At 63.7% G+C, this 57,671-nt stretch carries 15 protein-coding genes and 1 tRNA gene (2 of these 16 only partly in view); 9 read left to right on the forward strand and 7 right to left on the reverse strand.

The window, feature by feature from the left end; all coding sequences use genetic code 11:
• Positions 1–1,758: the 5' portion of an acyl-CoA dehydrogenase family protein gene (locus CIT40_RS09660; RefSeq protein ID WP_094892223.1), read on the reverse strand. 21 nt of this gene lie to the left of the window's left edge; only the first 1,758 of its 1,779 coding nucleotides appear in the window; it begins with the start codon at positions 1,756–1,758; its stop codon lies off the left edge, out of view.
• A 242-nt stretch (positions 1,759–2,000) separates the two neighbouring features.
• Here CIT40_RS09660 and CIT40_RS09665 point away from each other — a divergent pair.
• The 4 genes from CIT40_RS09665 to CIT40_RS09675 all read left to right on the forward strand — a co-directional run bounded on the left by CIT40_RS09665 (position 2,001) and on the right by CIT40_RS09675 (position 45,955).
• Positions 2,001–2,075: transfer RNA gene (locus CIT40_RS09665), tRNA-Gln, on the forward strand.
• Between the two features lie 100 nt (positions 2,076–2,175).
• A complete protein-coding gene (locus tag CIT40_RS32920) occupies positions 2,176–2,403 on the forward strand; it encodes a DUF6538 domain-containing protein (protein ID WP_414645418.1) in 228 nt (75 codons plus the stop codon).
• A 1,254-nt stretch (positions 2,404–3,657) separates the two neighbouring features.
• Positions 3,658–45,600 (forward strand): tandem-95 repeat protein, encoded by a 41,943-nt coding sequence (locus tag CIT40_RS09670; protein ID WP_162307425.1) that lies wholly within the window; start codon positions 3,658–3,660, stop codon positions 45,598–45,600.
• 37 nt (positions 45,601–45,637) lie between these two features.
• Positions 45,638–45,955: a DUF3467 domain-containing protein gene (locus CIT40_RS09675; protein ID WP_094892225.1), complete on the forward strand. Its 318-nt coding sequence runs from the start codon at positions 45,638–45,640 to the stop codon at positions 45,953–45,955.
• A gap of 27 nt (positions 45,956–45,982) precedes the next feature.
• Here the strand turns inward: CIT40_RS09675 and CIT40_RS09680 are convergent, their stop codons facing one another.
• The 3 genes from CIT40_RS09680 to CIT40_RS09690 are packed head-to-tail and all read right to left on the reverse strand — an operon-like array spanning position 45,983 to position 52,327.
• Positions 45,983–47,971, reverse strand: a complete 1,989-nt coding sequence (locus CIT40_RS09680) for a preprotein translocase subunit SecA (RefSeq protein ID WP_162307426.1) — start codon at positions 47,969–47,971, stop codon at positions 45,983–45,985.
• Positions 47,971–50,115 carry a hypothetical protein gene (locus tag CIT40_RS09685; RefSeq protein WP_094892227.1) on the reverse strand — a complete coding sequence of 715 codons (2,145 nt, stop codon included), beginning with the start codon at positions 50,113–50,115 and terminating at the stop codon, positions 47,971–47,973. The genes CIT40_RS09680 and CIT40_RS09685 overlap by 1 nt, the downstream gene beginning before the upstream one ends.
• A 4-nt stretch (positions 50,116–50,119) precedes the next feature.
• Positions 50,120–52,327, reverse strand: a complete 2,208-nt coding sequence (locus tag CIT40_RS09690; protein ID WP_244611948.1) for an HlyD family efflux transporter periplasmic adaptor subunit — start codon at positions 52,325–52,327, stop codon at positions 50,120–50,122.
• Here CIT40_RS09690 and CIT40_RS09695 point away from each other — a divergent pair.
• On the forward strand, positions 52,217–52,945 hold the full coding sequence (locus CIT40_RS09695) for an efflux RND transporter periplasmic adaptor subunit (RefSeq protein WP_244611998.1): 729 nt from the start codon (positions 52,217–52,219) through the stop codon (positions 52,943–52,945). The two genes, CIT40_RS09690 and CIT40_RS09695, sit on opposite strands and share 111 nt — an antisense overlap.
• A gap of 324 nt (positions 52,946–53,269) precedes the next feature.
• On the opposite strand, the gene CIT40_RS09700 is transcribed toward CIT40_RS09695, so the two are convergent.
• Together CIT40_RS09700 and CIT40_RS09705 are read right to left on the reverse strand one after the other, a co-directional pair.
• A complete protein-coding gene (locus CIT40_RS09700) occupies positions 53,270–53,587 on the reverse strand; it encodes a hypothetical protein (protein WP_094892230.1) in 318 nt (105 codons plus the stop codon).
• A gap of 99 nt (positions 53,588–53,686) precedes the next feature.
• On the reverse strand, positions 53,687–54,142 hold the full coding sequence (locus CIT40_RS09705) for an Hsp20 family protein (RefSeq protein ID WP_094892231.1): 456 nt from the start codon (positions 54,140–54,142) through the stop codon (positions 53,687–53,689).
• Between the two features lie 326 nt (positions 54,143–54,468).
• Between CIT40_RS09705 and CIT40_RS09710 the strand changes: the two genes are divergently transcribed.
• Both CIT40_RS09710 and CIT40_RS09715 read left to right on the forward strand, forming a co-directional pair.
• Positions 54,469–54,693: a hypothetical protein gene (locus tag CIT40_RS09710; protein ID WP_094892395.1), complete on the forward strand. Its 225-nt coding sequence runs from the start codon at positions 54,469–54,471 to the stop codon at positions 54,691–54,693.
• Positions 54,690–54,869 carry a hypothetical protein gene (locus CIT40_RS09715; protein WP_094892232.1) on the forward strand — a complete coding sequence of 60 codons (180 nt, stop codon included), beginning with the start codon at positions 54,690–54,692 and terminating at the stop codon, positions 54,867–54,869. Before CIT40_RS09710 ends, CIT40_RS09715 begins: the two co-directional genes overlap by 4 nt.
• A gap of 9 nt (positions 54,870–54,878) precedes the next feature.
• On the opposite strand, the gene CIT40_RS09720 is transcribed toward CIT40_RS09715, so the two are convergent.
• The gene (locus CIT40_RS09720; RefSeq protein ID WP_334265245.1) at positions 54,879–55,511 is read right to left on the reverse strand and encodes a MarR family winged helix-turn-helix transcriptional regulator; all 633 of its coding nucleotides are present in this window, start codon (positions 55,509–55,511) and stop codon (positions 54,879–54,881) included.
• Here CIT40_RS09720 and CIT40_RS09725 point away from each other — a divergent pair.
• Both CIT40_RS09725 and CIT40_RS09730 read left to right on the forward strand, forming a co-directional pair.
• The gene (locus CIT40_RS09725; protein WP_028143158.1) at positions 55,491–56,033 is read left to right on the forward strand and encodes a VOC family protein; all 543 of its coding nucleotides are present in this window, start codon (positions 55,491–55,493) and stop codon (positions 56,031–56,033) included. The genes CIT40_RS09720 and CIT40_RS09725 overlap by 21 nt on opposite strands.
• Positions 56,034–56,061: 28 nt before the next feature.
• On the forward strand, positions 56,062–57,671 hold the 5' portion of the coding sequence (locus tag CIT40_RS09730) for an FAD-dependent oxidoreductase (protein WP_094892234.1). The gene runs 28 nt beyond the window's last position; the window shows 1,610 of its 1,638 coding nt (coding positions 1–1,610); it begins with the start codon at positions 56,062–56,064; its stop codon lies off the right edge, out of view.

The following is a 57,671-nucleotide window of genomic DNA, read 5'->3' on the forward strand; positions in this document are numbered from 1 at the left end:
CGCCGTCGCGACGGACTCCGCGCTCTCGGTGACGGTGCGCTCGAGCGCGCCGGCCTGCACACTGATGTTCTCGGCGAAGAAGCGTGCCAGCGAGACGTAGCGCGCGGCGTCCGTATTGCCGTCGGCCTTGGCGGCGAGCGCCTCGGAGGCGAGCAGGCAGCCGCCGAGCGTGGAGCCGAACTGCTGCAGGTATGGCGTCGCGCCGGCAAGCGCCTCGTTCGGCGCGGACGTCACGCGCTCCAGCAGCCACTTGCTGGTCCGCGTCAAGGCCTCCAGCGCTTCGCGCAGCTTGACGCCCGTGGTGCCGAAAGCCGGATCGTTCGACGCTTCGACGTTCTTGACCGTCGCGGCGAGCTCGTCGAGCAGCGCCCACACCGACGCGCCGCCATTGGCCGCGAGCTTGCGCGTGACGAGGTCGATCGCCTGGATGCCGTTGGTACCTTCGTAGATCGCGGTGATGCGGGCATCGCGATAATGCTGGGCCGCACCGGTCTCCTCGATGAAGCCCATGCCGCCATGCACCTGCACCCCGAGATAGGCGACCTCGTTGCCGATGTCGGTGGAATAACCCTTGGCCATCGGCGTCAGCAGCGCCGCGCGTGCGGCGGCATCCGCGCGCACCTTGGGATCCCTGGCGCGGGTGGAGACATCGAGCGCGACCGCGGTCGCATAGCAGATGGTGCGCGCGGCTGCGGTCTGCGCCCGCATCCGCATCAACATGCGCTTGACGTCGGGGTGTACGAAGATCGCATCCGAGCCGTCGCCCTTCTTGCCGACGGCGCGGCCCTGCTTGCGCTCCTGCGCAAAGGACAACGCCTGCTGAAAGGCACGATCGGCAACACCGACGCCTTCCAGGCCGACGCCGAGCCTTGCCTGGTTCATCATCGTGAACATGCAGCGCATGCCCTGGTTCTCTTCGCCGATCAGGAAGCCGATGGCGCCGCCATGATCGCCCATGGTCATGGTGCAGGTGGGGGAGGCATGCATGCCGAGCTTGTGCTCGACGCCGGAGGCGAAGATGTCGTTGCGCTGTCCGAGCGAGCCGTCTGCATTGATCATGAACTTCGGCACGAGGAACAGCGAGATCCCCTTGGTGCCGGCGGGCGCGTCGGGCAGGCGCGCCAGCACGAAATGCACGATGTTGTCGGTCATGTCGTGCTCGCCATAGGTGATGAAGATCTTCGTCCCCTTGATGCGATAGGTGCCGTCGGCTTGCTTCTCGGCACGGGTACGCAGCGCGCCGACGTCGGAGCCGGCCTGCGGCTCGGTGAGCTGCATTGTGCCGGTCCATTCGCCGGAGACGAGCTTTTCGAGATAGATCTTTTTCAGCTCGTCGCTGCCATGCGCGTCCAGAGCCTCGATCGCCGAGGCCGTCAGCAACGGGCAGAGGCCGAAGGCGACGTTGGCGGCGCTCCAGATCTCGGTGCAGGCGGCGTTGATCGCGATCGGCAGGCCTTGGCCGCCGAAATCCTCGGGACCGGACACCGCGTTCCAGCCGCCCTCGGTCCAGCGCTTGTAGGCGTCGGGCCATCCCGGCGCGGTCGTCACCTTGCCGCCCTCGAGCTTGATGCCGTGCTCGTCGCCGACTTTGTTGAGCGGGGCCAGCACGTCGGTTGCGAACTTGCCGGCTTCCTCCAGCACGGCCGCGGCGATGTCGGCGTCGAAATCGCCGTAGTGACCGGCCTCCACGGCAGCCTTGAGGCCGGCGCCGTGATTGAGCGACAGCAGCATGTCAGAGATCGGCGCGCGGTAGGTCATGGCTCACTCCCGTGGACAGTCTTGGCGTCGTATTCCCATGAAACGAAGGAGGTCTCAATGGGCGGGAGGGGGCGGGAACGGACCACGGCCGGGTCTATAATGGAACGTGGTGAGCGCCGGCCCCGGGGCACGTGGTATTTTGGCTCTCCAGGCGGTTGAAATGCCGCGCCGCTCCCTATAGACCGACTGCGACCTGACGGAATCCGCGGTAGCCGGTTCTTCCGCCAATCCCGGTCGCCAGTTGGGGCGTAGCCAAGCGGTAAGGCAGCGGATTTTGATTCCGCCATTCGGAGGTTCGATCCCTCCCGCCCCAGCCACAAGCTCCGCTTCCCCTGAAATTCCTCACGAAACCGGCCTGGCTGGGGCGCTGCTGCACAGCGCTGCGACACATCACTGCTTCACAGGGTGTCGCTCGAAATGGCTTTCCACATCTTTCGCCGTCAGGCGGTCTATTCCTGGCGCCGTCGGACCCCTCGTGCGCTTGCCAAGGTCGTCGGCCGGCAGCATCTTTTCATGAGCCTGAAAACGACGAACCGTGCGGCCGCTCGTCGATCTGGTGGCATTTGCCGCCAAGAACGCTGGCTTCGACGTCGACTAGGCACGGTCGGACGACAAGTTAGCCTTATGGACCTTTACGCTTCTTGACGACCAAGGACATGGAGCTACCGTCCGTCCGCATCGCGCCGTTTTCGCACCCGTCGCGTGCTAAACACCTAACGCAAAGTACAGCTGGTTAGAGCACGGGAATCATAATCCTGGGTCGGTGGTTCGAGTCCCTCTCCCGCTAGCAATTCCAGCTTAACGCGTACGCGAGCCGGTCGAACGCATCCGCTCCGCTCTAGATCACCGACATCAACACGCCTTCCATGGACGGTCATGAGCTGGCCCCGCGCGACGCGCCTTGGGCCCGGGCTCAAGGTCTTGCAATCGTCGGGGCGCGAGCGCAGGCGCGACGGCTTTCCGATGATCCCAAAGGCGTTCTCCGAGGAAGCCCCGCGTCTTCACACGATAGCCTCGTCCCCACTGCAACTCGCTTATGTGCGTGGCCCGTCGGGACAAAACACCGCCGCGCCGGTCAAGGCCTCTCGCCAATATTCTCCAGCCGAAATTCGAGAGGAAGAGACCAAGCAAAGCTCGGGCGTAAATCGCCGCGAGACTGCAAGACCACGGCGCGATTAGCTGGCCATCGCTTTGTCTCCGCTCGCTGCGAGGCCAGGCGCAAGCCCATCTGCCCCGGAAACGATCGCCGGCGCTGTGTTCATTTTTTACCGCGCAGATGCCAGCCGTCGTCTCTCAACCGAAAGGTTGAGAGACGTCGGCTGGCATCTTGTTCTCAATCGAAGGGTTGAGATGTCGACAGGCGATTGCCCGCCTAAGTCTTCCTTGGGTTGAATAAGGTTCAACCATTCGTGCTGAACAGCGCTTGCCCGCAGAAAAAATTTCAACATCACACAATCAACGCGCGAGCACGCTCGGATTTTCTCTGCGATGTATCCGCTCCGGTTCCAATTTCGCCTGTCGCGATGTTCCTGATTGTTGCTGTTTATTTCTTAAGTTAAGCTTTCATTAACTTGCACAAGTGTGGTGATCGGCAAGGGTGAGATTGCCGGCGAGAAATCGCCGGCAATAGGGTTGAGGTTCTCGCGAAGCGGGCCGCCGATTTTTCTAGCCCGTGCGTGGCGGTGTTTTCTTTCCGAACACTCCCTCAACTGCACGCCCAAGCACAACCACGCGCCATTTTTTTTGGCTCTCGGTTGGGGCACCATGTTTTTTGAGAAACCTCATCGGTCGAAATTTGCGCCCGGCAAAGCGCATCAAAATCTGATCTCGCGAGTACGATGCGTACTGGCCGGAGCATCGGCGCCCCAGAAGCCCAACAAGCAGCGCAAGAACGAGCTGATGGCGAGCGCGTCGCGCCGCTTCTTGTTTGAGACGATCGAGCCCCGCGTGTTGCTTTCGGCCGATCTCGCACCGACCGCGATGGTGCATACACCTGATAATCCCGACACCAGCCTGCTGTCGTTGCCGCCGGTCGCGCCTCTCTATGCTCCTGCAGCCGATGTGAGGGTGTTGCCGGATGTGCCTGCCGCGCAGGCCGTCAATCCTCAGGCCACTCCGACTGGAAGCGACATCGTCGCCGCAAGCTTCACCCTGCGCGTCGAGGGGACCGGCGATGCCGTCGGAAGCTATCAATTCCAGCTTCCGAGCAGCCAGATCGCGACCAATCCAACGGATTATCCCGGCCAGGTCGCGCCTGCGGCCAACCACGTCCCCGAAGGACCGGGCTTCGCGATCGCCGATTCGAAGCCGATCGTGTTCATCGACTCCGCGCTGCCTGACTACGACAAGATCATCGAGGCCGTCTCGAACGGTCCAGATGCGGCCAAGACCGATATCGTGGTGCTCGACTCCACGAAGTCCGAGATCGCACAGATCACCGACACGCTCGCCGGGCGCACCGGCGTTACGGCGGTCCACATCTTCTCCCACGGATTCGAGGCCAGCGTCGGCCTCGGTGAAACGCAGCTCGATCTCGCTGGTCTGAACGAGCACGCGGACGAACTCTCGAGCTGGCGTCTGGCGTTGCAGCCTGGTGCGGACATTCTGCTGTACGGATGCGATATCGGTGCGGGTGACGACGGTTCGGCCTTTATCAGCCGCTTCTCCGAACTCACGGGCGCCAATGTTGCGGCCTCGACCGACGATACAGGCGGAACGCTGCCGGGCGGCAATTGGATCCTGGAGACCAGCACCGGCCCCATCGAAGCGACGCTGCCCGCGTCTGACGCGGCACTCGCCTCCTATGATCATCTGCTGGCTACGGTACAGTGGACAGGCAGCGGTGACGGCACGTCATGGAGCGATGCGCGCAATTGGAGCAGCGGCGTCGTCCCCGGCACCGCAGATTCCGTGAGCATCGCAGCGGCGGCCGGAGATCCCGCAATCACCATCGGTTCGGCCGCAGGCGTCGTGAAGATCGCGAGCCTCAGCACGGCTCGTCCGATCACAATCTCGAGCGGTGCGACGCTGCAAGCCGGGACGATCGATATGTCCCGCAACGTCACACTGGCGGGCGGTACGATTCAGGGCGGGACAATGACTGCGGCCAACGGCGCGGTTATCGCCGTGAGTGCCGACAACGCCGTCGGAAACCTGGTCGGTGTCACCGTGAACGGCGATGTCATGGTCACCGGCACGAATGCCGTGCTGCGCGTCAGCAACGGACTGACCCTCAATGGAACGATGCACGTCGCCGGCGCGAGCACGCAAGTCCGGTCGCTGGGAGACCAGACCTTTGCCGGCAACGGCACGATTTCGTTCGAGGGGACCACCGGCTCGATCCGCCGTCTCACCATCGAAGGTACGTCGACGCTGACCTTGGGGGCGGCCTTCAAGGTGATCGGCGGCTATAGCTCGATCGGCGACTACTGGGAGAGCGGCGGCACCAAGAACCTCGTCAACAACGGCCTGATTTCTTCCTCCACCGGCGGCCAGACGTTGACGATGCTGTCCTACATCAGCTTCTCGAACGCCGGCACGGTCGAGGCAGTTTCCGGCGGTGTCCTGACGATCACGCCCGCCTCGTGGACCAATTCCGGCACCATTCATCTCGACGCTAACGCGGCGAGCACCGTCAATCTGGGCGGTACGTTCAATGCGACGGGCGGAATCGGCACGTTCAATCGGAGCGGGGGCGTCGTCAATCTCGTCGGGACGCTCGACAACGCCGGCGCCGCGCTCACGCTGAACGCCGCCACGGGGTCCTGGAATTTCCTGGGTGTGATCAGCGGCGGCAGCGTCAGCTTTGCCGACGGTGCTGGGCTTCTGCTGGCTTCCGACAGTGCGACGGGCACATTCACCGGCGGCGTCACCCTCAACGGAGACATGACCGTTTCCGGAAACAGCGCCCGGCTTCGCGTCTCAGGCGGTCTGACATTGAACGGGACGGTCCACGTCATCGGCTCGTTTGCGATGGTGCGCGCACTTAATACACAGACCTTCGGCGGCAACGGAACGATCTCGTTCGAGGGCACGTCGGGGTCGACGCGCCGGCTGACGGTCGAAGGCGCCTCGACCCTCACCCTGGCCAACACGTTCAAGGTGGTCGGCGGCTATGCCACCGTCGGCGAGCAATGGGAGACCGGAGGCGCCAACGCGCTCGTCAACAACGGTCTCATCTCGGCGAATATCGCCGGTCAGAGCCTCACTGTCGCCCTGAACACCGCCTTCACCAATGCCGGCACGATGGAGGCAGTCGGGGGCGGTGTCCTGTCGCTCGCCAATGCCTGGACCAATAGCGGCACGCTGCACCTTGACGGCAATTCCACCAGCACCGTCAACCTGGGCGGTACGTTCAGCACCGCCGGCCTGGGAACCTTTAGCCGCGCCGGCGGCGTCATCAATCTCACGGGGACGCTGAACAACACCGGCGCGACGCTGACGTTGAACGCTGCGACCGGATCGTGGAATTTCCTCGGTACGGTCAATGGCGGCACCGTCGTTTTCGCGGACGGCGCGGCGTTGCTGCTCTCGCTCGACAATGCGGCCGGCACCTTCACCGGCGGCGTCACGCTCAACGGAGACATGGCCGTTTCCGGAAACAGCGCCCGGCTCCGCGTGTCCGGCGGTCTGACATTGAACGGGACGGTCCACGTCACCGGCTCGTTTGCGATGGTGCGTGCACTCAATACCCAGACCTTCGGCGGCAACGGAACGATCTCGTTCGAGGGCACGTCGGGGTCGACACGCCGGCTGACGGTCGAAGGCGCCTCGACCCTCACCCTGGCCAACACGTTCAAGGTGGTCGGCGGCTACGCCACGTTTGGCGAGCAATGGGAGACCGGTGGCGCCAACGCGCTCGTCAACAACGGCCTCATCTCGGCGAATATCGCCGGTCAGACCCTCACTGTCGCCCTGAACACCGCCTTCACCAATGCCGGCACGATGGAGGCTGTCGGAGGCGGTATCCTGTCGCTCGCCAATGCCTGGACCAATAGCGGGACGCTGCATCTCGACGGCAATTCCGCCAGCACCGTCAACTTGGGCGGTACGTTCAGCACCACTGGCCTCGGAACCCTCAGCCGCGCCGGCGGCGTCATCAATCTCACGGGAACGCTCAACAATACCGGATCTACGTTGACGCTCAATGCGACGACGGGCTCGTGGAATTTCTTCGGCGCGGTCAACGGCGGCATCGTCGCCTTCGCTGATGGTGCCGCTCTGCTGCTGACGCTCGACAATATTGGCGGCACCTTCACCGGTGGCGTCACGCTCAATAGCGACATGACGGTCTCCGGAAACAGTGCCCGGCTTCGCGTGTCCGGCGGCCTGACGCTGAACAGCACCATCCATGTCACCGGGTCGTTCGCGATGGTTCGGGCGCTCGACACCCAGACCTTCGGCGGCAACGGCACCATTTCGTTCGAAGGCACCACCGGCTCGACCCGACGCCTGACCATCGAGGGTACGACGACGTTGACCCTGGCCAGCACGTTCAAAGTGATCGGCGGCTATGCAACGGTCGGCGAGCAGTGGGAGACCGGCGGTACCAACAATCTCGTCAACAGAGGCCTGATCGATGCCAACGTGGTCTCGCAAAGCCTGACCGTCGGGGTCAACGGCGTCTTCACCAACGCCGGCATATTCCGGGCCACGAACGGCGGCACTGCCGTCGCCAACAATATCGCGATCACAAGCGCGGGCATCGCATCTGCGACCGATTCGACCCTGACCCTGGGCGGCACCTGGAGCAACAGCGGCGCCATCAACGTCGCCAATTCGACCCTCAACCTCGGTGGCGCTTTTACCACGGCCGGTCTCGGAACCGTCAATCGGACCGGTGGCGTGGTCAACTTCACCGGCACGCTGAACAATACCGGCGCGACCCTGACGCTGAACGCGACGACGGGCTCGTGGAATTTCTTTGGTACGGTTAACGGGGGCACGGTCGCGTTCGCGGATGGCGCGGCGCTGCTGTTGTCGCTCGACAATATCGGCGGCACCTTCACCGGCGGGGTGACCCTGAACAGCGACATCGCCGTCTCGGGGAACAGCGCGCGGCTTCGCGTGTCCGGCGGCCTCACCCTGAACGGGACGATCCACGTCACCGGCTCGTTCGCGATGGTTCGGGCGCTCGACACCCAGACCTTCGGCGGCAACGGCACCATCTCGTTCGAAGGCTCCACCGGCTCGACCCGGCGCCTCACCATCGAGGGCACGACGACGCTGAGCTTGGCCAGCACCTTCAAGGTGGTCGGCGGCTACGCCACCGTGGGCGAGCAGTGGGAGACCGGTGGCACCAACAATCTTGTCAACAGAGGTCTGATCAATGCCAACGTCGCCTCGCAGAGCCTGACCGTCGGCGTCAACAACGTCTTCACCAATGCCGGCACGTTCCAGGCTACCAATGGCGGCACCGCCATCGGCAACAACATCGTCATCGCGGCGAACGGCACGGCCTCAGCGACGGACTCGACCCTGACCTTCGGCGGCACCTGGAGCAACAGCGGGGCGGTCAACGTCGTCAATTCGACGCTGAATCTCGGCGGCACTTTTGCTACCGCGGCGATCGGAATCATCAACCGCACCGGCGGGACGGTCAACCTGACCGGCACGCTGAACAACACTGGCGCGACGCTGGCGCTGAACGCCGCGACCGGCTCCTGGAATTTCCTGGGGACGATCAATGCCGGCACGGTCGCTTTCTCCGATGGCGCTGCGCTGCTGCTGTCGCTCGACAATGTCGGGGGCACCTTCACGGGTGGCGTCACTCTCAATGGTGACATCACCGTATCGGGCAGCAGCTCGCGCCTTCGTGTCTCCGGCGGTCTGACGCTGAACGGCACGATTCATCTCATCGGGTCGTTTACGATGGTTCGGGCGCTCGACACCCAGACCTTCGGCGGCAACGGCACCATCTCGTTCGAAGGCACCACCGGCTCTACGCGCCGCCTGACCATCGAAGGAAATACCACGCTTACGCTGGCGAACACCTTCAAGGTCGTTGGCGGCTATGCCACGATCGGCGAGCAGTGGGAGAGCGGCGGCACCAGCAGGCTCACCAATAATGGAACCATCACGTCCAACGTGGCGGGGCAGGGGATCAGCATCGTCCCTGCCGTGGTCACCAATTTCGCCAATGCCACGCTGACGGGCGGCACGTGGCAGGTGCTCAACGGCGCAACCTTGCGGCTGGTGCTGCCGCAGTCCATCGCCATCAATGCCGCGACGATCCTCGTCGACGGCGCCAGCTCGAATTTCTACCGCGATAACGGCTCATCCGGCGCGCTGGCCGGCCTGACCACGAATGCGGCCGGCGCCAGCCTGACGATCGGCAACGGCTACAACTTCACCACGATCGGGGATTTCGCCAACGCCGGCTCGCTCACGATCGGCAGCGGAAGCGTGTTCGGCCTGAGCGGCCAGTTCACCCAATCGGGCGGCAGCGTCGATCTGCAGGGGGGCGTGCTCGGGGATACGCGGCCGTTGGGCAACGCGTTGCATTTCGACGGCAACGACTTCGTCGAGATCGCCGACAGTCCGACCTTGCATTCATCAGGCGACCTGACCGTCAGCGGCTGGTTCAAGGCGGACGGCTTCCCGCGGACCTGGCAGAACATCTTCTTCAAGGGCGACGGTCCGGACACGACCGGCGACCATTCCAATCGTGAATTCGCGCTCTGGCTCAATTCCTCCGGCTATCTCGATTTCGCGTCGACGCCGCAAAGTCGCGTCGGTGTCGGACAATTCGAAGTCACGACGGCCGCGGGTCTCATCAAGGCCGGGCAATGGTACCATTTCGACGCCGTGATCAGCACGTCCGGCAATTTCATGCGGCTCTACGTCAATGGCGTGCTCGCCGGCGAGAGGACCTACGATCCCAGCGGGATACGCGACACCTCCGGGCCCTTCCGGATCGGGCAGGCGCCCGGATGGGACAATTCGTTTCAAGGCAGCATCGACGATGTCAGCGTCTGGAACGTCGCGCGCCCGGCCGAGGCCCTTCGGACCGACATGTATCGCCGCCTCACCGGCAGCGAAAGCGGCCTCAATGCGCTCTGGAATTTCGAGAGCGTTGGGTCGACAGTCAGCGATGTCACGGGGCACGGCAACACCGGATATCTCGGCAGCGTCATCACGAGCCAGCCGGCCTGGACGTCGGATTCGGCGTTGTCCTTCGACGGCGTCAACGACACCGTCCAAATCGCCGATGCGTCTGCGCTGCGCCCGACCAATGCCTTGACCATGGAGGTCTGGGCGACGTTGGGATCGAATTTCGGCTCGGGCTCCCGCGTGCTCATGGGCAAGGCGGTCGGTTCCGGTGTCAATGATTCCTACGCCATCTGGTATTCGGGCGGCCAGCTTCATGCCGGTGCCGGCAACGCGTCCAGCGGATCGCAGGTCGACTATACCTGGAACCCGGCGGCCAACAGCTGGCACCACATCGCCTTCAGCTATGACGCCACCGGATTGAAGCTCTACGTCGATGGCACGCAGGTCGCCTCCAACGCCTCGGTCGCAGCGCTCGACTATGACAGCCATCCGCTGGTGATCGGTGGCGATTATGATTTCAATCAGCTGACCGGCCTGTGGGCAGGCAAGGTCCGCGATGCCCGGCTCTGGAACGTCGCGCGCAGCGTCGCCGAGATCCAGGCCGACATGAATACCACGCTCGTAGGCAACGAGAGCGGCCTTGCGGGCAATTGGCGACTGGACGACGGAACGGGTATCGTGGCCCGCGACGCGACGTCCAACCATAACGATGCGCTGTTGGGAGGATCGGCGGGCTTCCAGCCGATCCAGGCCTCGACCAACGCGGCGCCGCCAATAACGACGTCGCCGATATTCAACGGCGTGGATAACAACATCCAGATCGCCGACAACGCGACGCTGCATCCGGCCAACGCATTGACGATTGAAGCCTGGATCAATGCGGGCGACAATTTCACGTCCAACGTCCGCCACGTTCTGGGCAAGACAGTCGGCAGCGGCGTCCAGGATTCCTACGTCGTCTGGTATGAGAGCGGAGCTTTGCGGGCCGCTGTCGGGAATGCGTCAACTGGCGTTTCGATCGCCTACAGTTGGACGCCAGCGCAGAACACCTGGTATCGCGTCGCCTTCACCTACGATCAGGCAGGCCTCAAGCTCTATCTCGACGGATCGCTGGTGGCCTCCAGCACGGCGACCGCCACGATCGGCTACGACAACCACGCCCTGACCATTGGGGACGACTTCAATTTCGAGCGTCTCGGCAATCCCTGGTCGGGCCGACTCGCGGAAGTGAGTCTCTGGAATGTCGCGCTGACGCAGGCGCAGATCCTGGCAACGGCGCAGCCGCTGAGCGGCGCCGAAGCAGGTTTGATCGGCTATTGGAAGCTCAACGAAGGCAGCGGGACCGTGGCGCGGGATTCGTCCAGCGCCGGCAACAATGGCACGATCGCCGGCGCCACGCCGGTCTGGGTCACCGCGCGCAAGCCTTCCGTGAGCATTCAGGGCGGCACGTTCACCGGAAGCGGCGTCGTCGCCGCGGATCTCACCAATGCCGCTCAAATCAATGTTGCCGGAACTGGTGCGGCTGGATCCCTGGTCGTCACGGGCAACTATTCGCAGACCGCCACCGGCGCCCTCAACATCGAAGTCGGCGGCATTTCGGCTGGATCGCAATTCGATCAACTCGTCGTCGACGGCACCGCGACGCTCGCCGGCTCCCTGAATGTCAGCCTCATCAACAGCTTCCAACCGACTTCGGGCCAAAGCTTCGAGATCGAGACGTTCGGTTCACATCTCAGCACGTTCGGGACGATCAACGGCCTGCCGGCGGGACTGACCGCCAATTACAGCGCGACCGATCTTACCCTGATCAGCCAGGTCATCGGCATCACGGTGGTCCCGACGTCTGGACTGGAGACCACAGAAGCCGGCGGTACGACAAGCTTCTCGGTCGTTCTCGACGGCCGGCCGAGCGCCGATGTGTTCATCGACCTCGATACCGACAATTCAGCGGAGGGCACACCTTCGATCAGAACGCTGCACTTCACGCCGCAGAATTGGGACACGCCGCAAATCGTGACGGTGACCGGCGTCAACGACAACGTCCAGGACGGAGACATCGTCTACCACATCGTCCTCAAGAAGGCAGTGTCGACCGACGCCAGCTACAACGGCTTCGATCCCAGTGACGTCTCGGTCGTCAATCGCGACAACGATCAAGCTGGCTTCACGGTCACCCCCACCACCGGCCTCGAGACGACCGAGACTGGTGGGCAGGCGTCTTATGCGGTCGTGCTGAACAGCCAGCCGACCGCCAATGTCATCGTCAGCCTGTCGCCGAGCTCGCCGGCGGAAGGCTCGGTCACGCCGCTCACGCTGATCTTCACGGCGCAAAACTGGAACGTGGCGCAGACCGTCACCGTCAAGGGCGTGGACGATCAGCTCATCGACGGCGATGTCACCTACAAGATCCAGGGGGCCGCGAGCAGCACGGATTCGAATTACAACCAGCTCAAGCTGCCTGACGTCTCGGTCGTCAATCGCGACAACGACACGCGCGATCTTCAGATCGGCAATCTGACCCTGACGCCGGCGACGGGACTACAATCCGGCGGAACGGTTCTCGCGCAATGGACCGTCACCAATATCGGCAATCTCGCGACGTCAGGCGCTTTCAACGACCTGATCGTGGTGAAGAACATCACGACGGGGCAGACGCTTTACAGCACGACGGTGCCTTACGACCCGAGCGCCGCCGGCAACGGTGCCATCGCGGGTGGCGCCTCGCGCCAGCGCCAGTTCAGCTTCAAGTTGCCGGATGGCGCGGCGGGCGTCGGCCAGATCCAGGTCACCGCCACCGTCAATTACCAGCGCGCCGTCGTCGAATCCGATTCCGCCGGCACCAACAATACGGCGAGCGTGACGCTGGCCTCGACGATCGCGCCCTATCCGGATCTGCAAGTGAACGGGTTGACGCTGAGCGGCGTGTCGCTGCAGCCGCCCGCTGGTGTCTCAACCCTGTTCAATCACAATCTGATCGTGAACGGGAACGCGGAAACCGGCACTGCGGGCAGTCCGTTCACCGGGTGGACCGTGACAGGTTCGCCGGATCTGCTGCCTTATGGTGCAAATGCGCCTGCCGTCACCGATCCGGGGCCCGCCGACCGCGGCACGAATCTGTTCGCCGGGGGGCAGAACAATGCGCTGTCGAAGCTGTCCCAGACCATCGACCTGTCTTCGGCCGGCACGACCATCGATGCCGGGGCTGCTCACTTCGCCCTCGGCGGATATCTCGGCGGCTGGAGCAGCCAGGCAGACGCCGCGTCCCTGACGGCGCAATTCGTCGATGCCGACGGCACGGTGCTGGGCAGCGCGACGATCGGGCCCGTCACCGCGGCCGATCGCGCCAACGCGACCGGCCTGCTGGCGCGCACGACCACGGATCTCGTTCCGGTCGGCTCCCGCAAGGTGATCATCACCCTGACGATGACGCGGGACGGCGGCAGCTATAACGATGGCTATGCCGACGATCTGGCATTCTCGCTTTACACCGGCAACGCCGGCGCCAGCGTTCAGTCGGGCGATCTGGTGATCGTCAAATGGAACGACGTCAACGCCGGCAACGGTGCTACGTCCGGCACCTGGCAAGACCGCGTCGTTGTCCGCAACACCTCGACCGGCCAGATCCTGATCAGCCAGATCGTTTCCTACGATCCGAGCGCCCCGGGTAACGGCAACATCGAAGCAGGCGGACAGCGCGCGCGCCAGATGGCGTTCCTGTTGCCGGACGGCGCGGCCGGTGTCGGCAACATCGAGGTGACCGTGACCGCCGACGGCGGCAGCAACAGCGTCTTCGAGTACAATAGCGGCGGTACGGCTGAGACCAACAACAGCGCCGTTGCCACGGTCGCGTCGTCGATCGCCACCTATCCGGATATCACCGTCGGCAATCTCGCCATCGACCCCGCGAGCGGCGTAACGTCGGGCAGCTCGGTAACGATCAAGTGGAATGACCTCAACACCAGTACGCGGGCAACGCCCGTCGGGTGGACGGACAAGGTCGTCATCGAAAATGTGACGACCGGAGAAGTCCTGGCGACCCTGCTGGTGCCGTACGACCCCGCCGCGGCGGGCAATGGCAATATCGAAGCTGGCGGCTCGCGAGCCCGGCAGGTCAGCTATCAATTGCCGGACGGATTGCGGGGCGTCGGCCAGATCAAGGTCACGGTGACGGCCGACAGCGGCAACGTGGTCGTCGAGAATAGCGCGGACGGCACTGCCGAAAGCAACAATTCAGGCACGCTCACCTTCACCGCGGTCAGCGCGCCCTATGCCGATCTCCAGGTCGCCAATATCAGCGTCGATCCGGCCGGCTTGACGTCAGGTGCAACGTTCACGGTTCGGTGGGACGACAGCAATACCGGCACGAAAGCGACCGGAGCCGGCTGGACCGACGTGATCGTCATCAAGAATCTGACGACCGGCGAGACGTTGACGACCGTCAACATTCCTTACGATCCGGCGCTGGCCGGCAATGGCGCCATCGCCGGCGGGACGTCGCGCACGCGGCAGTATGCCGGCAAGCTGCCGGATGGCGTCCGCGGCGTCGGGCAAATCCAGATTACGATCACCGCCGACAGCAACAACGCCGTGCCCGAGTTCAACGCGACCGGCACAGCGGAAACGAACAACGCCGCCAGCAAGACCGTGACATCGACGGTCGCCCCCTATGCCGACCTCACGGCGGCCAACCTTTCGGTCGAAGCTCCGGCCGGCTTGCAGTCCGGCGCAAGTGTCGTGCTGCACTGGGACGATCGCAACATCGGCAGTGCCGCCACCAGCGGTTCCTGGTACGACTATGTCACGATCAAGAACCTGTCCACCGGCGAAACGCTGGACACCATCCCGGTCGTCTATGCGGAATCGGCCAGTGGGAACGGCGCGATCGCGGCGGGCGGCGTCCGCGCACGCCAGCTCAGCTACGCGCTTCCCATTGGAGCTCGCGGGACCGGCCAGATCCAGTTCACGGTCACGACCGACAATTTCAACCAGGTGTTCGAATTCAACAATTCGGGCAGCGGCGGCAGCAATACGGCCGAGAGCAACAACACCGCGAGCGTGACCGTCACGTCGCTGGCAGCTCCCGCACCGGATCTCGAAATCGCCAATCTTGCCTTGACGCCGCCCACTGGTCTGCGGTCGGGTGACGGTGCGACGCTGAGCTGGATCGTACAGAACACCGGCAACGCCGCCGTCACCGGCTCGTTCTATTCCCACGTGACGGTCCGCAACGTCACGACGAACCAAGTGGTCGTGTTGGGCGATGTCCTCTACGACCCGGCGACTGCGGGCAACGGGTCGATCGCCGCGGGCGGCTCGCGGGCTCAGCAGTTCGCCTTTGCCTTGCCTCAGGGCTCTCCCGGCGCCGGGCAGCTCGAAATCACGGTCACGACCGACTTCTACAGCCAGGTGGGCGAGTCCAACGCGTCCGGCACAAACGGCGCCAGTACCGCCGAAAGCAACAACTCGGCGAAGATCACAGCGACCGCGGCGCTCGCGCCCTACGCCGATCTCGTGACGTCCGCCGTCACCGCGCCCAGCCTCACCATCAGCGATCCCGCCACGGTCACGATCGGCTGGACCGTCACCAATGCAGGCCAGGCCGCAACCACCGTCGGCAATTGGAGCGACGTCATCATCGTCTCCTCTGACACCGATCCCTCGCATGGGACGGTGATCGGACGGCTCGACCATGTCGGCGCGCTGGCTGCAGGCGCGACCTATCAGTCGAGCCTGACCATCACGCTGCCGCCGCGATACCAAACCCATTCGCATCTGTTCGTGCGCACCGATGCCAACGATGCCGTTTTCGAGAACGGCGTCGAGGCCAATAACGCCGCGGAAGCATCGAACATGTTCGATGTGGTCACCGCGCCTTTCGCCGATCTTTCCGTCTCCAACCTTGTCGTCGCCCCGACGGCGGACAGCAGCCGACCCATGACGGTGTCATGGACGGTCACCAACCAGTCGCCGCACGCGATCGGCACCACCGACCGCACCGCCTGGTCCGACAGCGTCGCGCTGGCGACGGACCCACTGGGCAAGAACATCGTCGCGAATATCGGCAGTTTCGATCACGTGGGCGCGCTCGAGGTCGGCGGTAGCTACACCCGAACCGGCACTGCGATGATCCCGGACGGCCTGCACGGCACGTTCTACGTCGTGGTGAAGACCGGTGGCCCTTCGGAGTTCATCTACACCGATAACAATGCGGTCGTGTCGGGGCCCGTCACCGTCAACCTGACGCCGGCGCCCGACCTCGTGCCGGGCACCGTGGTCGCAACGACGCCGGGCTCGACGGCCCAGGTCAGCCAGGCCACGGCCGGCGACAAGATCGACATCACCTGGACCGTGCAGAATGCCGGCGGCGGCCGCGCCGACGGGACGTGGTACGACAGCATCTATCTCCAAGAGGTCGGAGGCCAGCACCGCACCTTGGGCCTCGGCGCATTCGATTTCACCGGCCCGCTCGGCGCGGGGCTCTCCTACACCCGCTCCGAGGTCGTCCAGCTGCCGAGCAACGTGGCCGGCGTCTTCCAGCTGATGATCAAGACCAATGCCGGCCTGTTCCCGATCTACGAGCCGGCGGCCGGCAACAATACGCTGGCGGATCCCAACCCTCTCACGCTGGTCATCGCACCCAATCCGGACCTTCAGGTTTTCTCGATCGACAATCTGCCGTCGACGGCGAACGCCGGTGGCACCGTCGCGATCGACTTCACGGTCATCAACCAGGGCATCGTCGAAGCCAAGGGACATTGGAAGGACAACGTCTACATCTCGCTGGTCGACCATCTCGATGGCAGCGCTATCCTGATCGGCTCGTTCGACAATCTCTCCGCGCTGGCGCCGGGCGAGAAGTACAAGATATCGACCGGCAACATGCTGGTGCCGAAGCGGCTCGGCGGTCCGGCCTATATCATCGTCGACACCAACGCGAATGACGGCGTTGGCGAATACCCGGCCGGCAACAACAACACCTTCGTCAAGCCGATCTCGATCAACGCGGAGCCGCCAGCGGACCTCGTCACCAGCAACGTGAAGGCGCCGAATCAGTCGTTCGACGGCCAGACGATCACGGTGTCGTATCACGTCGACAATCTCGGCCTCGAAGCCACCGACCAGGATCATTGGACCGACGAGATTTGGCTGACGCGCGACAAGACGCGGCCGAACACCACCAAGGGCGACGTGCTGCTCGCGACCATCGCGCACAACGGCGTGATCGGGAATGACCCCACGGTAATCACCTTGCCGACCGGTTACGACGTCACCGCCACGGTGACGCTGCCCAAGCATATTTCCGGCGAGTTCTACGTCACGGCTTGGTCGGACGCGTTCGACGTGGTGCACAAGAGCACGCAGGACATCAACGTCAACCCGGACGATCCGAACCGCTCCAACAACGACAATTACAAGGCGCGCCCGATCACGGTGCTGCTGACGCCGCCGCCTGACCTAGTGGTGACCGCAGTTGCTCCGCAGTCCACTGGCGTCGGCGGTGAAGACTATACGGTGAGCTGGACGGTCCAGAACCAGGGCACCAACGCGACCGAAAACGGCATTCTATTCGATCAGATCTATCTGTCCGACGTGCCCGACTTCGTGCCGCCGAACACCGGTAAGGACATTGGCAATCAGTGGTTCCTCGGCGCCGTCGAGCATGACGGCACGGTCAATGCGAACGGAAGCTACACCAACCAGGCAACCTTCAAGCTCGCTCCCGAGATTTCGGGCAAATACGTCATCGTCGTCGCCAACACCGGCGGCTACACCGCGAGCGGCAATTACATCGGACCGACCTGGGAAGGCCAATACGGCGGCAACAACATCAATGTCGGCAACACCCGGGTCACGCCGCGGCCGGTTGCGGACCTCCGCGTCACTTCGGTCACCGCACCGCCCACCAACTACTCCGGAGAGTCCACGACGGTCACATGGACCGTGCAAAATTTCGGCGCGGACGCCTGGTCCGGCACGCGATATTGGACCGACGACGTCTATTTCTCGCGCTATGCGACGTTCGATCCCGGTCAGGTCACCTTCATCGGCCACTACCAGCACAGCAATGCGCAGCCGCTGGCGAATGGCGCGAGCTACACGCAGACGGCAACGTTCCTCCTGCCCAAGGGCATCGGCGGCACGGCGGCGGATCCGCAGCCTTACTATGTCTATGTGATCACGAATGCCGACGGCAACACGACCGCGCACTCGCGCGACAATACCGGCGCGCGCGAGACGTTTGCAACGCGCGGATACGAGGACATCAGTAACAATCGCACCACCGGCGTCGTGCCTGTCATTTACCGCGAGCCGGATCTGCAGGTCACCAACCTCGTCCTGCCCGGTACGATACCTCACTCGAGCGAGATCATCCCGATCACCTTCACGGTGACCAATCTGGGCAACCGCGATACCAGGGAAGGACGCTGGACCGACCGCGTCTTCCTGTCGCTCGACCCATCGCTCGATGCTCATGACATCGAGATCGGCTCGTTCTCGCGCGGCACTATTCTAGCGACCGGCGCGAGCTACACCACGACGGTCAACGCCCAATTGCCGGACGGCATCGGCGGTAATTATTACGTTCTGGTCTACACCGACAGCACCGCGTCCGGCGTGCTCGACGTGCCGGGCCTGATGTACAGCGACGGGATGGGCAACGTCCCCGAGTTCCAGGGCGAGGGCAACAACATCACCGCGGCCTTCATGCCGGTGTCGATGGTGCCGCCGCCCGATCTGCAAGTCACGTCGCTTCTCGCGCAGGGGCCCGATCCGCTTCAGATCGACCACGTTCTGATGGGGCAGTCGTTCACCGTCACCTACCAGGTGACGAATACCGGTGCCGGACCAACGCCGGATCGCCAGGGCAAATGGGACGATTACATCTACCTGTCGCGTGACCAGTTCCTCAGCGATGCCGATATCTATCTCGGCGCCGCGACCCACACCGGCGGGCTGGCCGCGGGCGCGAGCTATCAGAGCACCTTGACCTACAAGGCGCCGAAAAATCTCACCGGCCCCTGGTACGTCTTCGTCCTGACCGATCCGCCGACGGCGAATTCGCCGGTCACTGGCGTCGTGTTCGAGGCCGACAAGGAAAGCAACAATGCCAAGCCGACCGCGACACCGCTGCTGATCGATCAGCCGCCGCCGTCCGACCTGGTGGTCGACACCGTCACGATCCCGAACGGCGCGATGTCGGGCGATCCCGTTCACCTCACCTGGACGGTGAAGAATGCCGGCGTCAATTCAGCTATCGGTGCGTGGCGGGACGTCGCCTATCTCTCCAGCGACAACACTTGGGACATCAACGACAAGCCGATCGGCTTCTTCGATTTCACCGGCTCCGTGCTGCCTGGCGCATCATATACCGGGACGCTGGATGCGCGATTGCCGCCGGCGACGCCCGGCACCTACCGCATCATCGTGCGGACCGACATCTTCGACGATATCGTCGAGGCGCCGACGCAGAACAACACGACACCCTCGGCAAGCACCCTGCAGGTGACCGTGCCCGAGCTGCATCTCGGCGTCGCGCTCGACACCACGCTCAGCACCGGCCAGGACAGGCTGTTCCAGGTTACGGTGGCCCAGGGGCAGAGCTTGCAGGTCGACCTCACTTCCGCAGATTCGACCGCCGCCAACACGCTGTTCCTGCGTTACGGCGCGCTGCCGACCGGGGCGACCTACGACGCGGCCTATCAGGGCGCGGTCCAGGCCAACCAGATCGCTGTCATTCCGTCGACCACGGCCGGCACCTATTACGTGCTCGTGCACGGCCAGTCGGAGCCGGGCCCGAATTCGCACGTGACCTTGCTTGCCCATGTGCTGCCGTTCGGCATCACCGACGTCGTGCAGGACCAGGGTGGCGACAGCCGCTATGTCACCACGGTGATCACCGGCGCCCAGTTCGATCCACAGGCGGTGGTCAAGCTGGTGCGGCCGGGCTTCGCGGAGTACGAGCCGGTCAGCTACAAGGTCATGGATCCCACGCGGATCATTGCGGTGTTCGATCTGCGCAATGCGCCACATGGTCTTTACGACGTCGAGGTGATCAATCCGAACGGTCTGATCGCCATCGCGCCCTACCGCTATCTCGTCGAGGAGGCGCTACCGGCAGACGTGAGCATCGCGCTCGGCGGACCGCGCGTCATCTGGGCCGGCCAGAGCGGTCTTTACGGCTTCACGCTGACGAGCCAGACCAACGTCGATATTCCCTACGTTCAGTTCCAATACGGCGTCCCCGGCACGCCGCTGAACGAGGGTGTGCCGTATCTCGGTGTCACCACCAACGTCACGGGCACGCCGAATGTTGCCGATGTGCCGTGGGCGAGCATCGTGCCCATGTCGGACACGAACGGCCAGTCGCTGACCACCGGCTATGCGTACGATCTTGCCACGCGTGCCAACACGACTTTCAGCTTCCTGGTGCAGACTTATCCGGACGGACTGCCGCCGGGCAATCAGAGCGAGCAGCCCGGTGTCACCGCGTTCGCGTTCAACATCATGGGCGCCGCCACGGCGCTGACGCCCGACGAATATGTGGCGCAGCAACGGCAATTGGCCGAAACCCTGCGCACGAACATCCTGAAGGACCCGACGGCATCGTCGGCCCTGCAAAACCTCGCCGCGGATGCGACCTCCTGGACCGATCTCTATCTCACCGCTTTGACGCAGGCCGGTCTGTTGCGGCCGGTCGACCAGCCGCCCGAGATCCACGACAACCCCGTTCTCGTCAGCCTGCAGGCGACCTTGGCGGCTGGTATCCTCGCCGGCCCGGCCGGCAAACAGATCGTTACCAACGGTAACTTGCTGCAGTTCTTCAGCCAGGTTCAGCAATGGTACGGCAACGATCCGACCAAGACGACGCCGTATCAGACCATCAAGACCGACACGGTCAGCCCGCACGAGCCGACCACCTATTTCAGCTTCGATCCGCCGCCGGCCAGCGACTTCGACCTCCATGCGGCTTCGCCCACCCACTACGAAGCGAATTACATCTACGTGCCCTGGGCCAACAGCTGGGATTTCCCGGAGACCCAGCATACCAACGACCAGACGCATCCCGAGAACCAGAATTTCCTCAACGTCCAGCCGCCGAATTTCGCGTCGTTCTTCAACGGCAGCGGCCGGACCGGGCAGGCGTTCCTCAATGGTCCGCTGGGCTACGGGGCCGACCAGTTCGTTCCCGCTGGTGTCGCCGAGCCTTACACGATCCAGTTCCAGAATGCGCCGCACGCTTCCTCCACGGTCGGCGAAATTCGGATCGTGACGCAGCTCGACCAGGATTACGATCCGCGCTCGTTCCGCCTCGGCGACCTGCAGATTGGTGACATCAAGGTCCACGTTCCCGGAAGCGTGGGCTCGTTCCAAAACGATTTCGACTTCACCAAGAGCAAGGGCTACATCCTGCGCGTCAGCGCGGGCATCGAGCTGTCGTCCAACACGCTGACCTGGCTGTTGCAAGCGATCGATCCGCTCACCGGCGAGGTGATCCAGGATCCGACCAAGGGATTGCTGCCGCCCGACGATGCGCAAGGCGATGGCCGCGGCTTCGTCAGCTATACGGCGACGCCCAAGACGGGGCTCGCGACGGGCACACAGCTCACCGCGCAGGCGCGCGTGATCTTCAACACGGCTGCGCCGATGGACACGCAGCAGCTGACCTTCACGCTCGACAGCCAGGCGCCCGTCACCACGCTGACATCGGCGCCGCTGGCCCAGGGCGGGTCGGATTATCAGGTACAATGGAGCGCCAAGGACGATGCGACCGGTAGCGGCGTCAAGGACGTCACGGTCTACGTCTCCGTCGACGGTGGCAATTATACCACCTGGCTGAAGCAGACCACGCAGACCTCAGGCGTCTACAACGGGCAGGCGGGTCATACCTATAAATTCCTCGCGCTGGCGACCGACAATGCCGGCAATCGCGAGCAGGCCCCGCTCGGCGCCTCCGTTCCGAACAGCGACAGTTCCGCCAATCTCGGTGCGACGCCGACGGTATCCGGGACGACCACAGATCTCGGCACGCCGCCGGCGCCGTCCACGCAGCCCTCGACCAACGCCCTGTTCGTGCAGGCTCAGCAGGGCATCCCATCCGCCGTGCTGCAAACCCGTCCTTCCGAATTCTCCACCGTGCTCGCGCCCTTCACGGCGCAGGCTTTCGCGACCGGGGTCGGAACGAGCGGCGCAGGAATTGGCCCGATGGCCATCCTGGTCATGCCCGACGGCACGGTGCTGGTGAGCGGCGGTGCCTCACGCAACCAGATCTTCAAGCTGAACGCCGAAGGCGGGCAGGTCGGCGCGCCGCTGGTGACGCTGTCCCAGCCGATCTACGACATGGTGCTCGACACCGGGCGAAACGTGATCTGGGCTGCCACAGGCGGCGGGCCGCTCTACGAGCTCGATGCCACGACCGGCGCCGTGATCGACCAGTTCGGCGACTCGCTGACGCAAAGCCTCGCCATCCAGCCGGGCACCGGTCTGGTCTACGTCTCGTCGGGCAATGGCATCGAGGTGTTCGATCCGACCGCCAAGACCTTCAGCCATTTCAGCGACATCAGGGTCGGAGGCCTTGCCTTCGCGCCCGACGGTACGCTGTGGGCGGTCACTTGGCCGCACAATCAAGGGCAGGTGATCCAATTCACCGGCAACAAGCCGAAACTGATGCTGTCGTTCAACGACGATGTCGGCTCGATCGCGTTCGGCGCGGCCGGTTCCAAGTTCGACGGCCTGCTGTTTGTGTCCCATACCGAAGCATCCGCGTCCGGCGGCACCGTGCTGTCGATGGTCGACCTCACGACCATGAAGGTGGTCGACGTCGCCAAGGGCGGGACGCGCGGCGATATCGTCAGGACCAGCATCGACGGGCGGGTGTTCCTGAGCCAGTCGCATCAGGTCGACGTGCTCGGCCCGGTGCGCGCGCCGCATGTGGCGAGCACAAATCCGCCGCCGGACACCTTCGTCTCGCTGCCGTTCGCCAGCATCTCGGTGACGTTCGACGAGGACATGCTGGCAGACGCGGCGAGCGACCCGCGCTCGGTGCTCAATCCCGACAATTACCGGCTCCGCGGCGACGGCGCCGGCCTCATCCCGATCCAGGCCGTCGCCTACGATCAGACGACGCGAACGGCCGTGCTCGGCTTCGCGCCGCTCTCCGCCGATCACTACGAGCTCAAGGTTCTGACCGGCGTTCAGAGCGCTGCCGGCCTCGCGCTGGCGGAGGCCTATACGACGAATTTCACCGCGGTCAGCGACATTACCTCCGTGCTGGACGTGACTTTCTCGCTGGCCCGCAGCGACCGCGACACCGGCACGATCTCCTTCGATGTCACGGTGAGCAACAAGAGCTCGCATAATCTGTTGCTGCCGCTGGTCTTGCGGCTCTCGCCAACGCAGCATTTCGACGGCGAACCGCTCGGGAACACGGGGCGTGCCGCGGACGGCTCCTGGCTGATCGACCTCAGCTCCAATCTGCCCGCCAACGGGATTCTTCTGGCCGGTCATTCCACGAGCGGTAGAACGGTCACGGTTGCGGATCCCAATCGCCGGCCGGTCACGTTCGATCCCAGCGTCAGTGGCGTGTTGACGGGCAATGCTCCGCCGGTTTTCCTCACCTATCCGGTCATGTCGGCCGTTGCCGGGCAAGTCTACACCTACCGCCCGACCACCTTTGATCCCAACGGCGATCCGGTCTCCTTCGTGCTGGTGAAGGGACCGAACGGCATGGCGATCGACGCGGCGACCGGGCTGGTGTCCTGGATGCCTACGCCGAGCAGCATCGGCCAGACGACCGTCGCGTTGCAAGTCTACGACGCTGCCGGCGCTTACGACACGCAGACTTTCACGCTCACCGTGACCGGCGTGAACGGCGCACCGGTCATGACCGAGCTGCCCGCCGAAATCGACGGCAAGGAAGGGATGCCGATCCGGATTCCCGTCCAGGCGATCGATCCGGATGGCGACAAGCTGATCTATTGGGTCAACAACCTGCCACCCGGCGCGTCGTTCGATCCGAAACAGCAGGTCCTGACCTGGACGCCCGATTTCCATTCGGCCGGGACCTACACTGCAGTGACGTTCGTGGCCAGCGACGGTCTCCACGAAGTGAGCCAGACCACCACGATCGTCGTCGCACCGACGCCTCGGCCGCCGACGCTGCTCAAGCCGTCGGATTTCATCGCGCGCGAGGGCGATCCGATCCGCTTGACGTTGCAGGCCAGCGATCCCGATGGTTCGCCGCTGACCTTCTCGAGCGACTTGCTGCCGATCGGTGCGTTCCTTGATCCCAAGACCGGCGTGTTCGAATGGACGCCCGACTACAACCAGCACGGCCTTTTCAACGTGCCGTTCACGGTCAGCAACGGCGAGGCGAGCACGACCCAGAACGCCACGATCGTCGTGACGAACGTCAATGCCGCCCCGATCTTCCAGAACGTGGATCGATTCCAGGTGCCCGAGGGGCAGAAGATCCAATTCCGTGTGCAGGCCCTGGATCCCGACAATCCGGCCTATCAGCCGCCCAACCGCGCCGCCGACGGGAGCCTGGTGCACACCGGTCTGAACGTTCCGACGGTGACCTACCAATTGACCGGCATGCCGCAGGGCGCCACCTTCGACCCGGACACGCTGTTGTTCACCTGGACACCAGGCTTCGCGGACGCCGGCCAGCACGTCGTCACCATCAAGGCAACGGACGATGGCGACGGCACCGGCCAACCCAAGACCACGACCCAGCAGGTCGTGGTCACGGTCGTCAACGTCAATCGGGCACCGCAGGTTTCGCCGATCGCCAATCAGGCTGTCGATCATGACGGGGTGCTGACCGTTCCGGTCTCGGCCATCGACGCTGACGGGGATCCGCTCAAGCTGTCGATGCTCGGCGTGCCCGCTTTCGGCGGCTTCGTCGACAATGGCGACGGTACCGGCTTGTTCACATTCAAGCCGACCGCCGACGATCGGGGCAATTATACGATCTTCCTCACCGCGACCGATGACGGCGACGGCAACGGCGCCACCGCTGCCCTGTCAAGCACGCAGTCTTTCGTCGTCACCGTCAATGCGCCCGACCGTCCGCCGCACATCGCGCCGATCGGAGACAAGGTCGCCGTGGTGGGTCAGCCATTCCAACTGGTCCTCAAAGCGACCGATGCCGACCAGGATCCGCTGACCTTTGGTGCAACGGGCTTGCCGCCGGGCGCGGTCCTGTCGTCGAACGGTGTCTACGGCCAGAAGGTTTTGACCTGGACCCCGACCAGCGCCGACATCGGCAAGTACAGCATCCTGGTGACCGTCAACGACAGCGGCAATGGCGATCCCGCCAATGTGCTCGGCGATCACCAGCTCTTCACGCTTACGGTGCGGACCAGCAACCAGGCTCCGGTGTGGGTCTCTGCCGGCGACCAAACCATCGCAGCCAATCAGACGTTGACCGTGCCGCTGCGGGCGATCGATCCCGATGGCGACACCGTCACCTATACCGCGACAAATCTGCCTGTCGGTGCCAGGATCGACGCGGTGTCGGGCGTGCTGACCTGGACGCCCGGCCTGGTCCAGGTCGGCAAGTACAGCGGCGTCGTGCTCTCCGCGACGGACGGCAGCCTGACCACGACGCAGACGATTGCCATCACCGTCACGCCCTCGAACCAGGCGCCGCACTTCATTCCGTTGCAGCAGCAATCCGGCCGGGAAGGCGTCAAGCTGCAATTCGCAATCTCGGCGGCCGACGCAAATGACGATCAACTGACCTACAGCCTGCTGTCGGGATTGCCGACGGGGGCGACGTTCGATGCGAGCACCGCGCAATTGATCTGGACGCCCGGCTTCGAACAGGCCGGCGACTACACGATCAAGTTCACGGCGGCCGATCCCGGCGGATTGTTCGACACGCTCACGGCGAATATTCATATCGACAATGTCGATCGCTCACCAACCTTGCAGGTCAGCGACCATGGTGTTGTGGTCGGCCAGCCGTTCAGCCTGCAACTGGTTGCCGGCGATCCAGATCTCAACACGCAGCTCGCATTCTCCGCACTCGGACTGCCTGCCGGAGCGACGCTCGATGCCGACACCGGACTGCTGACCTGGACGCCCGGGCCGACCCAGACCGGCGACTATGCGATTAATTTCACCGTGACCGATGGCGAGCTCAGCACGTCGCGGGTGGCGACGTTGCGCGCCACGCTCGAAGCCACGCCGCCGCAGGTCATCGTCGAAATCACGCCGAGCTTCCCCGGCGTTCCGGGCACCGCCGTGCTGCTGCACGTTGCAGCGACAGGCACTGCGCCGATCCAGGGCCTGACGCTCGCGGTCGACGGCCAGGTGCTGGCGCTCGACAGCCATGGTCGCGCCAGCTTCACGCCGCAGACGCCCGGGCTGTTCGCGATTGATGCCACCGCCACCGATGCGGATGGCCGGACCGGCATCGCGCATACCGTGCTCAAAGTGCGTGATCCCAACGACCATGCCGCGCCAGTGGTATCGTTCGACAACATCGCCAACCATGCGCTGTTGACCGCGGCGCTCGACCTTCAGGCCACGATCAGCGACAGCAACCTGGATCATTGGGTGCTGGAGCGCGCGCTGGTCGGATCGAACGATTTCACGGCCATTGCCGGCGGCAACGTACCCGTCAGCGGCACGATCACGCATTTCGATCCGGCCGCGCTGCGCAATGGTGCCTACCAGCTTCGGTTGACCGCGACCGACGTAAGCGGCCGCAGCACTGTGGTGCAGACCATCGTCGAGGCCGATGCCCCCACCAAGCCATCGGCTTATGTGCAGAACTTCACGGACCTGACGGTTGTGCTTGGCGGCACGAGCGTCAATCTGGTGCGCTCCTACTCTTCGCTGGACCAGGACATCACGGGGTCGTTGGGCTACGGCTGGCGCCTTGCCAATCTCGATCCGCAGATTCAGACCAGCATCCCTCCGACCGGGCGCGAGAGCCTCGGCATCTACAATCCGTTCGTCGACGGCACCCGCGTCTATCTGACCTTGCCGGACGGACAACGCGCCGGTTTCACCTTCACGCCCGAGAAGCACGTGCAGCTCGGTGTCACCTACTACACGGCGAGGTTCACGGCCGATCCCGGCGTGACCTATCAGCTCGAATCTTCGTCCGTGCCGCTCAGCAAGGGGCCGAACGGCTATTACGAGCTGCAGACCGCGCGTCCCTTCAATCCGACCAACGGGGCGTTCGGCGCGGCCGACTATACGCTGAAGGCGCAGGACGGGACGGTCTACCATCTCAGCACCGTCCATGGCGTGCTTGACGAAATCCTGCCCGGCGGCAACACGCTTCATTTCAGCGACAGCGGCATCGTCAGTTCGAACGGCGATTCCGTCCAGTTCACCCGGGATGCCGCAGGCCGCATCGCCTCGATCGTCGCCTCGGACGGCACACGCGTGATCTACAGCTATGACGCGGCTGGAAATCTCGTCTCCGCGCACAATACCGGCACGGGGCTGAGCAACCGGTACGGCTATGATGTGAACCGTCCGCATCAGCTCATCGTGACGACGTCGCCGACGGGGCCGGCGGGGACCGTCGTCAATTACGGCACAACGGCACAAGTCGCCCCGCTCGCGGCCAATCTCGGCGGCGTCGGCGAATTCCGCGACGGCATCTATCAAGGATCGCTCGCTGCCGGTGCGACCGATTATTTCGCCTTCAACCTGCGGCCGTCGGAGCTTCTTTCGGCGCCGACCGATCAGGTTCTGCTCGGCGTGGAAGTGACGGCGGCGGCTGGCAGCGGGTTGCAGCCCGGCATGCCCGTCATTGCCGGATTGACGCCGCTCATCCAGCGTCGCGACGACGGGACCTCGTTTGCCCTGTTTGCCGTGGGCCGCGAAGGCGTCGACCAATTGCGAATTACCGGGAGCAATGCGGCGACGGCCGGAAGCTATTCGCTCCGCCTGTTCGTGGTCGGCGACGCCAACGAGGACGGCAAGGTGGACGGGCTCGACAGCGACTTGTTGAGCCAGGCCATAGGTAGCTCGACGGGACAGGCCGGCTACAATCGCCGCGCCGATGCCAACCGCGACGGCATGGTCGATGCGAGCGACGCCCAGCTGCTGGGCCGTAATTTCGGTTTCCTGCTGGCTCCCCCGCCCGTGGTGAAGGATGCCGAAGCATTGACGCATGTCGATCTTCCGCTGACTTTCGATCTGGGCACCGTCGCGAGCGATCCAGCGGGAGATCCTCTGTATTTCAAGCTGGTCGGCTCGGAGCACGGAACGGCGACACTCAATCCCGACGGTCATACCGTGACCTTCATTCCGGGGATCGGCTTCTCCGGTCAGGCGGATTTCGAGTTTCAGGCTGACGACGGTTTCAACAGATCGTCGATTGCGACGGTTCATGTGGACGTCAGTGCGGCGTCCCTGGTTCATCTCGATTTCCAGAACCGCGCACCGCGCCTGGCCGTCAATGGCGGCCAGAGCATGGTGCTGGTCGGGGACTTCGAGGACCAGCAGGACGTGGTGCTGGCACCGTCATACATATCGTTCCAGATGCTCGACCCGACGGTTGCGCTGGTGTCGGGGACCGGCCAGATCCAGGCGTTGAAGAACGGCACGACGGTGCTGCTCGCCTCCAGCCACGGCATCACCGCGGCGACCGCAGTGACCGTCGGCGTCCCCACGGATCCGACCGAGCTGCGTCTTTACAACAAGGGCCTCGATCTCTATCCGCTTGCCGTGTCGTTGAGCAGTAACGGCGGGACGCGTCAGTTCGAAGTGCATCCCGGCGATGACCGCGATCTGGAGACGGATCTGGCCCCGGGTTCGACGGGCACGCTCTACTTCGTCGATCGTGCCGGTGTCGTCCAGGTGACCGCGGATGGGCTGGCATCAGCGCTCGCGCCGGGCCGTGCGACCATCACGATCATCCACGGGGCGACCGAGGCGGTGGTGCCGGTTCTGGTTCAAACCCCGCAGCTCGGCACGGTGTCCGTCGGCGCCGATGGCGCGGTGATTCAGGGCAGCGATGGATCGATCGTCGCAGTGCCGCCGGGCGTTCTGGTGAACACGCCGGTCAGCATCGCGCCCGTGTCCGTCGCCCAGTTGCCGCAGGCGGTTCCAACGAATCTGCCTGTAGCGGCCGCTTTCAAGCTGGATATCGGCGACGGCAAGCTCGACGTCCCGGTGCAGCTCGCCATCCCCGTTGCCCCGGGAACGCCGGTCGGGACCGAGGTCATGTTCCTGCGCAGCGGCCAGATCCTGGATGCGCAGGGCCAACCGCAGAACATCTGGTGGCAACGCGAGACCGGCGTCGTCGGCGCTGACGGCCTTGCGCATACCCACTCGCCGCCGGCTCCGGGCGTCTCGTCATCCGGCTATTATCTGGTGGTGCAGACGGGCCTCAGCAATTTCAGCCCGCTCGATATCGACGTCGCGATCTCGAACATCTCCAACAATGTCGGCTTCATGTTCGATGGCGGCGGGGGATCGCTGATCGGCGTTTCGGCCGCCGTCACGGCGGCCGGCATCTCCGCGACGCTCGCTTTCCCCTCGACTCCGCAGCCGATCCCGCTGCTGATGCAGGTCATTCCCCAGATCGGTTTCCCGACCACGGTCGAGGTCGGACGGGTGCAGATCGACCCGGGAAAGGTCAATCATTTCACCACCACCATCGTGCCGCCGCCCTCGACGGCAGGCGCCAGTGCGCCCGTGATCACGCAGGCGCAGGTGTCGATCAACCACGACGATCCCGCCAACGCCTTCCCTGAACTGATCATCAAGGGAAGGGGTTTCCTCACGCCAAATCCCGGCCAGACCGCGCCCGCCATCACCGACTTGCGCGTGGTCTTCCAGATGCCCGGTGCGAACGGGGTTCGGGAAGAACGGCAGGTGACCGGCTCGGACACTGAATTGCACGTCCGCATTCCGAACGACGTCGCCGCAGGTCTCGTCGAGGTCACGGTGGTCCGGCCCGATACCGTCAACGTCAAAGCTGCCAACGACGACACCGTCAAACAGACGCAAAAGGCCGTCAGCAACGCGATCCACCTCGACGCGAGCGGCACCTATGTCTTCGTGACGCTTCCGGAATACAACTATCACACCGGCGGAATCGACGGCACGGTTGCGGTTCTCGACGGCGATCCCAATTCGAACAGCTTCAATCAGATCCTGGCCAATATCGGCGTCGGGACGTCCGACGCCTATCCCTATCCGCGACAGGTCGCCGTCACCCCGGACAACAGCCGAGCCTATGTGACGCTCTACGGCGCAGGCACGGTCGCTGTGATCGACGCGCTGAGCCTGCAGGAGATCGACGTCAATGCGGGCAAGAAGGCCAAGATTCCGCCTTTCAACAAGGATGATTGGAACGTCGACGGGCTGAGACTCGAGCCCGCGCTCCACGGTGCCTTGATCGGTGATGCCACCGATCTGACCGGTACGGTGAACATCAGCAATCTGAAATCGTGGAAGATCGAGCTCACCAGCGCGGCGACCGGTCAGGTCGTGGTGCTCAATTCGGGCGACAAGAAGCTGTTCGGCGAAAAGCTGGCGACGCTCGATCCAGGGGCGTACACCAACGGCCTCTACAATATCAAGCTGACGGCCGAGACCGCCACGGGGACCACGGAGCAAACCGATTTCTGGGTCGAGATCGCCGCGAACCCGAAGATCCTGGAAATCCACCTTCCGCATCCCGCGGCTCCCTACGGCATCGCGATCGATCCCGAAGGCAACTACGCCTACGTCGTGGACGGCCTGCCGCATCTGCTCAACGGCGAGCGGACCACGTACATGTACGTGATCGACATCAACCCGGCGTCGGACTCCTACAACGAGGTCGTCAACGTCATTCACCTGCTGCACTCCGACAAGCTGCCGGACGGTTCGACCCCGCAGACCGCCCTGCCGCAGATTGCTCCCACCGGCGCCCGCAACGTCGCGGTATCCGGCGACGGGCTGCACGTCTTCATCACCGCGCCGAACTTTTTCGACGACCCCAGTCCGAACGCGCCGTCATTCCAGGTCAGCGACGGCAATCTGATCGAGGTGACGCTGAAGCCGTCTACCGACGGGACGCCGCCCAAAGTTGCGTCGATCGTGGCGATCCCGGCCAGCAAGGCGACGTACGGTGTGGCCACCGATCCGGGTGGCGGAACCGACGTTGCCTTCACCAACGGTCAAACCGACAATTACGGTGTCGAGGTGACCGACGATGCCAACGGTCAAAAGCACAACGTCCCGCTCGATCTGAACCAGGGGTCGGATTCGCTGCTGTCGGTCCACAGCGCTCATGGCATTGCCGTCTACACTTACACCAACCCGCAAACCGGTGTGCAGGAGACGTACGCCTTCGTCGCCGGCAGGGCCGACATCGTCAACAACTCCTTCTTCTTCGAACAGGACGATCATCCGCTCTATCAGGGCGGCAACATCGGCATCATCAAGGACCCGTTCGGGCCAAATCCGGAGCTTGTCGCGGCGACCCGTCCGATCCCGGACAGCTTCCCGACGGATATCGCGCTCTCCTCGGACGGCGAATACCTCTATGCGAGCTACCAGGGTCTCGGCATCGCAGGTCCCAGCGGTGTTCTGAACGGCGCAGTGTTCGTCTTTGATGCCCGGGAGATGATCAAGCAGGTCGAAGACCCCAAGAACGCGCCGTACTTGCACAAGGTTGCGATCGACGATCTGCCGCTCAACAATTCCAACCAGCGCTCGGCAAACATCCTCATCGATGTCCACGCCGATTATCGACTAGACCCGGCGACCAATGCCTTCAAGGTCTTCGATCCGGATCATGCACCGCTCGCGACGGGTGGTTTCCCGGGCGGCATCGCCGTGCAGCATGGCCGGATTCCCGAGCCGCTCGTCTTGATGCCGGTGGCCGAAGGAGGCTCCGGGTCGCCGGAGACGCCGGGCTACGTGCCAACGGACGAGTTCAACATCGTCACCGAGGTCGATTACAGCAGCGGCGCAGTTGCGCTGGGCAAGACGGATTTCAATTTCACGCTCGGAATCCAGGATCCGAAGGTGATCCTGACCTTTGACGACGGCAAGGTGCTGAACGACGTCACCGTGATCGATGCGCAGGGCAAGCAGCATCATTTCAACTCGTCGGACGACATGGTGCTCGACGCCGTCAACAAGAACGACGTGTTCCGTATAGTCCTCGGTCCGAACAGCGATGTGAACAACCCGTTGAACAAGCCGGGCTCGCACACCTATTCCTTGAAGGTGGTCACCCCCAACGGCGTGGAGTCGGAGAAAACCGGCAAGATCACCGAAACGGTCGTGCAGTACGAGGGATTGCCGGTCGGGCACACCTTCGTGAAGGGTGTCGACGTCGCCGATGGCCACCTGGTGGTTTCGAGCACCGATGTCAGCATTCCCGGGATCGGCAACGGTCCGGGCCTGCAATTCATCAGGACCTATACGAGCGCGGGCTCTTCGTCCGTCGGCCCGTTGGGCGCGGGCTGGACCGACAATTACAACATGTTCCTTCAGAAGGTCTCCAGCACCTTCCCGTTCAATTCGACGGTTTTCACCGTCGTTGGCGGAGACGGCAACGGCAATACTTTCACCGAGCTGAACCCGACCATTGCCGAAGACGCGGCGATCATCGCGGTGTATCAGCAGCGGACGGGACTGTCCTCCATCGGAGGCGCGCACTTCTTCAAGTCCCAGGCGGGTTACCACGATATTCTCGTCCAGGCGAATATCGCGCTTCCCGAGTACGACCTCTACGCCAAGGACGGGACCCAGTACCACTTCACGCTGATCGGCGCCGAGCAGGGCAAGACGGAGAAGGCCGACGCCGCGTTCCAGCTGCGCTGGATCAAGGACGCCAACGGCAATGCCGTCACCCTGTATTACGGCAAGGACGACAAGAACATCACGGGCAACGCCGCCAGTCTGCCGGGCGCGATCCTCAGCAAGTTCGACCTGACCAGCACCGGCCGCGACGATACGACCACGCTGAGCGCTGTTGTAGACGGCTCCGGCCGCGCGCTGATCTTCAACTACCAGACGATCTTCAATTCCAAGCGGATCGTCTCGATCGAGGGGTACGATCCCGACGGCACGAGATTGAACGGGCTGGGTGTCACCTACCGGTATGACGAGGGAAGCTCTCGCCCCGGGGGAAATCTCACCAGCGTGACCCGCACCAACATCCAGGGCGCGATTGCGCAGCCGGCCACGGAAAAATACACCTATACGACCGACATCGACGCCAGCCTGCACAATCTGCTCAGCTATACCGATCCCAACGGCAAAAAGACGACTTACGAATATTATCCTGCAACCGCGCAGGTCCAGGTCATCGTTCCGCCGCAGAGCACTCCGAGCAGCCTGGCCTCCTATCTGAAGATCGTCGCGTCCGAGCGGATCCACAAAGTGACGGAGCAGAGCGGCTCGGATAGTGCCGCCGATATCATCTTCGACTTCGATCTGGGATCGCGCACCACGACGGTAACCGACGCCAACAAGAATGCGACCGTCTATTCGATGAACGCGGACGGCCTGGTCACGACGATCGCTGCGCCGATGGGGCAGACCACACGGTTCGTCTGGTCGTCTCCCCACGACCCGCATCCGGGAGTCTTCCAGATGCCCGACGGACAGTCGGCACCGGATGACATCGTTCTGGTCAGCCAGACTGATGCAGATCTGCAGAACACGAGCTACACCTACGACGCCTTCGGGAACGTCTTGAAGAAGACGGTCGCGTTCGCGACCGGGCCGGGAATTCTGCCGGTCGTGGGCGGAGACGATTCGGGCGATGCGGTCACCACCTACACCTACGACCCCCGGTTCAACAAGGTCACCAGCGTGCTCGACGCCCAAGGGAACCTGACCAAGTTTGAATATGACGGGCACGGCAATCTGCTTTCGAGCACGGATGCGCTCAACCACGTGCAGAAATACACCTACGACGCCAATGGCCTCCTGCAGACATTCACCGACGCGGCCGGCGGGACACAGACCTACAGCTACGACGTCCACGGCAATGCGATCTCGATCATCGACGCGGCCGGTAACGTCACGACCAACAAGTTCGACGCGCGCAGCCGGCTGTTCGATTCCTCGGACACGCTCGGCCACCACATCAGCATCGTCTACGACAATCTGGACCACATCATTTCCAAGACCACCTACGCCTCCAGCGGCGTAGTCGGCATGCTCGCGTCCTACACTTATCTTGCAGGCGGGCAGGTCGCTTCGGTGACCGACGGACTGGGGCATACCACGCGCTACACTTACGATCGGGCAAACCGGGTCACCACGAAGACCGAGGAGAACGTCCGGGGAGCCGACGGATCCGCGATCGCCCCGAGCACGTTGCAGACGTCGTACAAATATGATGCGAACGGAAACCTGCTGTCGGAGACCGGTCCTGGCAACGTCTCCTACATCTATACTTACGATAGCCTGAACCACCGGCTGACGACCACGGTGTCCCAAGCGGGAGGCCTGCAAGAGCTCATCGACACCAAGACCTACGACGCGATGGGTAACGTGCTGACCGATACGGACATGCACGGCAACAAGACTACCTATTTCTACGACGGTCTGTATCGCAAGGTCGCGACCAAGCTGCCGGATGCCGGCGGTGTGTCTCAGCTGCAATACACCTATGATCTGCTCGGTCATCTCACGTCCGAGACGGATCTCAACGGCGTGCTCACAACCTATTCTTACGACAAGGCTTATCGTCTGACCTCGACCGTCAGTGCCGCGCAATCCCTGAAATCGGAGATCGACTACAGCTACGACAACAACGGCAACAGGACACGCGAGGCGCATCTCACCGGAGGTGCGACCACCTACGCGATCGACTATCTCTATGACAGCCTCAATCGCGTGACACAGCAGACGCAGCATGTCTCCGGCCTCATGACCGGCTCGGCGAACTATGTCACCAAATGGTCCTATGACGACAGCAGCCATACCGTGACGATGACCGATCCCCGCGGCGTCTCCACGTCGGAAGCCCGTAACGGATTGGACCTCGTCACCTCGCGCACCGTCGACAGCAATGGGCTGAAGCTCAAGACGACCTATACCTACGACGCCAACGGAAACGTCGCTACGGTGGAGGATGCTCAGAATGGGGATGTCGATGCGGTCTACACTTACGATGGCCTCAATCGGCTTGTTCGGGTTCAATATGCCGCTGCGGCCGGCGACACCGGCAAGGTGCAGGAGACGTATGTCTACGATGATCTGAAACATCAAGTGGTGCACACCGATCGCAGCGGCGTCGCTTTCACCACCCAGTACGATGCGCTCGGCCGCGTGGTGCGGAGCAGCGTCGACGAGAAGATTACGGGAGCCGGCACTGTCGCCCTGAGCACGACGACGTACGACGACACCGCAAATTCGGTGACGGTGACCGATGCCAACGGGCACGCCAGCACGACTCAATATGACGCTCTGGGGCGGCGTATCAGGTTCACCGACGCTGTCGGAGGCACGATCGACTATAGCTACGCAACCCACGAAATGACTGAGGTCGACCAGTATGGCACGACCAGCGTCACCAGGTATGACGACCTCGATCGCGTGTTGTCACAGACCGATAGCGGAGGGCAGGGGTCGAGCTCGGTCTCCTACAGCTACAACGATGCGAATCTCACCGTCACTGCGACCGATCGCAACAACGTGCAGACCGTGTCGAAATACGACTCCCTCGGCAGGCTGTCGAGCGTCACCAGGCGGGGAGCCGTCGCGCAATACCAATATGACGGCGCAAACAACCGAGTGCTCTCGATCGACGCCGACGGCAATCAGACCAAATACGTCTATGATGGCGCCAACCGCCTGACCGATCTCGTGATCGGCTTCGCCTCGTCCGTCGAAGGCGCCACGCATTACGATTACGACAGTGCGGGCAATCTGCTATCCGTCACCGATCCGTTGGGCCACAAATCCATCAACACCTATGACGCCCGCTACCGTCGCATCACCGCAGCGGATGCCGTAGGTGACAAGACCACCTATGCCTACGACAACAACAATAACGTGGTCTCGGTTACCGAGCCGCGTCTCGGTGGTCACCCGACGACGTACACCTATGACGAGCTCAACGAGCTGCTCAGCGTCAACGAGTCCCAGCGTGGCGGCGGGACCACCACCTACAAATACGACAACAACCGGAATTTGGTCTCGGTGACCGACGCCGAGGGTCATCTCACGGAATACACCTATGATGCGTTGAATCGTCAGACCAGCGTCATCCAGCACGACGGCGGAGAGGTCGTGACCTGGACGACGGACTATGCGGGCGTTTCGGGAGGCAAGTCCCTGGATCAAACGGTGGCTACCGATCCGATGGGCCAGAAGACGACAAAGACCTACGACTATCTCGGCCGGCTCTCGAGGGTCGAATACAGCAATCACGCCAACACCACGATCACGCAGCCGAAATCCATCACCTATTCCTATGACGGAAACGGAAATCTCCAGGCCGTCGACGAGATCAAGTCGGTCGGAGGCCAGGATGTCGTCCAGCATACCGCAAACCTGTACGACGACCTCAATCGCCTCGTCAGCACGACCAATTTCGACAACAAGACGATCACCTACCAGTACGATTTGCAAGGCAACCTCAAGGTTCTGACGGATCCCGACCGGCACGAGACCCGGTACGATTACGATGCGCGCAATCGCCTGACCAAGGTGACGGCGCAGTCCGGCGTCACCACCTACGAGTACTTCGCGAATGACTTGATCCAGAAAGAAACCCATCCCAACAATGTGGTCGCGACGTATGCCTACGATGCCGCCAATCGCCTCACGGACATCACCAACCAGTCAGCCAGCGCGACGCTGTCGAGCTACCACTACTCTTACGATGCGAGCGGAAACCGTCTGACCCAGACGGAGAAGCACAGCACGATCGACAACGGCAGCGTCGAGACCACGACCTACGGCTATGACAACCTCGATCGTTTGACATCGGTCGATTACGGCGCGAACGGTGTCAATGGCTCGATCAAGTACAGCTACGACAAGGTCGGCAATCGCCTCACCGAAGACGATGCGCTGAACAACATCCACCTGATCTACACCTACAAGGGCCTGAACCAGCTCCAGAGCATCAAGAACGTCAGCGGAACCTACACGGTGGCGTTCAGCTACAACGCCGACGGGGACCGCACATCGCAGACCGAGTTGACCACCACCTCGCCGTTCCATACGACGTTCTTCACCTACAACATCCGCAACGAACTTGTCCGCAGCGATTTCGGCACCACGACAGGTTCAGGCGCGCAGGCGCAAACCAGCATCATCACGAGCTTCTATGACTACGATTTCCTGGGCAACCGCATCGCCCAGACCACGGCAGGCACGACCGTCAGCTACCTTTTCGACGGCTCTGGTGCCATGCTGGAATATGACGGTGCCACCAAGGCCACGCTGCGCAAATACGAATATGGCAACGGCCTGGTGTCGATGACGGATGCCGCCGCGGGCGCCACCGTGTTCTATCTTTTCGACGCACTCGGCAGCGTGTCCGAGACGTTCGGGATCAACGGCGCGGTGCAGTCGGCCTACAGGTATGACGCGTTCGGACAGCTGCGCAATTCCTTCTCTGCCACCAGCACCGACGGCAACACGAAGCAGTTCACCGGCCACGACACCACGTCGGTGCCCGATCTCTCTTATTTCAACGCGCGCTACTACGATGCGACGACCGGCCAGTTCCTCACGCAGGACACCGTGGGCGGCCGGACCGACAATCCCGGCAGCCTCAACCGGTACACCTATGCTCTCTCGAACCCCCTGAAATACGTCGACCCCGACGGCCATAATCCGCTTCTCGTGGCCGGCGTCGTCGGTGCGGGAATCGGCGCCATCGGTGGCGGCATCCTCGGGGCCGTCAACGCGGAATCGGGACAGGGATGGGAGGGCTTCGCGGAAGGCGCCGCCGTTGGCGCTGTGGTCGGCGGTCTGGCTGGTCTGACGTTTGGCGCCTCGACGGCGCTGCTGGGCACAACGGCGGAGGCGCTGTTCGTCGGGGGCTATCTGTCGGGAGCGGTCAGCGGCTTCGCAAGTGGGTCGATCACGACCGGCCTGCACGGCGGCAGCTTCCAGGCTGCGATCGCGGCCGGCGCGCTCGGCGGCATCATTGGCGGCACCGCGGGTGTGGTGGCGCTGCCCTTCGGTGAGGCCGGAGGATTGCTGGGCTCATCCGCCGCGCGGGCAATGACCGTGGCAAGATGTGAATTCGTCGAGCAGCTGGCAGGCGCGGCCGGCAGCGGCGCCTTTATGGGCTTCGGCAACAGTTCGGCGTCCCAGGGCCTGGCGATGGCGCTTGGGCAGCGCGATCATTTCAGCTGGGGTGAGGCATTGCTCGCCGCCGGCCTGGGCGGCGTCGGCGCGACGGCTCAATTCGTCTACGAACATCCCTCCGGCGGGCAGAACCTCGAAGCGCTGTTCAACGGGGAACTGCCTTGCTTCGCTGCCGGCACCCAGGTCGTGGTTCCCGCGGCCGCAGCCGCTTCGGTTGATACCGCCGCTTACGGGTTCAAGGCGATCGAAACCCTCGTTGCGGGAGAGCTGGTCCTTTCGCGTGACGAGCGCACGGGCGAGCAGGCGTGGAAACGGATCAGGCGTGTTTTCCATCGGACCTCCGATCATCTGCGCCGGCTGGTCTTGCGATGCAAGGACGGCTCGGACGAGCAGATCCTGCTCACTACCGACGAGCATCCCTATTGGGTGGAAGGCCGCGGCTGGATTCGTGCCGGCAGTCTTTGCGGCGAGATGGTTCTGAAGCGGCTGGATGGCCAGGCCTGCTCGGTCATTTCCTCGTCGCGCGAGGATCATCCCGGCGGTGTTGCCGTCTTCAATTTTGAAGTCGAGAAGTTCAGCAGCTACTTCGTGTCTTCCGACGCTTCGGCTGGTGCGGCCCTGTGGGTGCACAATTCGTGCGACGGCCCCGAGGGATTCCTCAAATTTGTTGACGATAACATCGAGTTTCACCAGGCGCACTACAAAGGCGGCAAGGAATGGTTTGAGTTCGCAGGTCCCGGCGCGCTCAGGCGGGCCGCAGCGTCGCCAGAATACCAGCTTGCGGTCAAAGCTGCTGGCCAGCTCGCAAGAGGAGAAGCGCCTGAGGTCGTTTTTGCGCAATTGAAGGGCGGATTGAGGGAGCATGGGGTCGAGGTCTTCGAGTTCAATAACTCCGGCGATCGCGACCTGTTTGGCACGGAGCTGGACAATCCAGGCAAGCTCGTTTTTTCGAATTCAGGAAAGCTGTCTCGGATTGTGCTCGATATGGGCTATATCAACAATTCAGAATTCTACTTCCGCGAAATCGTCCATGAACTCGGGGCGCATTCGATAATCAAGGCGCGGGATGCAGCTCTCATCAGTCCGAGAGTGGCGAATGAGGAGACCTTCCAGTGGGCCAGAGCACACATGGAACGGGTTGGTTTCCCGGATAACACGGCGATCAATATCGGCTGGAGGAACGGGGGTGGGCCGGGCACCCATTGGGAGACGCATGTCCTCGACGGGGCCATGCGGATTTACCAAAACTCTTTGAACCCCGCGCCGCGCGAAAACACGGGAACGGTCGTAGGCCTCGGGTCAGGTTATCCGCCTCCTCTCGTGCAAGAGGTCCCCGCGACGCTGGGACGCTCGCTCGCCGTTTGGCAGGCTCTGCTTGCAGACAGTCTTCCAATCTCGATTTCGGTGGTCTTCGAATCGCTTTCCGGTGGCGAACTCGCGGAAGCCCGCATCGATTCGTTCGGACTCGACGGCTTGCCGACGGCAGGCACCATCATTATCGATGCCGATGCCGCAGGCATGGGATGGTTCATCGATCAGTCGCCGCTCGACAATTCTGAATTCATCACGTCCGGCGCAGGAACACTTCTTGCGAGCGGCAACTCGGCCGCCGCTGGAAAATACGATCTCTTCAGCGTGCTGCTGCACGAGGAAGGCCATCTGCTCGGCTTCAACACCGCCATTCCCGGCTTCGCGGCCCATGTCGGGACGGTCGCCGGCTCGCAGATCTTCTCAGGTCCAGGCTTCACTGCAAGGCTCACGCGTGCGCCCGACGATGATCACCTCGACAGCAGTGTCTATCCCAATGACCTGATGACGGCCGCGCTCGCGCCGTCGGAGCGCCGATTGCCTTCGGCCCTCGACGCGGAAATCATCGCGGCAGTCAGAAATGGCAGCGCCGCTCTGCTCGAATCTGCCGGTGGCGTTTCGATCGCGCCGATCGTTCCGTCGCATCACGTCCCGGATCTGGTTGCCGCGCAACTTCCCTCCAACTGGACCAGCCACGGCACGACCAGCGTCAACGGCGGCACGCTGGTCCTGTCCGAGAATTCGCAGACGCTGTCCGGCCTGTCGGAAAGCTTTGTGGTCCCGGCCGGCGTCGATACGCTCGAGTTCACGATCCTCGCCGATCATCTCTTCGCCAACGCCAATGGCAATCCGCCGGATGCGTTCGAGGTCGCGCTGCTCGATCAGAACGGTGATCCGGTTGGCGGTTCGGCCACTGGCCTGTCGAACACCGACGCGTTCCTCAACGTGCAGTCGACCGGCCAGATCTTCTTCGGCCCGGGCGTCACCGTTTCCGGCCACGCCGCGTCGGGTGACGGCGGCTCGCTGTCGCAATTAATCACGGTGAAGAAGGATTTGAGCGGGATCGCGGCCGGCACGACGCTGACGCTGTATTTCGATCTGCTCGGCTTCGGCGCGTCCGACAGCTCTGTCACGGTCAACGTCGCGCCCGGGGCCAACAATGCGCCCACCGCACAGGACATCACGGCTGACGTGCAGGAAACCGGTCCGTCGAAGACCGTAACGGGGACCTTCACGGATGCCGACGCCAACGACAGCCATACATTCGCAATCGACACTACGACCGACGCGACCAAGGGCAAGGTCACCGACAATGGCGATGGCACTTTCACCTACGATCCGAACGGCGCCTTCATCAGCCTGAAGGCCGGCGCGGTCGCGACCGATCAATTCCGCTACACCGTCACCGACGCGGCGGGGGCGTCGTCCACCGCTCTGGTGGTCGTCACCATTCACGGTGAAAACCAGGCGCCGGCCGCGAAGGCCGTGACTGCCAACGCGGCAGAGCACGGTCCTGCGGTCGCGATCACCGCGTCATTCACCGACGTCGATACCGGGGATACGCACAGCTTCGCGATCGATACCGCGACAGACGCCACCAAGGGCAAGGTCACCAATCATGGTGACGGGACCTTCAGCTATGATCCGAACGGCGCGTTCGACGGGCTGAAAAATGGCGCGACGGCCACCGACCAGTTCCGCTACACCGTCAGGGATGCTTCGGGCGCGTCGTCGACCGCCGTGGTCACGGTTACCATCACGGGCCAGAACGAAGCTCCGGTGGCGGCCGACGTCAACGCCGGCGTATCGCAAGCCGGGCCATTGATTTCGGTGGCGGCCTCCTACGCGGACGCCGACATCGGCGATACCCACAGCTTCACCGTCGACACCACGACCGACGGCACGAAAGGCAAGGTCACCAACAACGGCGACGGCACCTTCAGCTACGATCCCAACGGCGCCTTCAACCTGGCGCTAGGCGCCACCGCGATCGACAAATTCCGCTACACGGTCGTCGATGGCTCCGGCGCCTCGGCAACTGCCGTCGTCACCGTCGTCGTCACGGCCGGTGAGAACCATGCTCCGATCGCGCAGGACGTCGCCGCCAACGTACTGGAACACGGCCCGGCCGCCTCCGTCGCCGCGCTGTACGACGATGCCGATCTCGGCGACGCCCATGGCTTTACGATCGACACCGCGACGGACGCGACCAAGGGCAAGGTCACGAACAACGGCGACGGCACCTTCAGCTATGATCCGAACGGCGCCTTCGTCGGCCTCAAGGCGGGAGCCACCGCGCAGGATGTTTTCCGCTACACGGTGGTCGACGCGGCGGGCGCGTCCTCGACGGCGACGGTGATCATCACCATCACCGGCGAAAACGACGCGCCAGTGGCGAAGGACATCTTCGCCAACGTGGACGAGCACGGTCCGGCGGCGACGGTGACGTCCTCCTGGACGGATCCGGATCTTGGCGATACCAGCAGCGTCACCATCGACACCACGGCGACCAAGGGCAAAGTCACTGACCATGGCGATGGGACCTTCAGCTACGATCCGAACGGCGCGTTTGAGGGGCTCAAGGCCGGGCAGACCGCCCAGGACACCTTCCAGTACACTGTTATCGACGACTTCGGCGCTTCATCGACGGCCACGGTGACGATCACCATCAACGGCGAGAACGACGCCCCGGTTGCGAAGGACATCGCCGCCGACGTGCAGGAGCACGGGCCGGCGACGACGGTGTCGGCCTCCTTCACGGATCTTGATCTCGGCGACACCCATGGCTTTACGATCGACACCGCGACGGACGCGACCAAGGGCAAGGTCACGAACAACGGCGACGGCACTTTCAGCTATGATCCGAACGGCGCGTTCGTCGGCCTCAAGGCGGGAGCCACCGCGCAGGATGTTTTCCGCTACACGGTGGTCGACGCGGCGGGCGCGTCCTCGACGGCGACGGTGACGATCACCATCACCGGCGAGAACGACGCGCCAGTGGCGAAGGACATCTTCGCCAACGTGGACGAGCACGGTCCGGCGGCGACGGTGACGTCCTCCTGGACGGATCCGGATCTTGGCGATACCAGCAGCGTTACCATCGACACTACGGCGACCAAGGGCAAAGTCACCGATCATGGCGATGGGACCTTCAGCTACGATCCGAACGGCGCGTTTGAGGGGCTCAAGGCCGGGCAGACCGCCCAGGACACCTTCCAGTACACCGTGATCGACGGCTTCGGCGCTTCATCGACGGCCACGGTGACGATCACCATCAACGGCGAGAACGACGCCCCGGTCGCGAAGGACATCGCCGCCGACGTGCAGGAGCACGGGCCGGCGAAGACGGTATCGGCCTCCTTCACTGATCTTGATCTCGGCGACACCCATAGCTTTACGATCGACACCGCGACGGACGGGACCAAGGGCAAGGTCACGAACAACGGCGACGGCACCTTCAGCTATGATCCCAGCGGGGCGTTCGCAGGTCTCAAGGCCGGGGAGACGGCGCAGGACAAATTCAGGTACGCCGTGATCGACGCTGCCGGCGCGTCATCGATCGCGATCGTGACCATCACCATCAAGGGTGAGAACGACGCGCCGGTCGCGAAGGACGTTGTCGCCGACGTGCAGGAACACGGGCCGGCCAAGACCGTGGCGGCCTCGTTCGTCGATCTGGACCTCGGCGACACCCACGGCTTCAGCATCGATGTTTCGAGCGATGCGACCCGGGGCAAGGTCTCCAATAACGGCGACGGCACGTTCAGCTACGATCCAGATGGGGCGTTTGTCGGATTGAAAGCGGGACAAACCGCGCAGGATATTTTCCGCTATACGGTGACCGACGCTGCCGGCGCGCGTTCGACGGCCACCGTGACGATCACCATCAAGGGCGAGAACGACGCGCCGGTCGCGAAGGACATCGTCGCCGACGTGCAGGAGCACGGGCCGGCCAGGACGGTGACCGCGTCCTTCGTCGACCCCGACCTCGGCGACACCCATGGCTATGCCATCGACACCGCCGCCCATGCCACCAAGGGCAAAGTCATCGACAACGGCGATGGCACCTTCACCTACGATCCCAACGGTGCCTTCGTCAGTCTGAGGGTCGGCGACACCACGACCGATGAGTTCGACTATGTGGTCAGGGACGCCGCCGGTGCGTCGTCCATCGCCACGGTCACGATCACGATCATCGGCCAGAACGAAGCGCCGGTTATCGCCTCGGGACCCCAGAGCCTGGCGCTGGTCGAAGATGCGCATCCCAATGGAATCGAGAGCGGTTCGGGAGCGATCCTGTTCACCGACGCCGATATCGGCGACCTCCATTCGGCATCGTTCGGCGCGCAGGGAACGGGCTATGTCGGCCTGTTTACGCTCGATACCATCAAGCACGACAAGAGCGGCGGCGAGATCGGCTGGCGCTTCGCGGTTGCCGACGGTGAAATCGATCATCTGTCCGCCGGACAGGTGCTGATCCAGAAGTACACCGTGACCGTCGATGACGGCCATGGCGCGCGGGCGGCCGAGACCGTGACGGTTACCATCTCAGGGACGAACGACAAGCCCACCGTCCAGGTCGGTTCGCCCAGGGTCGAGATCGGGATCGAAGCGGACGATCACGGCAAGGGCATCGTGGCGGGGATGCTGACCTTCGGCGATCACGATCTCGGCGACAAGCACGTCGTCAGCGTACAGTCGCACGATCATGCCAACGCCTATGTCGGCAAGCTCGAAGCCAGCATGGTCACCGACGCGACCGGCACCGGCGCAGGCGCGGTCCAGTGGACCTATCGCATCACCGGCCAGTGGCCCAACCTTCGCGCCGGAGAACGGCTGATCCAGCTCTACGACATCGTGCTGGATGACGGCCACGGCGGCAAGGCGATGGAAACCGTGACCGTGACGCTGGTCGGCGTCGCACGCGAGGTTCGCCGTGACGACCAGCCCGTGGTCATGATGCCGTGGGAGATCAAGGTCGACGTTCCCCAGTTCTCCGAAATCAGGGGGCGGACGGGCGAAACGCAGGGGCAGCCGCCCGTGAACCTGCTGCCCTATTACACATTCGTCGCCTACAGCGGCTGGCTTCCGCATCAGGGCGGCGGAAACGTCAACACCAAGAGTTTGGATCCACTGCCCGAGCCGGGCGACGATCACCTCAACTACTGCCCGATCGAGCCCTCGCGCGTGCCTTGGCTGAACGGCGCGTCGCCCTTTACGCTGAAAGACCTGCAGCAGTTGGAGCGGACTGGTCCTGAGGGCTATGGAGCGCTGCCGGCCAGCCCGCCCAATGATGTTCGGCAACAGGACGAAGGCGTGCCTGGTGTTCCGGGCCAGCAGGGAGAAAGCCAGCAGCCGGGCGGGCCGGCCAACGAGCCAAACGCCAAACGCAGCGAGGCCGGGGCGCGGGTGATCGACGGCGTCGCCGCACTCGTGGCGCCCGCCATGCTGGTGCGGAGTGGTGCGGTGCTCGCAGCCGGAAAGCGGCGCAAGTCGCGCCATGAGCGAAACCTTCATGAGCGGAACCTTGGCGTGTCCTTCACGAGTGCCGGCGGTGTCAGGTCGGTCGTGTTCAAGCTCAGCTATGACGCCGCGCGCCTGAGCGTGCTCGGCGTCGAGCCCGGCAGCGATCTGCCGGAAACTGCAACGGTGACCTTGTCGTGCATGCCGAGCGACGGCAGCGCCCTGGTCCGCATTTCGGTGATCTCGGACGAAGCGCTTCCGGGCGGCACTGTCGATCTGGCCTCGCTGTCCGTCCGCTATCTGGACGGAACGATGGACGCCGCTCTCAGCCTACTTGCGGTGGACGTCAACGGCGAGGCCGCGGTCGACAGCGAGCCGGTTCGCATCCGCCTGGCCGAATGCATGTTGGAGGACGACACGGTTGCGGGAGCACAGATGCCGTCTGATCTGTCCAATGCCGTCGACCGATCGACAAGCCAGCATGGCCGCATCAGGATTTCGATGGACGCATTGGCCCGGGATGCCGCGATCTCGCCGGAGCCCGCGGCGGGCCGCGGGGGTGCACCGGTTCGAATCGCCATCCCTGCGGATGCCGGGACCGATGCGATGCCGGGCTTGTCCGCCGCAACGAAAGAATTTTGCCTGAAAGAATCGGCTCCGTGCACAGTTGCGCGGCCGGCCGGCGCAATTCGGATCGCGGCATCCGCGTTGTCGTCCAACACGAGTGATACGAATTCCCGCGTTCGGTTGCCGTAACGCGTATCATCGAGGAAGCAGAAGAAAGTCCAGAATTATGTCCAACGAAAAAGACACGCCGAATTCAGCCGGGCAACCGAGCAGCACGGCCGCTGCAGCTCCAGCCCAACCCGGGATCAAGGTCGATACCTCCGCGCTGAAGAGCTCGTATTGCAACGTGGTCAGCGGCAACAGCACGCGGGAAGAGGTCGTGCTGTCCTTCGGCGTGAACCAGGACTGGGACATGGGACCGCAGCCGCGTGAGATCCAGTTGCATCATCGCATCATCCTGAGCCCCGGCGCGGCCAAGCGCCTGCTGGAGCTCATGACGAAGCTCGTGCATGATCACGAGGCGCGGCACGGCGAGATCAGATAGTCCGGACGGGCCTTGCGATGCGACGCCTCAATCGGGCCTCGCAAAGGCCAGCATGCTGTCGCGCTGGTCCTGAAGCCGGAGCGTCTGCTGCCTGATCCGGTATTGCAGGCGTTGCGCGCGGTTCTGCGCGGAGAGTTGGAGGATATGGGCCAGCGCCTTGGGCAGCGGCGCCTCCTCGCCGGCCAGCATGCGCTTGAGCAGACGTGTGAGGGCAGGGGCAAAGATGCTCGGCAGCTCGTCGTCGAGTGCTGCGATGACTTCGTAGGTGCCAGGCTGGCCTTGCCGCCCGCCGCGGCCGATCAACTGACGATCGATACGTGCAGATTCGTGAAATTCGGTCAGCATGACGTGGAGACCGCCGGCGGCCTCGACACCGGGTCCGAGCTTGATGTCCGTGCCTCGGCCGGCCATGTTGGTCGCCACTGTGACGCGGCCCGCGCGTCCGGCTTCGGCGATGATCGCGGCTTCGTCCCGGTCATGATGCGCGTTCAGGACGACGTGCGCGACGCCGGCCTTGTCGAGCAGCCGTGACAGCAGCTCCGATGTCTCGATCGCCCGCGTTCCGATCAGTGTCGGCCGTCCCTCGCGATGTCCGGCGCGAACGCTCTCGACCACGGCCGCCCATTTCTGCTCACTCGTGCGAAACACCCTTGTGCCGCGCGAGCTGCGGCGGCTCGGCCGGTGCGTCGGGATCCGGACCACCGACACGCCGTAGACGGCGCGGAGCTCGCCGGCGACTTCCGAGATCGTCCCGGACATGCCGCAGAGATGCAAGTATCGCCGGAAGAAGCGCTGATAGGTGATGCTGGTCTGCGTCTGATGGCGCGCGGTGATCTCGCATTTTTCCTTGGTCTCGATCAGCTGATGCAGGCCGTGCTGCCAGGACCGTCCCTCGGCGATGCGCCCTGTGAATTCGTCGATGATCTCGACCTTTCCGTCCACCACGACATAGTGCTGGTCGATTTTGTAGTGATGCAGGGCCGCGAGCGCGTAATTGACCAGCTCTTCGCGGGCCCTCCGCGCCTCCCAGGGCCCGCTCAGTCCCTGGCAGAGCGTCTTGAGGGACGCAGAGCCGGCGGCCGTCAGCTCGACATGTCCCGCGTTGCCCGAGATCAGGAAGTCGATCTTCGGCTTCAGCTTTTCGGCAAAGCCGAGCGCCTGCGCGAATATGGCGTTGGGCAGCGGATTGTCGTCAGCGCCCGCGATGATCAGCGGCGTCCGGGCCTCGTCGATCAGGATGCTGTCGGCTTCGTCGACGATGGCGAAGTTGAGCCCGCGCAGCAGCAGCGGCGGCATGTCGACGCCGCCAAGCTTTCCGGCCATCCTGCTGGCATGACTGCGGCGATCACCGAGCTTGAGCCCGTCGCGCAGATAGTCGAAGGCGATCTCCTTGTTGACGCCGTACGTCACGTCGCAGGCATAGGCGGCGCGCCGCTGCTCCGGCTCGTCGTCATGCTGGATCACCCCGACGGTGAGGCCGAGGGCGCGATAGATCGGCTCGAGCTCCTCGGCGTCGCGCGCCGCGAGATAGTCGTTCACCGTGATGACGTGAACGGGGCGCCCCGACAGCGCGGCGGTGATCGCGGCCGGCAGCGCCGTCAGCGTCTTGCCTTCGCCGGTCTGCATCTCGGCGAAACGGCCGTCGATCATCGTCCAGGCGCCCATCAGCTGCACCGCATGATGACGAAGGCCGAGCTGCCGGAAGGTCGCCTCGCGGACCAGAGCGAAGCTCTGCGCGACCAGGTCCTGACGAAAGCCGTGGCGCAAGAGCGGGCCGCGCAATTGCCGCGCTGCAGCCGCGAGCTCCTCGTCGCTGAGGCCGGCAAAGGATGCAGCACATGCGTCTGCGAGCTTGACGCGGCGGGCGAGCTTGCCGGCGTAGTTCTCCAGGCGTGACAGCAGGCCGCCGAAAGTTCGCGTGAGCGCAAAATCCAGCGGCGCGATCTTGACGTCGCCACGCTCGGCGTAAGGACTGCGCGAACGCCAGGCCTCGTCCCTGTCCGCCGTTCTGGCCATCAGGCTTCGAACCGCGACAGGAACAACTGCCTCATCCGCCGATACCATTGGGCGGCGAGCGGCTCGAAGCCATGGTCGAACCGGACCAGCACGTGGCTGCCGAAGTTTGCGCGCGCGGCCTCGGCCGGCAGTTCGAGATCGAATTGGAATGTGCGGGCCAGTGTCTTGAGCTGGTTGCTGTCGCGAGGGTCGGCCGCGAAATGTCCGCCGCCGGCCTCGGTCAGCGCCCGGCTTGGCAGGCGGTCGGACGCAGCGGGGACCTCGCGCACGATCTTGCTGTGATAGCTGATCGACGGCTGGTTGGTCAGGCGGACGTCCATCTTCTCGAGCTTGTTGCGCACGAGATCGATGTCGTCCTGCGGGACGACGATCCGGGCGATGCGCGATTGCGGGAAGACCACATAGCCGAGCACGTCGCCGCGCTTGACGTAGCGACCGGGAAAGTCTTGCGAGGCTGGAGACAGGAACGTGCCGGTGACAGTGCTGCGGATCGTCAGCGCATCGCGGCGTTCCGCCGCCCGCGCCAGATTGGTCTGCTTGAGCGCGATTTCCTGGCGCGTAATCTCGGCCTGATTGCGATCGGTGAATTGCTCGGACGCGAGCCTTCGTCGCAAGCCGTCGATCTCTGACTGCAGGACCTTGATCCGGGCGTCAAGCTCGGGCTCGTCGGCCTCGACCAGCACGTCGCCCGGATGCACGTCGGCGCCGGAGCTTGCCAGCACCTTGCTGACGAAACCGTTGTCGGCAGCACGGACATAGCTTTCCTCGGGAAGCCAGACCACGCCTTCCGAGACGCTGTAGAGCGGCACCGGGACCAGGAAGATCGCGCCGACGAACACGCCCACACCCGCAAGGCTGATGGCGATGGCGCGAAGCCGCCGCTTCTCCAGCCGTGGCCCGGTGAGCAGATATTTGACGCTCTTGTAGACGGGAAGCCCGAGCCCGATCAAAAGCCCCCAGCCGGCAATCAGCGCGCCGACGACGAAATAATGCGCGGCCACGAAAAGCGAGATGCTGAACAGCATCAGGATGCGATAGGCCAGTGCGAGCGGGGCATAGGCCAGGAACCAGGACCGTTCGCGAGCCGTGGCCGAGGGCGGGGAATCGTGGAGGCCAAATCCATAGCGATTGACCAGCCACGTCCAATATTGCGTCGAGCGTGCGCCGAGATTGGGAATCTCGATGATGTCGGACAGGATGTAGTAGCCGTCGAAGCGCAGCAGCGGATTGATGTTGAACAGGACGGTGGAGACGCCGGCGATGAGCACGGTCTGGTACAACAGCGATCGCACCAGGCCCGGTTCGACCAACGTCCACAGCACCATGGCGATGGCGGCCACGAACATCTCTGTCAGCATGCCGGCCGCGCCGACCAGGACACGGCGCCATTTGCTGCGGAACGCGATCGAGGCGGATGCATCGACATACGGCACCGGCGCGAACACCAGCACCATCAGCCCGAGTTCGTGAACCTCGCCGCCGCCGATCTTGGTGGCGTAGGCGTGGCCGAGCTCGTGGAAGAACTTCAGGACCGGAAACACCATGGCGGTCAGCAGCAGGCTTTCCGCCGCGAGGATGCGGTCTGACATGCCTTCGGAGAGTTCGCTCCAATGGATGCCGATCAGGACCAGCGCGAACAGCACCGTCGCCAGCCAGAGAGCAGCGCCCGCCCCGGTGAATGCGTAACGAACGACGGGCAGCGTCGCTTCCAGGAAGCGGTCGGGGTCCCACACCGGCAGGCGCATGGCGAGCGGATTGCCGAAACTGCCGCGGCGTTTGGCCTTGGCGTATCTGCCGTATCGCGCCAGCATCTCCTGGGCGTTGGGCGCGATGTCGGTTTGCAGGAGGTCGGCGCTGTTCAATTGCGCCAGCAGGCTCACGACCTCGCCTTGTGTCGGCGCGTCGTCCTTGAGCTGCGACACCGCCTGCTGCCAGATCTCGTCGACTGTGCGCTGTCCATTCATCAGGCCCACGAACAAATACACCGCGGGCGTGAAACGGTGCGTACGCCCGGAAGCGGTGTCCTCGACGACGTACCAGGCGCTATCGTGATAGCGATGACGGTGCACGCGGACGTGGCTCCGCAGCCTCGGCTTCAAGGGGCCGATGCGATGCCAGGATGCGTCGAGAAAATTCTCCCTCATGGCGTCAGGGCAGCCATTTCCACGCGGTGATCCGGATCCAGTCGATCAGCGAGCGCGTCCAGATCGATAGCAGCGAACGGCGGTCGATCGAGATCTTGCCGATGCCCTCCATGCCGGGCCGCAACAAGGGAGCCTCGCCTGGAACGGCGGCTTCGACGCGAAACTGGTTGTGGCCCTCCGACGCCGTTGCCACGGGCGTGATGAGCTTGACGGTGAACGGCACGGCGTCGCTGGAGAGGCCGGTGAGAACCAGGGTTCCGTGCTGGCCTTCGGACAGGAACGCGATGTCGCGCTCGTCGACCTGAAGGATGACCCGGAACGATTCCAGCGGCGCCACCTCGAACAGCACCTTGCCTTTCTCGATCGGCGATCCCACCAGCTGGCGCAGGTCGCCCGACACCACGACGCCGCGGAAAGGTGCCGCGATCGCCGCGCGGGCGAGCTTGTCCTCGATCAACGAGAGCTGCGCGGCGGTCTGCTCCAGCGAGGCGGACACGACCAGCGCTACCGACCTGTCGTGCTTGGACATGGCGTCGCTGTATTTCAGCGACTGCTGGTCGCGCTCGCTCTTCCAGCGCGCGGCCTCGAGCCTGAGTTCGCGGTCGTCGAGGGTCGCGAGAACCTGGTCGGCTTCGACGAGATCTCCGGCCTTGACCGGCGCGCTCGCAACATAGCCGTCGAACGGGGCCACGATGGAGCGCTGCACGGCGCCCTCGACGACGGCCTTGGCGGTGACGCGGAATTCACCTTTGGCAAACGCCATGGTCCCGAGCACGGCCACCATGACGAGCGCGGCGAGCTTGACGGCCGGCCGTCCGGGACCGAACACCGCGCGCGCGCCCGAGCCGATCGCGGTCACCGCGCGGCCGGCGATCAGCTTGTTCGTTTCCGCCTTGGTTTCCAGGCCCGGGCCGACCAGCGCAGCGACGGCTTCCAGTGTTTCAATCGCTGCGTCGTCGAAGGCCTTGTCGCGGTCCCGCTCGAGCAAAATCACCCCGACGGGGCGGACGCCGTTGGTCATGAGCACCGATGCCACCGCGGAGCCGCCCAGCCGCTTGGCCAGATCCTCATGGGCAAGCGCAATGCGGCGCTCGGTCCCCTCGGTGGGGGGATACGCCACCGAAGCGTTCTGGTCCGCGGCCTCCTCCATCGCGTTCTCGATCGTCGAAACGATCTGGCTGTGCTCGCCGAACACCGCAGCATGCGACATGGCGGTGAGCTTGACGCTCTTGCCGTGGACAAAGCCGACGCTGACATTATTGCACTCGAGCCGGCTTGCGAGTTCGTTCGCGATCGACAGGGCCGAGGCCCGGAACGCAGAATGTTGCTGCGCCTCCGACAGGATCGAAATCGCGAACCCCGTGCGCGCCAGCTTGGCCGCGTCGTTGCCGCTTCGCTGCCGGACCAGCAGCACTTCGAGCCAGCCGACGCCCCAGCGCAATTGCCGGATCACGGCAGGGATGTCCGCCACCCGCTTCAGTTCGACGACCACCACGCCAGCGAGCCGGCCCTGGCTCTCGATCGGCTGGCCGATCTGCGCCGTGCCGGCGCCTGGTGCCTGGTCGACGAAGCTGGACTTGCGGCTCAACGCCTGTTGTGCCGTGCCAGCGAGAAACGAAAGATCCTGGCGGGGATTGGGCCACCCGGCGACGCTGGAGAAATGACCCTCGCCGTCGTCGAGCAGCAGCAGCGCGGCGGTCGCGCCGGCGATCTGCTCGCATTGCAAACGCAACCAAGCCTGGCCAAATTCGGGCACATCGCGCGCTGACGCCAGTACCGCCCAAGGGCTGGTGTCCGGCTTGGCCCCGTGCTCGGGGGCATCCCGCAACGTTATGACCTGGTCCGGTGTTGGCACTTGAGGCCTGCTGAGAATAGACTGCGAGAAATGTATTTCCGTATCTGTCCAGTATCGGGTCTTGCCGCGGGCAACGCAATGTTCCCATCGGGTTAGGGATGCCCTGGACGCGGCCGATTGAAGGTAAAGCGCTTGCAAAAAATCCGCTCGAAGCGCCGTTTGGCGCGATGGCTCGTTCCGCCCATCCTGGTGCTTTCGGTTGCAATTCAGGATTGTGCTTTTGCACAAAATAGAACTTTTGATTGTATTCTTGAGCCCCGCCTCAAGATCAAGCTGGCGACCCCGGTCTCCGGCGTGCTGAAGGAGGTCCTGGTCGATCGCGGCGATATCGTCCGCAAAGAACAGATCGTCGCCCAACTCGAATCCGCGGTCGATCAGGCGCTGCTCGATCTTGCCAAGGCCAAGGCAGAGAGCGATGCGACCGTGAAGGCGCGGGAGGCGCGTCTGGTCTTCCTCACCAAGAAGCGTGAACGAACGACGAGCCTGATGGCCAAGGGCGCGGCCTCGGCCGCGGCCCTCGACGAGATCGAATCCGATTTCGGCGTGGCGAGTCAGGATCTGCGCGAGGCGCAGGCCAACCTCCGCGTCGCACAGCTCGAAGTCCAGCGGGCGGAAGAGGTCCTGAAGTTACGCTCGGTCAGAAGCCCGATCGACGGCGTGGTGGCCGAGCGCAATCTTCTCGGCGGCGAATACGCCTACGACCAGGCGCCGATCATGACCATCGCCCAGATCAATCCGCTCAATGTCGAGGTCTTCGTCCCGATTGCGCTGTACGGGACCATCAAGGCCGGCATGGAAGCGACAGTGACAGGCGAGGAGCCGGTGGGAGGGCGCTACGTCGCGAAGGTCGAAGTGATCGATCCTCTCATCGATGCCAGAAGCGGCACCTTCGGAATCCGTCTTCTCCTCCCCAATCCCGACAACAAGCTCCCGGCCGGACTTCGCTGTAAGGTGCAGTTTCCCAATGGATCTTGATTCAATTCCCGCTCCCGAGGCCGACACGCCAATGTGCTGAAAAGCCTTGTGAGTTGCCTCGATTTTGGACTTGGTGCCGAGTCCCTTCCCGCTGCCAAATTACCGTCACCATAAGTCGCTGTTTTTGTAAGCCTTTATCGCTTTATCGCTTTTTATGAGGCTTTGAAGATCTCCGACGATTGTTGTGGCGTGGCCTCACGTACCCGCTTTTGTACCCAAGATTTCGAGGGGGTTCTTTGATGCTCGATCCGTTTTTCAGCCAGCGCTCCGCTTCTCGAAATCTGGCGAAGCCGGCCTCGTACAGATCCTTTGGCGGGTCCGCGCTTACGGCGATGCGGCGGCCCAAGGCCGCCGCAGCCGCATCGGGACGCCGCCGCCGGGCGGCGGGTCGTCGTCGTCATCGAGCTTGCGTAGCGCGGTGAGGATGTCCGCGAGCCGGAGCGGCCGATCGATGCCCGGAATCTCGCGCAGCGCCGGGTGGGATTCGACGGCGTACATGTCCGAGGCCCACGATGACAAGATGATCCGCTTCTCCGCCGTGGAGAGCTTGCCGTCGTCGAGGACGGCGCTTGGCGATGCATAATGCGCGGCGGGATGGAACAGCGCGCCGAGACCGCCGATGGTCGCATTGGCATTGGTCATCTCTTGTCTCCCCTACACTCCTTTCGAAGGGATGTTCGACCGGCGGATGGCGATCCGCTCGCCATCCGCCATGGTCGTTGTGGAATGCGTTCGACGGGCCTAGGCCGCCTTCTTCTGCTCGATCTGCGGTGACGTAGCCCCCGCGATCTGGATCCGACGCGGCTTCATGGCCTCCGGAATCTCGCGCAGGAGATCGATGACCAGGAGACCGTCCTGGAAAGCGGCCTGCTTGACCTGGACGTAGTCGGCGAGATTGAACACGCGGCGGAACGGACGCGCGGCGATCCCCTGATAGAGATATTCGCGGGTGGCGCTGTCGGGCTTCCGGCCCTCGATGGTGAGTGCGTTCTGTTCGGCAGTCACGCTGATGTCGTTGACGCCGAAGCCCGCCACGGCCAGCGTGATCCGGTATTGGTCTTCGCCGGAGCGCTCGATGTTGTAGGGCGGATAATTGTCTTCGCCAGCCTGGCGCAGCGTGCTGTCGACGAGGTCGGCCAGATGGTCGAAGCCGATGGTGGAGCGCCACAGCGGCGCGAAGTCAAAGGTGGTCCTCATACCAAGTCCTCCAAAGAGCAAGATGGATACGAAGGAGCGCCGTTAGGGAATCGGAAACGGATCCGAAGACCCCGGCCCGGCGCCCGCGCCGGACCCGATCGGGCATCCGGCACACCGCTCTCGCGGCGAAAAACGACTTAGAGCGCCGCAAGGACCTTGCAAGAGGGACGTGCAAGTTTTTTTTGGTGCCCTGGGCGTCGTCAAGGAAGCGACGAGAGAGGGGTCTTGACAGGAAATCGAGCTTGAATATTTTTTGCGCCGGAAGATGCTTCTTCCGACACCGCAAATTCGAAAAGGACCGTGATAGACCGTCAGGAGTGACGACGATGCTCGATCAGGATTTCGCCCGCATCCGCGCGCACCGCAACAACCTCTTTCGTTATCGACGCCTGCTCAAGACTGAGCTGTCGGACATTGAGCGCCAGTTTATCGAACGACGCCTCGCCGAGGAGCAGACCGCGCGCGAGGCTCTCGCCGCCGATGCCTTCCCGCCCGCATTCACGGTTCCGAACACGCCATCGGCCATTGCCGCGACCGGAGCGGAACGATGAGTGACGTCCGCAACCTCCTCATCAGGGGCAGCGAGAAGGTGATCGGGCATTATCGCGTGTTGCTGGCCGGTGCCAGAAGCGCGAGCGAACGCGAGCTCTATCGCGCCCGGATCGAACGCGAGCAGCGCCTGCTTGACGATCTGCGGGGCGGGCTGCCGGAGCGATCGGCGGCGTGAGGGGAAGAGCTACGCCAGCGCGGCCGACAATTTGCGCATCACCCGGTCGAGCACCACCACCTCCTCGGCGGTCAGCGCCCCAAGCAGCTTCGTCTCCCGCGCCAATGCGTAGGGCACGATCTTGCGATAAAGCGCGCGACCGGCCGGGGTCAGCGCGACGATCAGCTCGCGCCGGTCGTCGGGGTAATGCTTGCGGCTGGCGATGCCGCGCGACTCCAGGCCTTGCACGGCACGGCTGACCTGCATCTTGTCGAGCGTCGTCAGCGGGCCGATCTCCTTGGTCGCGATCGCTGAACGCATGCCGAGAATGGCAAGCACGCGCCATTCCTGCCGCGTCAGCGCGAAGCGCTCGGAATAGACCTCGGCCACCGCCAGCGACACCTGCTCGGCGAGGCGCGCCAGCCGGTACGGAAAATATCGCTGCAGGTCCAGCTCGACGCCATCCTGCGCCGCTGTGGCCTTGGCTGCATTCCCGCGCGCCACGCTCGGATGTCTCATCACGCGAGTCCCGTCCGTCGATCCGCCCGGAAAATTCTTCCGAGACGGTTGATCCATATCAAATTCAGGAGATAGTAACATCTGATACCAATTTCGCAACCGCAGATCCAGGGAGCGAACGCCATGAAAATCGAGAAGATCCATCACGTCGCCTATCGCTGCGTCGACGCCAAGGCGACCGTCGAGTTCTACAAGACCGTCATGAACATGGATCTTCTCGGCGCCATTGCCGAGGACCGGGTGCCTTCGACCAAGGCGCCCGATCCCTACATGCACATTTTCCTCGACGCCGGGAACGGCAACATCCTCGCCTTCTTCGAGCTGCCGAACTCGCCGCCGATGGGCCGCGATCCCAACACGCCGGAATGGACCCAGCACATCGCCTTCCAGGTCAAGGACCTTGCCGAGCTCGAAGAGGCCAAGGCGCGCGCGGAGGCTGCCGGCCTCGACGTCGTCGGCGTCACCGACCACACCATCTTCAAGTCGATCTATTTCCGCGACCCCAGCGGGCATCGCCTGGAGATCGCGGCCTGGACCGCGACACCCGAGCAGATCGACCGCATGAAATCGGTCGCGCACGAAATGGTCGAGGAATGGTCACGCACCAAGCGTCCGCCGCGCCATACCGCCTGGATGCACGAGAAGGAATTCGCGGACGCGCATTGATCCCCGGCACGCGCATCAGGAAGCGAACATGACGAGCTACATCTATCCGAAGTTCGGCTATCGGCGTTCCCAGGAGCAGTCCGAGGGGATCGTGAAGCGGCATCCGATCGTGGTGATCGGCGCGGGTCCCATCGGCCTGACCGCGGCGCTCGACTGCGCGGCGCGCGGCCAGCCGGTCGTGGTGCTCGACGACAACGACACCGTCTCGATCGGCTCGCGCGCGGTCTGTTACGCCAAGCGTCCGCTCGAAATCTGGGACCGCCTCGGTTGCGCGGCGCCCATGGTCGAGCGCGGCGTCAGCTGGAACGTCGGCAAGGTCTTCTTCCAGGACCAGATGTCCTACCAGTTCGATCTGTTGCCCGAGGCCGGCCACCAATGGCCGGCCATGATCAATCTGCAGCAATATCATCTGGAAGAAATGCTGGTCGCCAAATGCAGGGCCAACCCGCTGATCGATCTGCGCTGGAAGCATCGCCTGATCAGCCTCAAGCAGGATGCCGACCATGCGGTGCTGGCGGTGGAGACGCCCGACGGCATCTTCACCATGGAAGCGCAATGGGTGATTGCCTGCGACGGGGCCAATTCCGACGTGCGCAAGATGGTCGGCGCCGAGTTCACGGGACAGTTCTTCCAGGACCGATTCCTGATCGCCGACGTCGCCATGAAGGCGGATTTCCCGACCGAGCGCTGGTTCTGGTTCGACCCGCCGTTCCACCGCGGCCAGTCCGTGCTGCTGCACCGGCAGGCCGACAATCTGTGGCGCATCGACTTCCAGCTCGGCTGGGAAGCCGACCCCGATGAGGAAAAAAGGCCGGAGCGGGTGATTCCGCGCATCCGCGCCATGCTCGGCGAGGACACCGAGTTCGTGCTCGAATGGGTCTCGATCTATCAGTTCGCCTGCCGGCGCATCGACAATTTCCGCCAGGGCCGGGTGCTGTTCGCGGGCGATGCCGCGCACCAGGTCTCGCCGTTCGGCGCGCGCGGCGCCAATACCGGCGTCCAGGACATCGACAATCTCGCCTGGAAACTCGCGATGGTGTTGCGCGGCGAAGCGTCGGAAGCGCTGCTCGACAGCTATCACGAGGAGCGCGCCTATGCCGCCGACGACAACATCCTGAACTCGACGCGCGCCACCGACTTCATCACGCCGAAGACGAAAGCGAGCCGTTATTTCCGTGACGCCGCGCTGGAGCTCGCCCGGCATCACGGCTTTGCGCGACCTCTGGTCAACAGCGGCCGTCTCTCGACGCCGACGCCCTATGTGACGTCGGCGCTCAACACCCCCGATGACGACGCGATGACGGGCGGCGTGCGGCCTGGCACCAATGCCGCCGATGCGCCGATCACGGCGGATGGCAAGCCCGGCTGGTTCCTCCATTGCCTCGGCGACGCATTCACGGTCATGGTTTTCGGCAAGGAGACCGACAAGACCGAGATCGCGGTGGGTCCGCTCAAAGCGAAGCTCATCGTCGTCGGCCGCGACATCGCCGACCCCTCCGGCCTGCTTGCCGAGCGTTACGGCGCTTCGCCCGGGACCACCTACCTCTTCCGCCCCGATCAATATGTCGCCGCACGCTGGACCGGATTCGACGAGGCGGGGATCGCGGATGCGATGTTGCGGGCCTCCGGGCACGACAT

The sequence above is a fragment of the Bradyrhizobium amphicarpaeae genome, from assembly GCF_002266435.3.
GTDB classification, from domain to species: Bacteria; Pseudomonadota; Alphaproteobacteria; order Rhizobiales; family Xanthobacteraceae; genus Bradyrhizobium; species Bradyrhizobium amphicarpaeae.

Excerpts from the sequence above, each read along its gene's own strand:
- CIT40_RS09710 (WP_094892395.1), top strand. The coding sequence starts at position 54,469 with ATGCTCGATCAGGATTTCGCCCGCATCCGCGCGCACCGCAACAACCTC.
- CIT40_RS09725 (WP_028143158.1), top strand. The coding sequence starts at position 55,491 with ATGAAAATCGAGAAGATCCATCACGTCGCCTATCGCTGCGTCGACGCC.
- CIT40_RS09675 (WP_094892225.1), top strand. The coding sequence starts at position 45,638 with ATGTCCAACGAAAAAGACACGCCGAATTCAGCCGGGCAACCGAGCAGC.
- CIT40_RS32920 (WP_414645418.1), top strand. The coding sequence starts at position 2,176 with ATGGCTTTCCACATCTTTCGCCGTCAGGCGGTCTATTCCTGGCGCCGT.
- CIT40_RS09700 (WP_094892230.1), bottom strand. The coding sequence starts at position 53,587 with ATGACCAATGCCAATGCGACCATCGGCGGTCTCGGCGCGCTGTTCCAT.
- CIT40_RS09705 (WP_094892231.1), bottom strand. The coding sequence starts at position 54,142 with ATGAGGACCACCTTTGACTTCGCGCCGCTGTGGCGCTCCACCATCGGC.
- CIT40_RS09715 (WP_094892232.1), top strand. The coding sequence starts at position 54,690 with ATGAGTGACGTCCGCAACCTCCTCATCAGGGGCAGCGAGAAGGTGATC.
- CIT40_RS09720 (WP_334265245.1), bottom strand. The coding sequence starts at position 55,511 with ATGGATCTTCTCGATTTTCATGGCGTTCGCTCCCTGGATCTGCGGTTG.
- CIT40_RS09670 (WP_162307425.1), top strand. The coding sequence starts at position 3,658 with ATGGCGAGCGCGTCGCGCCGCTTCTTGTTTGAGACGATCGAGCCCCGC.
- CIT40_RS09685 (WP_094892227.1), bottom strand. The coding sequence starts at position 50,115 with ATGAGGGAGAATTTTCTCGACGCATCCTGGCATCGCATCGGCCCCTTG.
- CIT40_RS09680 (WP_162307426.1), bottom strand. The coding sequence starts at position 47,971 with ATGGCCAGAACGGCGGACAGGGACGAGGCCTGGCGTTCGCGCAGTCCT.